The organism is Pseudomonas khavaziana, assembly GCF_019145205.1.
Taxonomy (GTDB): domain Bacteria; phylum Pseudomonadota; class Gammaproteobacteria; order Pseudomonadales; family Pseudomonadaceae; genus Aquipseudomonas; species Aquipseudomonas khavaziana.
Map to the genome: position 1 here is coordinate 1 of NZ_JAHSTT010000004.1, position 56,768 is coordinate 56,768.

The 56,768-nt window shown below is 61.4% G+C and carries 50 protein-coding genes and 3 pseudogenes (1 of these 53 running past the window's edge); 23 read left to right on the top strand and 30 right to left on the bottom strand.

Annotated features, from left to right (window positions below; genetic code table 11):
• Positions 1 to 84 precede the first annotated feature (84 nt).
• Complete coding sequence (hpaR, locus tag KVH01_RS10880) at positions 85 to 507, bottom strand: homoprotocatechuate degradation operon regulator HpaR (RefSeq protein WP_043049367.1); 423 nt, start codon at positions 505 to 507, stop codon at positions 85 to 87.
• A gap of 207 nt (positions 508 to 714) precedes the next feature.
• Here hpaR and KVH01_RS10885 point away from each other — a divergent pair, with 207 nt between their 5' ends.
• The 5 genes from KVH01_RS10885 (at position 715) to KVH01_RS10905 (ending at position 4,891) form a co-directional block, all read left to right on the top strand.
• Positions 715 to 2,013, top strand: a complete 1,299-nt coding sequence (locus tag KVH01_RS10885) for an NAD(P)/FAD-dependent oxidoreductase (protein ID WP_043049366.1) — start codon at positions 715 to 717, stop codon at positions 2,011 to 2,013.
• Positions 2,014 to 2,150: 137 nt separating this feature from the next.
• Positions 2,151 to 2,516 carry a cupin domain-containing protein gene (locus KVH01_RS10890; protein ID WP_043049365.1) on the top strand — a complete coding sequence of 122 codons (366 nt, stop codon included), beginning with the start codon at positions 2,151 to 2,153 and terminating at the stop codon, positions 2,514 to 2,516.
• 12 nt (positions 2,517 to 2,528) lie between these two features.
• Entirely contained in the window at positions 2,529 to 3,350 is an 822-nt protein-coding gene (locus KVH01_RS10895) for a molybdenum cofactor biosynthesis F family protein (RefSeq protein WP_217881426.1), read from the top strand.
• Entirely contained in the window at positions 3,343 to 4,146 is an 804-nt protein-coding gene (locus tag KVH01_RS10900; RefSeq protein WP_217881427.1) for an SDR family NAD(P)-dependent oxidoreductase, read from the top strand. Before KVH01_RS10895 ends, KVH01_RS10900 begins: the two co-directional genes overlap by 8 nt.
• A complete protein-coding gene (locus tag KVH01_RS10905) occupies positions 4,136 to 4,891 on the top strand; it encodes an SDR family oxidoreductase (RefSeq protein WP_217881428.1) in 756 nt (251 codons plus the stop codon). The genes KVH01_RS10900 and KVH01_RS10905 overlap by 11 nt, the downstream gene beginning before the upstream one ends.
• A gap of 135 nt (positions 4,892 to 5,026) precedes the next feature.
• Here the strand turns inward: KVH01_RS10905 and feaR are convergent, their stop codons facing one another.
• The 3 genes from feaR to KVH01_RS10920 all read right to left on the bottom strand — a co-directional run bounded on the left by feaR (position 5,027) and on the right by KVH01_RS10920 (position 8,111).
• Positions 5,027 to 5,968 (bottom strand): transcriptional regulator FeaR, encoded by a 942-nt coding sequence (feaR, locus tag KVH01_RS10910; RefSeq protein WP_217881430.1) that lies wholly within the window; start codon positions 5,966 to 5,968, stop codon positions 5,027 to 5,029.
• A 114-nt stretch (positions 5,969 to 6,082) separates the two neighbouring features.
• A complete protein-coding gene (locus tag KVH01_RS10915) occupies positions 6,083 to 6,649 on the bottom strand; it encodes a DUF3156 family protein (RefSeq protein ID WP_217881431.1) in 567 nt (188 codons plus the stop codon).
• On the bottom strand, positions 6,612 to 8,111 hold the full coding sequence (locus KVH01_RS10920; RefSeq protein WP_217881432.1) for an APC family permease: 1,500 nt from the start codon (positions 8,109 to 8,111) through the stop codon (positions 6,612 to 6,614). Before KVH01_RS10920 ends, KVH01_RS10915 begins: the two co-directional genes overlap by 38 nt.
• Positions 8,112 to 8,328: 217 nt before the next feature.
• On the opposite strand from KVH01_RS10920, the gene KVH01_RS10925 reads away from it, so the two are divergent.
• Positions 8,329 to 9,651, top strand: coding sequence for an alginate export family protein (locus tag KVH01_RS10925; RefSeq protein WP_217881433.1), 1,323 nt, complete (start codon positions 8,329 to 8,331; stop codon positions 9,649 to 9,651).
• 32 nt (positions 9,652 to 9,683) lie between these two features.
• Here KVH01_RS10925 and KVH01_RS10930 read toward each other — a convergent pair.
• Positions 9,684 to 10,157: pseudogene (locus KVH01_RS10930) on the bottom strand (flavin reductase family protein); the annotation flags it as partial.
• Between the two features lie 57 nt (positions 10,158 to 10,214).
• Positions 10,215 to 11,384 carry a p-hydroxyphenylacetate 3-hydroxylase oxygenase component gene (locus tag KVH01_RS10935; protein WP_217881434.1) on the bottom strand — a complete coding sequence of 390 codons (1,170 nt, stop codon included), beginning with the start codon at positions 11,382 to 11,384 and terminating at the stop codon, positions 10,215 to 10,217.
• A gap of 235 nt (positions 11,385 to 11,619) precedes the next feature.
• Here KVH01_RS10935 and KVH01_RS10940 point away from each other — a divergent pair, with 235 nt between their 5' ends.
• On the top strand, positions 11,620 to 13,107 hold the full coding sequence (locus KVH01_RS10940; protein ID WP_217881435.1) for an aldehyde dehydrogenase family protein: 1,488 nt from the start codon (positions 11,620 to 11,622) through the stop codon (positions 13,105 to 13,107).
• A 336-nt stretch (positions 13,108 to 13,443) separates the two neighbouring features.
• Here KVH01_RS10940 and KVH01_RS10945 read toward each other — a convergent pair whose 3' ends face one another.
• The 5 genes from KVH01_RS10945 to KVH01_RS10965 all read right to left on the bottom strand — a co-directional run bounded on the left by KVH01_RS10945 (position 13,444) and on the right by KVH01_RS10965 (position 17,630).
• Positions 13,444 to 13,848 (bottom strand): RidA family protein, encoded by a 405-nt coding sequence (locus KVH01_RS10945; protein ID WP_153837957.1) that lies wholly within the window; start codon positions 13,846 to 13,848, stop codon positions 13,444 to 13,446.
• Between the two features lie 316 nt (positions 13,849 to 14,164).
• Positions 14,165 to 15,097: a pyridoxamine 5'-phosphate oxidase family protein gene (locus KVH01_RS10950; protein WP_217881437.1), complete on the bottom strand. Its 933-nt coding sequence runs from the start codon at positions 15,095 to 15,097 to the stop codon at positions 14,165 to 14,167.
• Between the two features lie 79 nt (positions 15,098 to 15,176).
• Positions 15,177 to 16,061 carry a LysR family transcriptional regulator gene (locus KVH01_RS10955; RefSeq protein ID WP_217881439.1) on the bottom strand — a complete coding sequence of 295 codons (885 nt, stop codon included), beginning with the start codon at positions 16,059 to 16,061 and terminating at the stop codon, positions 15,177 to 15,179.
• On the bottom strand, positions 16,061 to 16,981 hold the full coding sequence (locus KVH01_RS10960) for a LysR family transcriptional regulator (protein WP_217881440.1): 921 nt from the start codon (positions 16,979 to 16,981) through the stop codon (positions 16,061 to 16,063). The genes KVH01_RS10955 and KVH01_RS10960 overlap by 1 nt, the downstream gene beginning before the upstream one ends.
• A gap of 16 nt (positions 16,982 to 16,997) precedes the next feature.
• Positions 16,998 to 17,630, bottom strand: a complete 633-nt coding sequence (locus KVH01_RS10965) for a glutathione S-transferase family protein (RefSeq protein WP_217881441.1) — start codon at positions 17,628 to 17,630, stop codon at positions 16,998 to 17,000.
• Between the two features lie 212 nt (positions 17,631 to 17,842).
• On the opposite strand from KVH01_RS10965, the gene KVH01_RS10970 reads away from it, so the two are divergent.
• The gene (locus KVH01_RS10970) at positions 17,843 to 18,919 is read left to right on the top strand and encodes an aldo/keto reductase (RefSeq protein ID WP_217881442.1); all 1,077 of its coding nucleotides are present in this window, start codon (positions 17,843 to 17,845) and stop codon (positions 18,917 to 18,919) included.
• 72 nt (positions 18,920 to 18,991) lie between these two features.
• A complete protein-coding gene (locus KVH01_RS10975; RefSeq protein ID WP_052501140.1) occupies positions 18,992 to 19,234 on the top strand; it encodes a hypothetical protein in 243 nt (80 codons plus the stop codon).
• Positions 19,235 to 19,321: 87 nt separating this feature from the next.
• Here KVH01_RS10975 and KVH01_RS10980 read toward each other — a convergent pair whose 3' ends face one another.
• Positions 19,322 to 19,843: an ANTAR domain-containing protein gene (locus KVH01_RS10980; protein WP_217881443.1), complete on the bottom strand. Its 522-nt coding sequence runs from the start codon at positions 19,841 to 19,843 to the stop codon at positions 19,322 to 19,324.
• Between the two features lie 204 nt (positions 19,844 to 20,047).
• Between KVH01_RS10980 and KVH01_RS10985 the strand changes: the two genes are divergently transcribed.
• The 10 genes from KVH01_RS10985 (at position 20,048) to KVH01_RS11030 (ending at position 34,814) form a co-directional block, all read left to right on the top strand.
• A complete protein-coding gene (locus KVH01_RS10985) occupies positions 20,048 to 20,731 on the top strand; it encodes a fimbrial biogenesis chaperone (protein WP_225924151.1) in 684 nt (227 codons plus the stop codon).
• 23 nt (positions 20,732 to 20,754) lie between these two features.
• Positions 20,755 to 21,738: a fimbrial protein gene (locus KVH01_RS10990; protein WP_217881445.1), complete on the top strand. Its 984-nt coding sequence runs from the start codon at positions 20,755 to 20,757 to the stop codon at positions 21,736 to 21,738.
• 57 nt (positions 21,739 to 21,795) lie between these two features.
• Positions 21,796 to 24,600 carry an ATP-binding protein gene (locus tag KVH01_RS10995; RefSeq protein ID WP_217881447.1) on the top strand — a complete coding sequence of 935 codons (2,805 nt, stop codon included), beginning with the start codon at positions 21,796 to 21,798 and terminating at the stop codon, positions 24,598 to 24,600.
• Positions 24,587 to 25,780 (top strand): EAL domain-containing response regulator, encoded by a 1,194-nt coding sequence (locus tag KVH01_RS11000; protein WP_043049339.1) that lies wholly within the window; start codon positions 24,587 to 24,589, stop codon positions 25,778 to 25,780. The genes KVH01_RS10995 and KVH01_RS11000 overlap by 14 nt, the downstream gene beginning before the upstream one ends.
• An 80-nt stretch (positions 25,781 to 25,860) precedes the next feature.
• The gene (locus KVH01_RS11005) at positions 25,861 to 29,034 is read left to right on the top strand and encodes a hybrid sensor histidine kinase/response regulator (protein ID WP_217881449.1); all 3,174 of its coding nucleotides are present in this window, start codon (positions 25,861 to 25,863) and stop codon (positions 29,032 to 29,034) included.
• A gap of 23 nt (positions 29,035 to 29,057) precedes the next feature.
• Positions 29,058 to 29,705 (top strand): response regulator, encoded by a 648-nt coding sequence (locus KVH01_RS11010; protein ID WP_217881451.1) that lies wholly within the window; start codon positions 29,058 to 29,060, stop codon positions 29,703 to 29,705.
• A 198-nt stretch (positions 29,706 to 29,903) separates the two neighbouring features.
• Positions 29,904 to 30,506 carry a fimbrial protein gene (locus tag KVH01_RS11015; RefSeq protein ID WP_217881453.1) on the top strand — a complete coding sequence of 201 codons (603 nt, stop codon included), beginning with the start codon at positions 29,904 to 29,906 and terminating at the stop codon, positions 30,504 to 30,506.
• Positions 30,507 to 30,581: 75 nt separating this feature from the next.
• The gene (locus KVH01_RS11020) at positions 30,582 to 31,322 is read left to right on the top strand and encodes a fimbrial biogenesis chaperone (RefSeq protein WP_217881455.1); all 741 of its coding nucleotides are present in this window, start codon (positions 30,582 to 30,584) and stop codon (positions 31,320 to 31,322) included.
• 85 nt (positions 31,323 to 31,407) lie between these two features.
• Positions 31,408 to 33,918, top strand: coding sequence for a fimbria/pilus outer membrane usher protein (locus tag KVH01_RS11025; RefSeq protein ID WP_217881457.1), 2,511 nt, complete (start codon positions 31,408 to 31,410; stop codon positions 33,916 to 33,918).
• Positions 33,919 to 33,977: 59 nt separating this feature from the next.
• Positions 33,978 to 34,814, top strand: coding sequence for a 5'-nucleotidase, lipoprotein e(P4) family (locus KVH01_RS11030; RefSeq protein ID WP_217881459.1), 837 nt, complete (start codon positions 33,978 to 33,980; stop codon positions 34,812 to 34,814).
• 47 nt (positions 34,815 to 34,861) lie between these two features.
• Here the strand turns inward: KVH01_RS11030 and gspD are convergent, their stop codons facing one another.
• From gspD to KVH01_RS11115, 17 genes and pseudogenes are all read right to left on the bottom strand, one after another.
• Positions 34,862 to 36,988 carry a type II secretion system secretin GspD gene (gene gspD, locus KVH01_RS11035; RefSeq protein WP_217881765.1) on the bottom strand — a complete coding sequence of 709 codons (2,127 nt, stop codon included), beginning with the start codon at positions 36,986 to 36,988 and terminating at the stop codon, positions 34,862 to 34,864.
• 5 nt (positions 36,989 to 36,993) lie between these two features.
• On the bottom strand, positions 36,994 to 37,494 hold the full coding sequence (locus KVH01_RS11040) for a general secretion pathway protein GspN (protein WP_217881461.1): 501 nt from the start codon (positions 37,492 to 37,494) through the stop codon (positions 36,994 to 36,996).
• A complete protein-coding gene (gene gspM, locus KVH01_RS11045) occupies positions 37,491 to 38,093 on the bottom strand; it encodes a type II secretion system protein GspM (protein ID WP_043049332.1) in 603 nt (200 codons plus the stop codon). The genes KVH01_RS11040 and gspM overlap by 4 nt, the downstream gene beginning before the upstream one ends.
• Positions 38,068 to 39,060 carry a PilN domain-containing protein gene (locus tag KVH01_RS11050; RefSeq protein WP_217881463.1) on the bottom strand — a complete coding sequence of 331 codons (993 nt, stop codon included), beginning with the start codon at positions 39,058 to 39,060 and terminating at the stop codon, positions 38,068 to 38,070. The genes gspM and KVH01_RS11050 overlap by 26 nt, the downstream gene beginning before the upstream one ends.
• Positions 39,057 to 39,758: a general secretion pathway protein GspK gene (locus KVH01_RS11055; RefSeq protein WP_217881465.1), complete on the bottom strand. Its 702-nt coding sequence runs from the start codon at positions 39,756 to 39,758 to the stop codon at positions 39,057 to 39,059. The genes KVH01_RS11050 and KVH01_RS11055 overlap by 4 nt, the downstream gene beginning before the upstream one ends.
• On the bottom strand, positions 39,755 to 40,363 hold the full coding sequence (locus KVH01_RS11060) for a prepilin-type N-terminal cleavage/methylation domain-containing protein (protein ID WP_043049329.1): 609 nt from the start codon (positions 40,361 to 40,363) through the stop codon (positions 39,755 to 39,757). The genes KVH01_RS11055 and KVH01_RS11060 overlap by 4 nt, the downstream gene beginning before the upstream one ends.
• On the bottom strand, positions 40,360 to 40,692 hold the full coding sequence (locus KVH01_RS11065; protein WP_217881466.1) for a prepilin-type N-terminal cleavage/methylation domain-containing protein: 333 nt from the start codon (positions 40,690 to 40,692) through the stop codon (positions 40,360 to 40,362). The genes KVH01_RS11060 and KVH01_RS11065 overlap by 4 nt, the downstream gene beginning before the upstream one ends.
• Positions 40,689 to 41,114: a GspH/FimT family pseudopilin gene (locus KVH01_RS11070; RefSeq protein ID WP_217881467.1), complete on the bottom strand. Its 426-nt coding sequence runs from the start codon at positions 41,112 to 41,114 to the stop codon at positions 40,689 to 40,691. The genes KVH01_RS11065 and KVH01_RS11070 overlap by 4 nt, the downstream gene beginning before the upstream one ends.
• 7 nt (positions 41,115 to 41,121) lie before the next feature.
• Positions 41,122 to 41,532: a type II secretion system major pseudopilin GspG gene (gene gspG, locus KVH01_RS11075; RefSeq protein ID WP_108240670.1), complete on the bottom strand. Its 411-nt coding sequence runs from the start codon at positions 41,530 to 41,532 to the stop codon at positions 41,122 to 41,124.
• Positions 41,533 to 41,552: 20 nt separating this feature from the next.
• Positions 41,553 to 42,749 carry a type II secretion system inner membrane protein GspF gene (gspF, locus tag KVH01_RS11080; RefSeq protein WP_217881468.1) on the bottom strand — a complete coding sequence of 399 codons (1,197 nt, stop codon included), beginning with the start codon at positions 42,747 to 42,749 and terminating at the stop codon, positions 41,553 to 41,555.
• Positions 42,746 to 44,443 (bottom strand): type II secretion system ATPase GspE, encoded by a 1,698-nt coding sequence (gene gspE, locus KVH01_RS11085; RefSeq protein WP_217881766.1) that lies wholly within the window; start codon positions 44,441 to 44,443, stop codon positions 42,746 to 42,748. The genes gspF and gspE overlap by 4 nt, the downstream gene beginning before the upstream one ends.
• Positions 44,444 to 44,649: 206 nt before the next feature.
• Positions 44,650 to 44,848: pseudogene (locus KVH01_RS11090) on the bottom strand (hypothetical protein); the annotation flags it as partial.
• Positions 44,849 to 45,385: 537 nt separating this feature from the next.
• Positions 45,386 to 45,538, bottom strand: a pseudogene (locus tag KVH01_RS11095) (LacI family transcriptional regulator); the annotation flags it as partial.
• Positions 45,539 to 45,642: 104 nt separating this feature from the next.
• The gene (gene aqpZ, locus KVH01_RS11100; RefSeq protein WP_124378640.1) at positions 45,643 to 46,335 is read right to left on the bottom strand and encodes an aquaporin Z; all 693 of its coding nucleotides are present in this window, start codon (positions 46,333 to 46,335) and stop codon (positions 45,643 to 45,645) included.
• 86 nt (positions 46,336 to 46,421) lie between these two features.
• Positions 46,422 to 47,804 (bottom strand): MFS transporter, encoded by a 1,383-nt coding sequence (locus KVH01_RS11105; RefSeq protein ID WP_217881469.1) that lies wholly within the window; start codon positions 47,802 to 47,804, stop codon positions 46,422 to 46,424.
• Between the two features lie 89 nt (positions 47,805 to 47,893).
• A complete protein-coding gene (locus KVH01_RS11110) occupies positions 47,894 to 49,474 on the bottom strand; it encodes an aldehyde dehydrogenase (NADP(+)) (protein WP_217881471.1) in 1,581 nt (526 codons plus the stop codon).
• 126 nt (positions 49,475 to 49,600) lie between these two features.
• Positions 49,601 to 50,551 (bottom strand): LysR family transcriptional regulator, encoded by a 951-nt coding sequence (locus tag KVH01_RS11115; protein WP_217881472.1) that lies wholly within the window; start codon positions 50,549 to 50,551, stop codon positions 49,601 to 49,603.
• Positions 50,552 to 50,665: 114 nt separating this feature from the next.
• Between KVH01_RS11115 and KVH01_RS11120 the strand changes: the two genes are divergently transcribed.
• Positions 50,666 to 51,847, top strand: coding sequence for a fumarylacetoacetate hydrolase family protein (locus KVH01_RS11120; protein ID WP_217881474.1), 1,182 nt, complete (start codon positions 50,666 to 50,668; stop codon positions 51,845 to 51,847).
• A gap of 50 nt (positions 51,848 to 51,897) precedes the next feature.
• The gene (locus KVH01_RS11125) at positions 51,898 to 53,682 is read left to right on the top strand and encodes an IlvD/Edd family dehydratase (protein WP_217881475.1); all 1,785 of its coding nucleotides are present in this window, start codon (positions 51,898 to 51,900) and stop codon (positions 53,680 to 53,682) included.
• 327 nt (positions 53,683 to 54,009) lie between these two features.
• Here the strand turns inward: KVH01_RS11125 and KVH01_RS11130 are convergent, their stop codons facing one another.
• Positions 54,010 to 54,510: an Lrp/AsnC family transcriptional regulator gene (locus tag KVH01_RS11130; protein ID WP_057024985.1), complete on the bottom strand. Its 501-nt coding sequence runs from the start codon at positions 54,508 to 54,510 to the stop codon at positions 54,010 to 54,012.
• Between the two features lie 119 nt (positions 54,511 to 54,629).
• Between KVH01_RS11130 and KVH01_RS11135 the strand changes: the two genes are divergently transcribed.
• Entirely contained in the window at positions 54,630 to 55,664 is a 1,035-nt protein-coding gene (locus tag KVH01_RS11135; RefSeq protein ID WP_217881476.1) for a histone deacetylase family protein, read from the top strand.
• A gap of 297 nt (positions 55,665 to 55,961) precedes the next feature.
• Positions 55,962 to 56,768, top strand: partial view of an amino acid permease gene (locus KVH01_RS11140; protein ID WP_217881477.1) — the 5' portion only. It continues 624 nt past the right edge of the window; only the first 807 of its 1,431 coding nucleotides appear in the window; its start codon is at positions 55,962 to 55,964; its stop codon lies off the right edge, out of view.

A 56,768-nucleotide genomic window follows, 5' to 3' on the forward strand; every position in this document is an offset into this window, starting at 1 on the left:
TCGCTCCTACAAAAAAGCCTTAACTGACTGGCATTAGGGCAAGCCCCCTCCCACATGTTGATTTCCTGGGTTTGGGAGATCGCCTTATCGCTTGATGTTCTTCAAGTCATCCAGCAACCCCAGCAAGGTCTGGAATTTCTCCTCGCCAAACTGATCCTGCAAGCGCTGGTAGTTGGCCTCCATGCACTGGCTCATGGACTCGAAACTGGCCTTGCCCTTGTCTGCCAGGGTAATGAGCACCCGGCGCTGGTCCTGCTCGGCCTTGCGCCGATGCACCATGCCCGCAGCTTCCATACGCACCAGCACGCCGGTCATGCTCGGCTTGAGGATGCAGGCCAGTTCCGCCAGTTGGTAAATCTCCAGCTCACCGTGCTGTTCGAGGATGCGGATGATGCGCCATTGCTGTTCGGTCAGGCCGTGCTCATTCAACGAGGGACGGAAAAAACTCATCGCCGCTTCACGGGCTTGCAGCAAGGCCAGGGTCAGGGATTGTCGAGGTTTGGACATAGGGCTCAGGGTCACGAAGTATTTAGTTAATAATTTAACGAAACTCTAACATTCCGCGCCCATTCGCGCGCTATAACTTGTCTGTGGCCGCGCCCGTGGCGCGCTGAATCAAAAAACCGGGCACGCAGGATCAAGACTTCCAGCCCGCCAAGGGCCCTAATGGGGGCATCCGCTTCAGCGCCTTCCTTCACTTTTTCAGGCTGCGCCATGATCAACATCGAAACCCCCACCTATTACACCGCCACCAAGAAATACAACCTCAGTTTCCCTACCCTGGAGCAAGACATCGACGCGGACGTCGTGGTGATCGGCGGCGGGTTTTCCGGGATCAATACCGCCCTTGAACTGGCGGAAAAAGGCATCACCAATATCGTCGTGCTTGAAGCGCGCTACCTGGGCTTTGGCGGCACCGGCCGCAACGGCGGGCAGATCATGGCGGGCATCGGCCATGACCTGGAGAAGATCAAGAAGGACGTCGGCGAAGACGGCCTGCGCCAGGTGTTCGAGATCAGCGACCTGGGCGCCGACATCATCAAGAACCGCATCGCCAAATACAACATCGATGCCGATTTCTGCCACGGCTACGGCTACATGGGCTTCAACGCCCGCCAGGAAAAAACCCTGCGCGCCTGGGAGAAGGACTTCAAGTCGGTCAACAGCCAGCATGAAATCCGCTTTCTCGGCGGCTCGGATGTGCAGCAGATCATCGGCTCCAACGCCTACACCAGCGCCCTGCTGCACATGGGTGGCGGGCATGTGCATTCGCTGAACCTGCTGCTGGGCGAAGCCACCGCGCTGGCCAGCCATGGCGTGCGCATCTTCGAAAACAGCCCGGCCCTGGAGGTCAGCTACGGCGAGCGCATTACCGTGCGTACCGGTCGTGGTTCGGTGCGCGCCAGCAAGTTGCTGTGGGCCTGTGACAGCTTCCTCAACAAGCTGGAACCGGAACTGCACCGCTCGACCATCAACACCTACGCGTTCCAGATGATGACCGAGCCGTTGTCCGAAGAGTTGATCCAGCGCATCAGCCCGATCCGTGGCGCCTACAGCGACATCCGCCCGGTAATCGACTACTACCGCGTGACCAATGAAAACCGTTTGCTGTTCGGCGCCGCGACGCCCCTGGTGGAACACATTCCCGGCGACCTGAAAGCCTGGAACCGCACGCTCATGCTGAAGATTTTCCCCTACCTCAAGGACGTGAAAATCGACCTGGCCTGGGGCGGCCCGATGGCCTGCAGCCCCAACCTGTTCCCGCAGATCGGCACCTTGCCGGGGCGCAGCAATGCGTTTTTCGTGCAGGGCTACTCGGGCTTCGGCGTCACCCCCAGCCACATCATCTGCAAGGTCCTGGCCGAGGGCATGAGCGAAGGCTCGGCGCGCTATGACCTGGTCAGCTCGATCCACCGCCCGACCATCATCGGCAAGGACGCGATTCGCCCCTTGCTGCTGACGGCGGGTAAATCCTGGCACCAACTGTCCGGCTACTGGAACGGGCGTCGCTAACCCCTGTAGGAGCGGGCTTGCCCGCGAAGAACGTCAACGATAACGCGGGCATTGCAGTGAATCGCGGTGTCAGGACGTTTTTCGCGAGCAAGCTCGCTCCTACAAAAATAATGTTGTATTTATCAGGAGCAATTGCCATGACCCTTACCCCTATCAAACACAACATCCAGCTATCGGAACTCGATGCATGGGGCACCGTGGCCGACCTCGGCTCGCAGATCCTTGAAGGCGAGGTGCGCGCCTTCGGCAAGATGACCTTCGGCGCCCCCACCGATGCGGTCAGCAGCGCCTACTTCGGCACCACCCAGGGCAAGTTCCGCATGGTCTACCCCTTCGCCGAACAAGCCACCGTGGTCACCGGCGAAGTGGTGCTCACCGATGAGTCCACCGGCCAGTCCACCCGCTACAAGGCCGGTGACAGCTGGTTCGTGACCAAAGGCACGCCGGTGCTGTGGGAAGTGGTCAGCGAGAGTTTCGTCAAACACTACTTCGCCGTCGTTTAAGGGAGCATTGCCATGACCACTTCTTCTGACTGGATCACCGTGGGCGCCCTGGCCGACGGTTTTGCGCCCGAGGCATTCATCCTGCCGAACCTTGCCGACCTGGCCGGGCAGACCTTCACTTTGCACTTCGCCAATGGCTGGCAGATCGAACACCGTTTCGAGCAAGAGCGCCTGGCCTGGCACGCCGCCGACGGCCACTCCAGCGGCAGTGCCGCCTACCGCGCCAGCTCGATTCGCCCGGGCCTGTACCTGGTGGACTTCATCAAGCACGAGGCCGGGCAAAGCTGGTCGATCAGCCTGGTGCTGGACACGCCGAATGCATCCTTCACCGCCGTGATCGGCCGCCTGCCGGAACAGGCAGACACCCATGAAGGCCTCTATCATCGCGCCCTGGCCGGCAAGCCGCTGACCTCGGTGCACGCGGAGTTCCTCCACGGCAGCGTTGACCGGCCCTGGCAGGACGGCCACTGCCTGCATGCGCCCACCGATGAGCTGGTGGGCCTGCGCAACCTGTACCGCTACAGCCCCAGCGAGGTCTACGAGCACATCTACCTCAACCCGGGGTTCTACGCCTGGCAATGCCTCAAGGGTGTGGAGCAAGGCTTGTGCGACACCGACCGCTGCCATTACTACAAGATCGCCGAGCAGCTGTACCTGTTCGTCTGGCAGGAGAAGATCGTGCCCACCCTCGGCCTGGTGCTGATCGACCTGCAACAGCACCGCAGCGACGGCAAGATCTTCGGCTATGCGGGGGCGTCCTTCGATGCGCTGTCGAACTTCCCCATCAGCTCCTATTGCCAGGTGCTCAACCACACGGACTATCCCCGTGACTGAGGCGCGCACGGTGGTGATCACCGGGGCCGGCACCGGCATCGGTGCCGCCTGTGCCCAGCTGTACGCCGAGGAAGGCGCACGGCTGGTGCTGATCGGCCGGCGCCGTGAGCCGCTGGAGCAGGTGGCGCATGCAACCGGCGGCCTGGTCCTGGTAGGCGATGCGGCCCGCCCTGACACCTGGGACGGTTTTATCAGGCAGATCCACGCCCACTACGGACGCATTGATGTGCTGCTGGCCTGTGCTGGTGGCCATGGCCTGGGCAGCGCCACCCAGACCAGCCCGGCCACCTGGGAAGCGGCGCTGCGCAGCAACCTGGACAGCGCGTTCTACAGTGCCCGCGCCTGCCTGCCGCTGTTGCGGGAAAGCGCCGGCAGTGTCGTGCTGATCGGCTCCATCGCTTCCCTCGCAGCAGGGCCCGAAGTGTGCGGCTACACCACGGCCAAGCATGCATTGCTCGGGCTCAATCGCTCGTTGGCACGGGACTATGGCCCCCACGGCGTGCGCGTCAACGCGGTGTGCCCAGGCTGGGTGCACACGCCGATGGCCGATGCAGAGATGCAGCCGTTGATGGACGCCTACGGCGACACCTTGCAGCAAGCGTACGAGCGTGTGTGTGCCGATGTACCCCTGCGCCGCGCCGCCCGTGCCGATGAAATCGCCAAGGTCTGCCGCTTCCTGGCCAGCGACGACGCTTCGATCATTACCGGGGCGACCTTGGTGGCAGACGGTGGATCGAGCATCGTGGACGTGCCGACGCTGGCGTTTACGCGCCTGGAGCCTGCCCATGCCCAATGACCTGGATTTCAACGGCCAGGTGGTGCTGGTCACCGGCGGTGCCCAAGGGATTGGCCTGGGCATCGTCCAAGCCTTTGCCCAACGGGGTGCGCGGGTGGTAATTGCCGATCGCTTATTTGAACAGGCCGAAACGGTGGCTGCAGAGCTGTGTGCGCAGGGTTATCAGGTCGAGGCCGTGGCTGTCGACCTGGCGCAAGCCGAGGCGGTGTTCGCCTGCGTTCAAGGCTTGGCGCAGCTGGATATCCTGGTGCACAACGCCGGGTATTTCCCGCTGACAGCCTTTGCCGACATCACTCCGGCGATCCTGCAACGCACCTTGGCGGTGAACCTCTCGGCGCTGTTCTGGCTGACCCAGGCGGCGCTGCCGATGTTTCGCGAGCAAGGCCGGGGTTGCGTGCTGGTGACGTCTTCGGTCACCGGCAATCGGGTGGGTTATCCGGGGCTGAGCCACTATGCGGCGTCCAAGGCCGGGGTGAACGGGTTTATCCGTAATGCGGCGCTGGAACTGGCGCCGTTGAACGTGCGGGTCAATGGCGTGGAACCGGGCATGATCGCCACGCCGGCGATGAGTAACCTGGGCGATGCCGCCTTGAATGACAGCATCGCCAGCCGTGTGCCGTTGGGGCGTTTGGGTACGGCGGTGGATATTGCCGGGGCGATGCTGTTTCTGGCTTCTGACCTGGCTGGCTATATCACCGGGCAAACCTTGGTGGTCGATGGTGGCTCCACCCTGCCCGAAATCTGAAACTTAACTCGGTCCAATGTGGGAGGGGGCTTGCTCCCGATAGCGCTGTTTCAGCTACACATGTGCTGGCTGACACACTGCTATCGGGAGCAAGCCCCCTCCCACATTGGATCTCCTGCAGCCTGAAGGACCTGTTTATGCCCCCACCGCCTGCAACCGGCTGGTGCGGAAATCCTTGGGCGACACTTCGAACTGCTTCTTGAACGATCGGCTGAAATGCGCCGAGTCGGTAAAGCCCCATTTGTAGGCAATCGAGGTGATCGATTCACTGCGCAGGAACGGATTGGTCAAGTCGTCCGCACTGCGCTTGAGCCGCGCCCGCTGGATGTAGCGGCAGACGCTGTCGTCCTGTTCCTCGAACAAGCGGTACAGGTGCCGCACCGAGATATTCAGGCGGTTGGCCAGGCCAATCGGGCTCAGACCAGGTTGGCCCAGTGACTCGTCGATGACTTTTTGCACATAGCTGCGCAGGTTATTGCCCTGCAACGAGGCCACACCTTCGTGGCACTCGTCGCCCTGCTCCAGCGCCGACCCCAACAGTGACACGAAGGCCGCTTGCAGTGCTTCCACTTCCGTGGCGTTGTCTTCGGTATCGTCCTTGCACAGTTGATCCATCAGCACATGCAACATGCGCCCACAGGCCTTGGTCGATGAAATCTTGCCAAAGGCCCGCGCCTGGCCGCGCAGGTGCTTGCACACCTCAGTGCGCGACAGGGACAGCGAGGCGTGTTCGATCAAGCCGAAGGGCGTGATTTCGATGGAGCCTACCGAGTCCATCAGCAGCATCTCGCCAGGGGCCAGTTGCACCGTCTGGTCGTTCTGGGTGATCTGCGCATAGCCGCTGCGCTGGCTGACCAGGAAACATTCCTGGTCGTTGTCGTGATCGGCATGGTGCGTGAGGCGCTTGATCAGCCCGGCATTGGTGCGCAGCATCGCCAGGCCCCGGGGCAGGTTGTGGATCTCACCGATAAACAGCGAACGGTTGAAGGCCAGTTCGGTGTCGAAGTGGCCGCACGCGGCGCGCAGTTCGCGGTTCCAGCTGTCGAGCCCGTCGGGTGCATGCTGTGGGATGCTCATGGGGTGTCTCCGCAGTGGCGTTCTTTTTGTTGTTCTGGTGCAATAGTTAACATGTTATCTATATGCGCGCAACAACAACTCGTTTGGCCTTTGCAGAAGCACTAATGATGCCAATCAAAGATTCGACAGTACCCGCTTCATACCCGCCAACGCCGCCAGTAAATAGTTGCGTTGCTCCGGGCTTACAGCGATATAACGCCGAAACGCCGGCATGCGGTTGACCACTTCGCTGCCGCCCATATGCTCCAGGCGCACGCACCATTGCTGGTCCTTGAGGTCGATACGCAGACGCTTGAAATCCAGAGGCATCAGCGCTTCGAATAACCCTTTGTCAGCCAGCAAACGCGCCTGCAGTTCAAGCCCCCGGGCCTGGTTGTCAGAACGCTGCCGCACGCGGATGCCATTGCGCCGAATAGCCCCGCCATGGTGCACCTCGAAGCTGCCCGCCCCTGGGGTAGGCGTGGGCACGTGCAACACGAACTCCGTCATCACCAGATGCATCAACAACTGCGATTCGGTGCGCTCGACCAGCTCAAATACCGCCCCATCCACGTCGAGTGTCGCCAGGCCAAGATCACGCCGCAAACGCGCCAGGGTCACCCCGGGTCGATAGCCGCTCGGTGCGCGATCAGCGCTGAACAGTTCAAACAGTTTTTGCCGCAAAGTCGCTATAAGGCTCATGGGCATGTCCCGGTTCATGGCTGAATTCCTTGGCCAACACCTCCTCGACGCAGGCGGGCTTGAAGGGGTTGACCTTCTGTACCACCAGGGTCCAGAACAACGCGTAGGTCGCCGTTACGCCAAGCATCACCCCGAACGGCACATAGATATCCGCCGGGTTCATGCCGGGCGGAGTGATAAACCACATGCCCAGCAGGATGCCGATACTCGACACCACCTGCGGCAGCGGGAACCACGGCGAACGGTACGCCCGGGGCAAGTCCGGACGGCGAATGCGCAGGATCACCACCGACAACGTCACCAGCAGATAGGCAAAACTCCACGCGCACACCGCCGCCAGCACCAGGTGCATGATGTTGTCGGTGTTACCGCCCAGGTACAGCGCATGCAGGCACGGGACCAGCATGGCCACCAGGATGCACAGCAGCGGTGTTTTGAAGCGCGGGTGCAGGTAGGTGAACACCTTCGGTAACGCGCCATCCACCGCCATGCCGTAGAGGATGCGCGGTACGCCAGCCATCAGGGTATTAATGGTTGCAGCGCCGGCAAACAGGAAGCCAATGCCCAGCCACAACGGGCCGACCTGCCCCATCACCTGTTCAGCGAACCGTGGGATAGCCATGGGTGTGTCGAGCAAGTGCACACCGGAGGCGGCGTCGAGCACCACGTTTTCCACCTGGCGCTTCATCGCGGCGCCATAGATAAACATGCACGTCGCCACGCCCATCAGCCCGAGCATCATCGCCCGTGGCATCACCTTGGCCGATTGGCGCAGGTCTGGCGCCAGCGGGGTGACGAACTCGCAGCCGACGAACATGAACATCGCCATGCCCACCAGCGACAACACGGTGACCAGGTCAGTGCCCACCAGCGATTCCCCGAACCAGCCGTCCAGTTGCACCGCTGGCGCGGCGATCAAGCCCAGCACGCCGAACACCATCAGGGTGGTCCACATGCCGAACGTAAGGATGATCTCTGCGCGGCCAAAGGCGCTGACCCCGAAGGCGTTCAGCACCCCGAACACGATCACGAAACCCACACCCAGCAGCCACGAGCCGCCGGCCGATTCTGCCAGGGTATTGAGGTGTTCGAAGTTCACCAGCGCCATGACCCCGGCGAGGATGGTTTCGGCGGTGCCGGCGAACACATGCACGATCAGATACGCCGACAGGGTGCCGGTGATCGCGAAGAACCGGCCCATGCCGCAATTGATGTAGTCGTACACCGAACCGGTGGTGGGCAGCATCGACGCGGCCTCGGCGAAGGTGGTCGCCTGGGCCAGCATCATCACCACGGCGATCAGCATTGCCAGGGCAAACGCACTGCCGCCGATGCCGAAGCCCATGGTGGCGGTAAGAATCACCGGGCTGGCCATGATCAGGCCAATGGTGCTGGCCAACGCGGTGGGGAAACCTACCGTGCCTCGGTTGAGGTGCGCGGTGAGTCGGTCGTTGATCGACATGGTGGGGTCCTCGAAAGCGGTTTTTTTAGTGTGTCGGCACTCTGCGCCCCACCCGCGTTGATCGTCTTGCCCCTGTCTGCCGCTGGTTTTGTAGCTGCCTGCCACGGCGTAGCACCTGGCGGCCAGGGTCAATTCCCTGGCACGCATGGCAAAGACTTGGCTTGACGCCCCTCGCCCTAATGCGCCCTCACTCTTAACCAAGATGGGGACAATAACAATGGAGCACACACTGAAAAATCGCCCTCTGCGCCAAGCGGTCGTCATAGGCGTCGCGCTGTTGGCCGGGCAAGCTCATGCCGTCGAGTTGTACGCCGATGCCGACACCCAGGTCACGGGAAACTTCCTCGCTGTGTATGGGATGTTCAACAGTCCGAAAAACTACGATGGCCGCCGCGGCGGCTCCACCTGGCGCGAGGCGTTCATCAAGTACGGCCTGAGCGTCGAGCAAAACCTGGGTAGCCTGGGCGGCGTCTATGGCACGGCCAACCTGGTGAGTTCCGGCACCTGGGGGGATGGTGATGCATCCGGGGTCACCAACGGCACCGAGCGCACCACCAAGTTTGACGAAGCCTTCGCCGGCTGGCGCTCCGGCGAGCTATTCCCGGCACTGGGTAAAGACGGTGTAGACCTGTCGTTCGGCCGCCAGGTCATCATGCTGGGCGACGGTTTTATCATCAACGACGACGGCCCCAACCTCGGCAATGGCGTGGGCGAGGGTGAGTTCAATCGCGGCGGCGCCTACTACATCGCGGCGCGCCATGCATTCGACAAGACCGCGGTGATTCGCCTGGGCGGCAAGGATGGCGTACATGGCAGCCTGATGTGGATCAAGTCCGACAACCGCGCCCAAGCCAGGACCGAAATGGCTGCGGGCACCCTGGAATACAGCGCCGCGCCGGGCACCCTGGGGCTCACCTATATTCGCGGGATCGACGTGGATGAGCGTTTCGCTACCGACCTGCAACGCCAGCGCAAAGGCATGAACCTTTATAGCGTGCGTGGCGCCGGCAATGCGGGCATCGACAATGCCCACTTCGCCTTCGAACTGGCGCGCCAGGACCGCCGCGACAGCCAGCAGAGCGCCGGCTACGCCGAAGCCGGCTACACCTTCGCCGACTTGCCCTGGTCACCGGACCTGACGTACCGCTACGCCCGTTATTCAAGAAACTGGGACGGCATGTTTTCAGGCTTCAACCGCGGCTATGGCACCTGGGTACAGGGCGAAGTGGCGGGCAACTATTCCGGCCCCTACAACAGCAACACAGCGGTGCAACACGTGGCGCTCAAGGTCAAGCCGCTGGAGAACCTCACCCTCGGCGCGCTGTTCTTCGACTACAACACCGTCAGCACCCGCGGCCAGTTGAACCTGGATGGCCGCGAACTGGACCTGTACGCCGAATGGGCCGTCAATGAACACCTGATCATCACGCCGCTGCTGGGCCTGTACAAACCCGACAAAAGTGCCGACACCGGCGGCAACCAGGTCGGCGGCAACGGTACCAATGTCTACAGTCAGCTGGTGGTGGCCGTACCGTTCTGAACCCCGTCGGGCGCGCACGGAGGCAGCGCCCGCACCTCGGCATAGGCGCCTTGATGATAGAGCAGCGGCGCACGGCCAAAATCATCGAAGGCCACCACCTTGCCGATCATGATCCAGTGGTCGCCGCCATCGATCTGCTGGTATTTCTCGCAGTGAAAGCGCGCCGAGCAATCGGCGAACACCGGCGAGCCGCCCTCCCCCGGCTCGTATTCGATCAGGGCGAAGCGATCTTCACGGGGGCGCGCAAAGTTGTTGGACAGGTGCACCTGGTCGGCCGCCAACACATTCACGGCAAAGTGGCTGGCCTCCTCGAACACCTCATGGCTATTGGAGCGTTTGTCGATGCTCCACAGCACCAGCGGCGGGTCGAGGGACACCGAGTTGAAACTGTTGGCGGTCACGCCCACCTTGCGCCCGGAAGCGGTGGCGGCGGTGACCACGGTCACGCCGGTGGCGAAGTTGCCCAAAGCGCGGCGAAAGGCACGCGGGTCGAAAATATCAGACATGCAAGGCTCCCGGGTGGCGTCTATTGGCCGCCCTGATGGTTATGGAGGAATAAGCGACTACACCATGCTCGGGTCGGGCTCCAGGCCCATCAGCTCACGGCCGAGGATCTGCGCGCAGACGTCGTAGTCGGTGTAGGCATGGGCGCCGGTCATATGGGAATCGCGGAACAGGCGCTGCATCTCGTTATGTTCGAACCAGGCATTGCCACCCGCGGCGGCGAACAGACGGTCCACCGCTTCGATGCACATCTTGGTGGCATAGGCCTGGTTGGTGCGCCAGAACGCCAGGGTCTGGCGCGTCGGGTAACGCTTGGCGGCGCTGTGTTCAGCGTGTTCCTGCCAGGTCTTCTCCAGGAACGCCCGGGCGGCGGCCACCTGGTGGGTGGACTCGGCCAGGCGCATCAACGCCGGGGTGGCGGCGCCCACGGCAGCACCGGTGTAGGCGCGCACCCGGGTCTTGGTTTTTTCGCGGAACACATCGAGCATGCGTTCGGCCACACCGAGGCTTACGGTGGAAAAACCACTGGCGAAATACGGCCGATAAGGTGCGTAGAAAATCTGGCTGTCGGGGTAGAGGCCAAAGCCTGCGGACTTGCCCTCCATCATGTCCTTGGCCTTCTGGATACGGTGCTCGGGCACCCAGGCGTTGTCGATGACCAGGGTTTTGGTGCCGCTGCCTTTCATGCCGGCAGCGAACCAGTCGTCGCGAATCTGATAGTCACTGCGCGGCAGCACGGCAAAGCAGTAATCCTGGGTGCCTTCGGCATTCTGGCGGCGGCAGCCGACAATTGCCCACTCACCATGGTCGCAGCCGCTGCTCCAACCCATCTCGCCGCTGAAGTACACACCGCCTTCGCCCTCGGTGACCCGACCAAACGGAGCAATACTGCTGCTGGCCGTGGCATCCGGGTTGGCGCCCCAGATTTCCTCCTGCAACCGAGCCGAGAACAGCGCCAGCTGATGGCTGTGGGTACACAACAAACTCATGGCCCAGGCGGTGCTGGCACAACTGCCGGCAAGCAAGGCGATGCAGTCGGCGAATTCGGGCAATGACAGCTCGAGGCCGCCGTACGCCTTGGGTTGAAAGGCGCGGTGCAGGCCGATGCTTTTGAGCAAGGCGATATTCTCATCCGGCACTTGGCGCAGCTGTTCGGCGCGGCTGGCATTGGCGGCGATGGCCGGCAGGAGGGGCTTGAGGTCTTCGAGGAGCGGGTTTGGCTTTTTCATGGACGGCCCTGCTTATTATTGGAAGTCCGGCAGGCGCTCCGGATTGCGGAACGGCGCGGGATGCAGGGCCAGTATCGAACGGCTCACGCAGGCGGAGAATGCACATTCGGCAGGCAAGCTTGTACTTTTCACAGGTGCGGCAGGCACAGGCATAAAACCTGGCAGGCACAGTCAAGCCGCTTATCGGTGCGTTGGTTACCCTCGGGTTTTCTCTATGAACTGCCAGGAACCTGCCATGAACGATATCCCGCTGCTGCCCCAAGTCGAAGCCTTTCTGCGTCGCCGCCATGGGGTGTTTATCGACGGTGTCAACGTGCGTAGCCACGCTGCTGAAAGCCTGAGCGTGACCAACCCCGCCAACGGCCAGGTGATCGCCGAAGTCGCCGATGCTGACCTGGCCGATATCGACGCAGCGGTTGCGTCCGCCAACCGTGGTTTCCAACTGTGGTCCCAGGCCGCCCCCGCCACCCGTGGCAACGTGCTGCTGAAACTGGCCGACCTGCTGGAACAGCACCGTGAAGAACTGGCGCAGATCGAAACCTGCCAGTCGGGCAAGATCATCCAGATTTCCCGCGCTTTCGAGGTCGACCAGGCCGCGCACTTCCTGCGCTACTACGCCGGCTGGGCCACCAAGCTCAGCGGCCAGACCCTGACTCCATCGCTGCCGTCGTTCAATGGCGAGCGCTACACCGCCTTCACCCTGCGCGAACCGGTGGGTGTGGTGGTTGGCATTGTGCCGTGGAATTTCTCCACCATGATCGCCATCTGGAAACTCGCCTCGGCACTGGTGACCGGCTGCAGCATCATCATCAAGCCCAGCGAGTTCACGCCGCTGACCCTGCTGCGCATCGCTGAACTGGCCATCGACGCGGGGTTACCGGCGGGGGTGCTCAATGTGTTGACCGGCGGCGGGCATGTCGGCAAGGGGCTGGTGGAACACCCAGGCACCCACAAAGTGTCCTTCACCGGCTCAGTGCCCACCGGCATCGCCGTCGGCCGCAGCGCCATGGGTGCCGGGCTTACCCGTGCGACCCTGGAACTGGGTGGCAAGAATGCCGCCGGCTTCCTACCCGATATGGACGTGGACAAGGCAGTGGACGGCATCATCGAGGCGGGCTTTTTGCATTCGGGGCAAATCTGCGCCGCGGCTGAACGCTTTTTCGTGCACCGCTCGCAGATCGACGCCGTGCTGGAAAAACTCAAGGCGCGCCTGAGCCGCCTGAACATCGGTTCGCCCCTGGACGAACACACCGAATTCGGCCCGGTCACGCACCAGCAACACCAGCAGAAACTGCTCGGCTACTTCAACCAGGCCCGCGCCGAAAACAACACGATCATCCATGGCGGTCACCTTATCGACCGGCCTGGTTGCTACGTCGAACCCACGGTGATCCTCGCCAACCACCTGCACGACACCCTGCTCAACGAAGAAACATTCGGCCCCATCGCCACCTTCCTGCCCTACGATGACGAAGACGAACTGCTGGCGCTGATGAACCACGGGCCCTACGGCTTGAGCGCCAGCCTGTGGACCAACGATTTGGGTAAGGCCCTGCGCATGATCCCGGCCATCAAGGCGGGCACCTTGTGGGTGAACATGCACACCTTGCTCGACCCGGCTGTGCCGTTTGGCGGCAGCCGGTCTTCGGGGGTTGGGCGGGAGTTTGGCAGTGCGTTCATTGAGGATTACACCGAGCTTAAGTCGGTGATGGTTCGGTATTGAATGCGGTAGCGCACGTCGCGAACCCATGTGCGAGGGGGCTTGCCCCAATCTCTGTAGGAGCGAGCTTGCTCGCGAAAAACGTCAACGATAACGCGTGTTTTCTGAATAAACGCGGCGCCTGTGATTTTTTCGCGAGCAAGCTCGCTCCTACAAAAGCCTAACTGACTGGCATTGGGGCTTGCTCTCGATGGCGCTGGGTCAGTCACCGATGTGTTGACTGGCACCACCTCATCGGGAGCAAGCCCCCTCCCACATTTTGATCGCATTGCATCAGTGAGATAGCTGTCTTTGTCAGCCACTACCCTTACCCTTGCTGCTTTCAAAAAAAGCGCTCGCCTAACTGAACGGAACCACCGCTTCCGCCTCCACCTCAATCAACCACTCCGGCAACGACAACCCACTGACCATGATCCACGAAGACGGCGGCGGGTTGTGCGCGAAGCGCTGGCGCAGCGCCTCGGCAATCGGTTCCTGCTGCTCCCGGGCAGATTCGACGATATACAACCGCAGCATGATCACATGGGACAGATCGCCCCCCACCTCAGCCAGGACCTTCTCGACATTGTCCAACGCCATGGCCGTCTGCTCGGCAATGCCTGGGCCCACCGTGCGCTCTTGAGCATCGACGCCCACCTGCCCGGAAAGCATGATCCGTCGCCCCTGCGGCACTTCCATGGCCTGGCTGAAACCGTATTGCAGCGAATTGAATACCGTCGTGGGATTAATGACCTTTCGTTGCATGACCATTCCTTGTTTGTCAGTAGGAAAACAAGGCTAACCCAAAGGAACTGCTCAATCAGACGGTTCAACATCCAGCAACATGTTCATGGATGAAGCGCTGAACCGGAAATGCCCGGTGGTCTGACGAACAAACGCAAACTCAACAGGCAATGACGTACCCCTGTGGGAGGGGGCTTGCTCCCGATGGCTTTGGGTCAGTCACAGATGTGCTGACTGGCACCACCTCATCGGGAGCAAGTCGAATCGTCGCACCGCCCCTCCCACATTTGATCTCACTGCATCAGTGAGGTAGTTGTGCCTGGGAGCGCGGGCCAGGCTACCAGGTGCCCATCGCCAGGCTGTGCGGTGAGAACTGCGCGAACTGCCAGCGCAATGCCAACGCTGCCGGACGGCGGACCACGTGCTCCACCGTCACCGTCCACAAGCGCTGCGCGCCCTCGAACTCGGCCACTGGCGGCCCGCTGAGAATCAACGTTGTACGCCCCGCCACTTGCAGCACGTCGCCGGTTTCAAAATCCACAAACAATAACCCTGCCACCGGGTTGGCGTGCAGGTTGCCGAGGGTATTGAAAAACAGGTTGCCGGCAAAATCGGGAACGGTCAGCACGTTGCCTTCCACCCGCACAAACCCCGTGTTGCCGCCGCGATGGGACACGTCCACCGAGCGTTCGCCGTGCTGGTCCACGTAGCTGGCAACAAAGAAGGTGTCGGCGTTGCGGATCAGCGTTTGGGCGGCAGTGTCCAGGCTGGTGCTGCGCTCGATGTCGTTGCCGGGCTTGCGTGCTATAGCCTCGACCGGACGCAGTTGGATGTACTTGGGGCAGTTGCCGAAGGTGTGCACCACATCAATCGCAAATCCATGATGATCCAGCGCTCCGATCCGACCGTTCATGCGGTTGCGACGCCGGGTGCCCAGGTCGATGCCCAGCAAGCCAACCGACGCGCCACGAGTGACGCCAGCCGAGGCGGGATCGCTTTTGGACGGCAGGCTGTCGATCTGCAATGTCTGCGAATCCGGTGAATGGGCGAACCCTGGCGCGCCCTCCAGCATCGTCGCCCAGGGAATACCCTGTTCATCCACCACACCCAGAACGAGGTAAGGCAACAACGGATAAAAATCACGATGCTGCTCGGGTAAATGATCACGAATGACCTTCGGCCCGATCATGGCCATGCGTTCGGCGACGCCTGCACTTTCCTGCAAGTGCCGTTCGCCGGCATGCCAAGGGGATTGTTCGATCGAGTTCATGGCGATCACCTCTGGTTGGATAACCGGATGCTGCGCCTGCCCAGCCATCGAGAGAATGCCCACCCCAGGCAATCCACTATTACGCCAACTGAAATGCCGGATGTTCGCGCAACGCGGTGACGCAGTAGTCGACAAAACTGCGCACGCGCATCGACGCATGACGGCCTTCGCGGTAGATCACATGCACCGGCAGTGGCGGCAGTTCAAAGGCCGGCAAGACACGACGCAGTTGGCCACTCATCAAGTGATCGTGAACCGGGTAACTGAGGCAACGAATCACCCCCGCGCCCTGCACTGCCGCATTGATCGCGCCTTGCACCGTGGCGCAACTAAGGCGTGCGCGGGCCTTGAGGGTGTAGTGGGGGAAACCCCAATGCACCGTTTCGGCGCTGGCAATCAGATGATGTTGCTTGAGGTCAGCCGGATGCCGGGGCTCGCCCCTGGCCGCCAAATACGTGGGGCTCGCGCAAAGCAGGGTGCGCACTTGGCCGACCTGTCGTGCAATCAGCGATGAGTTGGGCAGCTCACCCACCCACACCGCCACGTCAAACCCCTCTTCGTGCAGGTTGGGGTAATAGTCGTGGTAATGGGCGATGACACGCACCGCCGGGTAGCGATCCATATAGCCAGCCAGCAGGGGCGCCATCACATAGCGGCTGAACAGCAACGGCAGGCATATCCGCAGGTTGCCCTGGGCGTGCACATGGGCGCCGCTGGCCGAGGCTTCGGCCGCGTCCACCGCGGCCAGCAGGCGTACACAGTCGGCAAGGTAAGCCTGGCCTGCGTCGGTGAGGTTGACCCCGCGCGTGCTGCGTTGCAGCAACACCACCCGTAGGCGTGCCTCCAGGCGCGCAACCGCACGTACCAGGGTCGGGCCGGAAACCCGGGCATGGCGTGCCGCTGACGCCAGGCTGGGTTGCCCGGCCAGCGCGGCAAACAACTGCATATCGTGAAAGCGCTCCATCAGGCACGCCGCTTCGTCGCTGGATTGAGGGCCGCGTCCTGTCCGAGGCGCTGGCTTAAGAAATCCACAAAGGTGTTGACCTTGGCCGGTATGCGACCGTTTTGCTGGAACACGACGTGGATCGGCAGCGGCGCCGGTTCGAAAGCCTCCAGCACCAGCTCCAGCTCACCCGCCGCCACCGCTGCCGCCACCTGATAGGACAGCACCCGGGTCATGCCCCAGCCCAGGCGCGCCAGGTTGATTGCGGCATTGTTCGCCGTAACGCTCAGACGCGGCTCAATGGCTATCTTCAGCGGCCGCCCGGCGTCGACGAACGTCCATTCACTGACCAGTTGGCTGGACGAAGAGGTGACAATCTTGGCTTCCCGCAATTGCTCAGGCCGCTGCGGGCGCCCATTTTCGTCCAGATAAGCCGGCGATGCACACACCACCCGGCGCACTTCGCCGACCTTGATCGCCTGCTGCCCGGGTTCGTGCAGATGGCCGATACGCACCGCTACATCGACGCCTTCATCGGCCATATTGACCACACGGTCGACCAGCAAGGCGCTGATGTTCACCAGGGGGAACTGGTCCAGGTACTCCCCCAGCACAGGCGCCACATACAGCTCGCCAAACAGCACCGGTGCGGTCACTGTCAGGTGGCCGCCGGGGATGGAGTAACTGCCCGCTGCCGCTTCCTCGGCCTCTTCCAGTTCGGAAAGAATGCGTCGGCAATCTTCCAGGTAACGCTGGCCGGCATCGGTCAGGTGCAGGCTGCGCGTGGTGCGCGCCAGCAGTTGCGTACCGATGCGCTGCTCCATGGCTGCAATGGCGCGGGTGACGCTGGGTGGCGAGGTTTTCAGGCGCCGCGCAGCAGCCGCAAACCCCTCCTCCTCGGCCACCGCCAGGAATACCTGCATCTCATGAAATCGGTCCATCGGCGCCTCTTGATCGTTACTGTGATTGCAGCCCCACCGCCGTGCGCGGCATAGCAACAAACCCCGGCAAGGCTTCGATGCTGGCAAGCCAGGCACGCACCTTAGGGTAGTCGGCCAGCGACACGTTGCCTTCCGGCGCATGGGCCACGTAGGTATAGAACGCAATATCGGCAATGCTTGGCTGATCACCAGCCAGAAAACGGCTCTCACCCAGGTGCTGCTCCATCACGTTCAGCAGTGCATGGGCTCGATTGATTGCGCTGACGGTATCCACCTCGGCGCCGAACACCGTGGCCAAGCGCGCCGTGGCGGGCCCGGCATGGAGTTGACCGGCGGCGGCCGAGAGCCAGCGTTGGACCCGCGCTTGGCCGATGGGATCGCTTGGCAGCCACTGCCCTTTGCCATAGGTACTGGCAAGGTAGACCAGAATCGCATTGGAGTCGGCCAAGACAGTACCGCCGTCATCGATCACCGGGACCTGGCCGAAGCGGTTGAGGTTGGCGATGAATCCGGGCGTTTTATGCGCACCTTGCTTGAGGTCCACCAGGATAAATTCACTGGGCAGGCCCAGCAGGGACAGCATCAGCTCGACCCGATGGGAGTGGCCGGACAACGGAAGACCATAAAATTTGATCGCAGGCTGGGTCATGAAAAGCTCCAAAAGAATGGGTATCGACGCCAGGCATATTCCACTGCCGCCTCAGTCGGCGGAATGACCAGAATTTACAATCCAGCATTTCATTGGGCGAAACAATCACCTGTCCGAAATTCTCCGCGCCGGCGTCGCAATTTCATGAAAAAAATTCAAACTATCGCCCTCCCCATCGTTCACACCTTCACGAACGTTAAGTAGGAGGCGACATGCAATACCGACAACTGGGTCATTCCGGCCTGCTGGTATCGGAAATCATCCTGGGCACCGTGCCCTTTGGCGGTCGTGCCGAGTTCGAAAAATGCGGCGCAGTGGACGTGCCCCTGGCCAGGCGCATGTTCGATATCGCGTTCGACGCCGGGGTGAATATGGTCGACACCGCTGACCTTTACTCCCATGGACTGGCCGAAGAGGTGGTCGGCAAGGCCCTGGGTGACAAGCGCAACGATATCCTGCTGGCGACCAAGGGCCGTAGTCCGGTGGACAGCAACCCGAACAATTCCGGCTCATCGCGCTATCACCTGATCCGCGCCTGCGAAGCCAGCTTGAAGCGGTTGGGCACCGACCATATCGACCTGTACCAACTGCATAACTGGGACGGCATGACGCCCATCGAAGAGACCCTCGAAGCGCTGCGCCTGTTGGTTGGCTCGGGCAAGATCCGTTACTTCGGCACCAGCAACTTCACCGCTTGGCAGATGATGAAGACCCTGGGCAAGGCCGAGCTGCACGGCATGCTCAAGCCCATTACGCAGCAGATCTACTACACCCCGGAATCCCGTGAAGCCGAGTACGAATTGCTGCCGTTGGCCTTGGACCAGCACGTCGGTACTTTGGTATGGGGCCCGATGGGTGAAGGCTTGCTGACCGGCACGACCCGCCGCGGACACAAGCCACCGGCCAATACCCGCCAGGGCAGCGGCTGGCCGGAACCCTACGTGCATGACCAGGAACGCGCCCTGGATATTATCGAGACCCTCGCCGCCGTCGGTGACGAGCATGGCGTCTCGGTCGCCCGCACCTGCCTGGCCTGGCTCAAGGATCGGCCGGGGATCACTTCACTGATCGTCGGTGCGCGCACCGAAGAGCACCTGCGCGATAACCTTGCCGCGGCTGAGCTGAAGCTGACCGAGGAACAATCGTCACGCATCGAAGCTGTTACGCGTCGTCAGCCGTTGTATCCCTATTGGCATCGCTTTACGGCCGGGATTGATCGTTTTGATCCTGCGGAACAGCCGTTCCTGGCCGAGCATCAAAAGACCATGGATGCGCGCAAGGACAAATAACAGTGCGGTTCAAAGGTGGGAACACACTATTCCCACCCTTGAACAAAACGCCCCCAGCAAAGGAGTCTGGCTTTGATCGCGCAAATCATGATCGCCGCCCTCGGCGTCGTCGCTATCTGGTTCAGCCAGAGCAAACGCTTGAAGGTGCGCCGCTATGCGTGCCTGTTTGGCATGGCCGGCCAGCCGTTCTGGTTCTGGTCGTCGATCAATGCCGAGCAGTGGGGCATCGTCTTGCTCAGCTGTTTTTATACAGTGGCCTGGGCCAAGGGCATCAAGACCCATTGGATCGATCGCAAGGGCGATGGGCAAGGTTGATTTGCGATCGTGCGTCGCGCTGCCTTTGCTGGGCGCCATGATGTTCCATGCGCTGCTGCGCCCATTGATTGATGCTGCGCGATACGATCAGCGCTTGGGAAACAACCCCACGGCACATGCCACCACAGTCGGGTCGCCCTGGTAGGCCGCCCGCGGGCTCATCGAAGGCTGGTGCGGCCGGCCGTCCACGGTGCGCAGTTGCGGCCGCTCAACGGTCGGGGAACTGTGCTCCGGATCGACAATTTCCATGCAGCGACGCAGGGAGTTGAAGTCGGGCGATTGTGACAACGACAGGTGCAAGGTCTGGCTCACCGATACCGACACCACGGAACGTTGCGCACATTGCCCGTCATAGATCAGCGTGTGGCGGATCAACGGGTTGTCATGGCAATACTTCAATAGGTTGACCTGCCGCGAGTGGACCAGGGCGGTGTTGATGATCAGTAAGTCGAACGCCACGACGCCCGAGCGTGTCAGTGCCTGCAATTCGTCGAACGAACTCAACGGAGCGATGCGGTGATAGCCCAGTTGGTTGAGCATTTTCTCAATCTTGATCCGTTGCAAAAGCTCTGCATCGGCAATCAGAAGGCGTAACGCTTTATTGGACATAGGGTAAACCTGACAGTTGGGCATCCGCGTCGATCATTCAACGCTGAACAAATTAACCGTCAGCGGTGAAACCTGACTTTAAGGCGATTCTGAAACGGCAATCCGGGGCACACCGTACTTTTAAGAATCGCCTCAAAGCCTTCGCTCCACCCGCTACCTACCATGGGCTGCGTTCCCTTACCCGACCATGGAATTGCCGTGTTCATGTTTCTACTCAGAATGGTACTGGTGGCCTGCGGGCTGCTGATGCTTGCGTCTCCGCCTGCCAATGCGGCGCTGAAGATCGAAGGCACGCGCCTGATCTACTTCGGCCAGGACAAGGCCGCCGGTATCAGCGTGGTCAACCAGGCCTCGCAGGAAGTCGTGGTGCAAACCTGGATCACAGGCGAGGACGAATCCACCGGCCGTACCGTGCCCTTTGCCGCCACCGAGCCGTTGGTACAACTGGGCGCCGGGGAGCATCACAAGCTGCGCATCCTGTATGCCGGAGAAGGCTTGCCCAGCGATCGCGAATCGCTGTTCTGGCTCAATATCATGGAAATTCCACTGAAGTCGCAAGACTCCAACAGCGTTCAGTTTGCGATTCGCCAGCGGCTCAAGCTTTTCTATCGGCCACCCGCACTCCAGGGCGGTTCGGCCGAGGCCGTACAGCAGTTGGTATGGAGCAGCGACGGGCGTACGGTCACCGTCGACAACCCCAGCGCCTTTCACTTGTCACTGGTCAACCTGCAAACCGACAACCTGGCGCTCAGCGACTACCTGATGCTCAAGCCCCACGAGCGTAAGACCCTGACCGCACCAGGCGCCTTGCCTAAAGGCACCACCCTCCATTTCGCCGAAATCACCGATATCGGTTTGCAAGCCCGGCATAGCGCGGCGCTCAACTGATAGAACACAGGGTATTTATACCAATGTCACTGACCAAACGCTGTTTACCCCTACTGATATGGGCCTGTGCGGTCCTGCCCGCCACCAGCCATGCACTGGCCTGCCGCGAGGACGGCACCAACTCGATCATCACCCAGGAAGCGCTGGGTACGGCGCTGGCGGTGGCAGCCGACGCCCCCAACGGCACGATTATCTGGGAGTCCGGTCCTCGCTCGACCAACGTGATCTGCAAGGACGACTACCTCCACGGCCGTGAGGAAGTGTATTTCTATGTCAACCCGGCCAGCGTGAGTATCGGCACCGGGATTCGCGTGGGCATTCGCTATAACAACCAGCCGATTACCCAAAGCACCGGCAAGGTGGGTACCGGCTTCTTCTCCGACCGAGGCTGCAATTTGTCCAATTGCGTGGGTTGGGACAAGGCGCGCTTTACGCTCAATTTCAGCGTATTCATCGAGAAGTACGACCCCACCCCACCGAGCGGCCAGGCCAGCACCTTAACCTCTTACCGCGTGTTCCAACTGGATGGGGTGCGCGGGCTCAACTCACGACCCAACAGCAATTTCAACTATGTGGTCACCGGCATGAACGATATCCGCTTCGTGCCTTGCACCCCAGAACTGACCATCAGCCCCAGCGTGGTCAACTTCCCCACGCCCTCGCGCAAGGCCGCGATCGGTGAAGTCGCCAGCAGCGCTAACTTCAGCCTTAACCTGCGCAAGGGCTGCGACACGCCCTATACCGTCAGCGCACGCTTCGCCACCACGCCCGGCGGCGGCAGTGTGAACAATGGCTTGCTGGTGCCGGACAACAACAGCTCGGTCGGCATCTCACTGTCTCGCGCCGAGAGCCAGCAGCAACTGCTGTTCAACAACTGGTTCACGCTGCAGGAGTTGATGGGCCTGGGCCAGAGCCACGATGAATTCCGCGCAGACCTCAAATGGCGCACCTTGCCGATTCCAGGTGCGTTCGACGCTGCCGTGGTAGTGGATATGTACTACAAGTAGGCGATTTTTAAGGATCGTCTTATGCCACCGGCAAAGGCCCAGCCGTAAAGTCTGCCGATGCGATTGAAAAGTTACCTGCTACAGATCAACCCCGTCCTTTCCCGACCCGAAGCAGCCAGAAGGCTGCTTCGTATTTTTGCGAGCGTGCTGCTGGTGGGCATCCTGGGCGGGGTCTATACCTTTCTGCTGTCAACCTTCAACAACGACATTTCCCAGCGCCGCGGCTATATGAGCAGCGCCATAGCCGAAGCCCATACGTTTTTCACCAACCGCCAAGCCTTGCTCGAAAGCCTGAGCCTGTCGGCAGTGCGCAAGCAGTCCAGGGTCTATCCCTCTTCGGCGGAAGAACAACACCTGGAGCTGGGGGACACCCCGGGCGGTCAATGGAGCATCTGGCTGACCGCGCGCATGCGCGACTACCTCAAGGCCAAGCAGCTCAACCTGCTCTACGTCAACACCGGCTCCAACCCGCACGTGACGCGGCTGTTCGATGCGACCACGCAGGTATTGCCGATTTCCAAGTGCATGCTCAACCGCCTCAAGGCCCTGCAACACACCGACCCGGCCACGCTCAACGAGCTCTGGCTGAGCGACAGGACTGAACAGCACTCGCACCTGTATATCTTCATTCGCCTGGACGAGCGTGATCGCGACTCCGGCTGGCTCGGACTGGAGATGGAAAGCAGGGAAGTTTCCACGACCCTGAGCGACCAGAGCGCCGGCGAGTTCATGATGCTCAATTCCCAGGGCATGCTGGTGTTCACCAACAGCACCGATACACAGTTGAGCCAGCAACACCTGAGGCCCGGCGAAGACAGTTTTTTCGGTTTTGTCGGCAACGGCTGGCTGCCCGACCACCTGGTGATTCGCAAACACCTGAAGTCCTCTGAATGGCAGTTGATGTACTCCATCGACCTGCGTGCGGTGGTCACCGGCCTGTGGAAACAGCTGCTCGGTGCGCTGCTGTTTTGCCTGTTCAGCCTGACGCTGATCTGGTTGGTGATGCGCCGCGTCGACCAGCGTTTTATCCTGCCGTCGATCCATCGCATCCAGGCGTTGATCGAAAGCGAAGCCTTCGGCCGCGATGTGATCCAGACCGCCCCCGTGGCCCTGTGCGTGCTGCGCCGCACCGACGGCCAGGTGGTACTGGAAAACACCCTGGCCCAACAATGGCTGGGGAACGGGCCGGAGCGCGAAGCGCTGCGCGCCGGCTGGATCGAGCAGGCCTTTGCCAACGCCCCTTCCGAGCGCAGTGACTACTTTGAAACCATCGACGGCCGTCACCTGTACCTGAGCAGTGCACCGACCCGTTACAAAGGCGAAGACGTGCTGTTTTGCGCCTTCAGTGATATCAGCGCGCGCAAGCAGGTCGAGGCGGCGCTGGAAGAGGCGCGGCAATCGGCGGACGCAGCTAATGCCGCGAAAACCCTGTTCCTGGCGACCATGAGCCATGAAATCCGCACACCGCTGTACGGCGTGCTCGGCACCCTGGAACTGCTGGCGCGCACGCAACTGGATGCGCAACAAAAGGACTACCTGCAGGCGATCGAAGGCTCATCGTCGACCTTGCTGCAACTGATCTGCGATGTGCTGGACGTATCGAAGATCGAAGCCGGGCAGCTGGCACTGGAGATGAGCGAGTTCTCGCCGCTGGACCTGGTGCATGAAATCATCCAGGGCTACGCCGCGGCCGCCCACGCCAAGGGCCTGCAGCTGTACGCCTGCTTCGATCCCAAGTTGCCGGAACGGCTGATCGGTGACGTGACGCGCATCCGCCAGATTCTCAATAACCTGCTCAACAACGCGGTGAAATTCACCGACTATGGGCGCGTGGTGCTGCGGGTCAAAGTGCTGGGCCGCGACGGCGAACGCTCCAGTCTGTTGTGGCAAGTCTCAGACACCGGCAAAGGTATCGCCCAGGAAGACCAGGCGATGATTTTCGAGCCGTTTTACCAGAGTGAAGGCAATACCAATGTGGTTGCCGGCACCGGCCTGGGCCTGCCGATTTGCCAGCGTCTGACGGAGTTGATGAACGGCAATATCCGCATGGTCAGCGAACTCGGCCTGGGCAGCAGTTTCAGCCTGATCCTGCCGTTGGAGGAAGCATCTGTTGCACCGATGACACCGTTGCTGGCCGAGACCATTTACGTGGCCTCGCCGATCCCGGAACTGGCAAACGCGATCGCCGGCTGGTTGCGCCGTTGGGGCGCCAGGGCCCAGGCCGGCTTGCCGACGTTGGCGGACACGCACCTGCTGCTGCAAGTGCACCCCGGCAGCGTTGACCCGTTACTGGTGCCCCAGTGGCCTGGGCCGGTGATTCACGTGAGCAGCAATGCCTGCCCCTGCGCAGAAGCCGACGCCGACGTCGGCACCTGGCACGTCAACCTCAACCACCTGGGAGCCATTCATCAGGCCGTGAGCCAGGTGCAAGGGCTATGGGTGGCCCGCGCCGATGAGCAAACGCACCAGCGGGAGCTGAACAAACTCAACCTGCACCTGTTGGTGGCCGAGGACAACATCATCAACCAGCTGATTTTGCGTGACCAACTCGAAGAACTCGGCTGCACCGTGGAACTGGCGGCCGACGGTCAAGAAGCGTTGCAGTTGTACAGCGCCGGCAACTTCGATGTGGTGTTGACGGATGTGAACATGCCCCATATCAACGGCTATGAACTGGCGCGTGAACTGCGTCGACAGGGCTGCCCATTGCCGATTATCGGGGCCACCGCCAACGCCATGCGCGGCGAGGCCGACCTGTGCCTGGCCGCCGGCATGAACCATTGCCTGGTCAAACCTTTTGCGTTGCGGGCTCTATTCAACTCCCTGGCGCCTTATGCACGGATCCCCCATGAAGCCCCTTAGTATTCTGATTGTCGAGGACCATCCCCTGCAGCATATCTACCTGCAGAACCTGCTCAGCGAGTTGGGAGACTTCCTGCTCGAAACCGCCGAGGATGGCAACCAGGCGCTGGAGCGTCTGCGCCAGCGGGATTTCGACCTGGTGCTGACCGATCTGCTGATGCCCGGCATGGATGGCGTGCAATTTATCCAGTGCCTGGCCAGCCTACGCTGCAAGCCGGCGCTGGCGATCATGAGCGCGGCGTCACGGCGCATGCTGATGGCGGCCAGCCTGGTTGCAAAAAACCTCGATGTCGAAGTGATCGGGCTGATCTCCAAACCAGTGACCGTCGAGGCCTTGCGCACACTGGTCGATCAACTCAGGAACAAGGTGCACAAGCCCTCTGCGCAATTGCCCGAGCACATGGACATCGACCGCCAAACACTGGTACAGGCCATGAGCGGTGGCCAGTTCCAGGCCTGGTTCCAGCCGAAGAAGTCCCTTGCCAACGGCCGTATCGTTGCCGCCGAAGCCCTGGTGCGCTGGATGCACCCCGAGCAAGGCGTGATGCTGCCCGCCGCGTTCCTGCCGGCGATCAAGGCATTCGAACTGGAGGAACGCCTGTTGTGGCTGGTGCTCAAGCAGGCGATCCACGCCCAGGAACACTGGCGCCAGCGTGGCTATGAAATCCCGGTGTCGATCAACCTGCCCACACACCTGCTCAACAGCCATGACCTGGCCGACCGCTTGCTGGAGTTCGTGCTGCACCACAACGGCATTCCCGCAATGATCTGCTTTGAGCTGATGGAATGCTCGGTGCCGCAAGACATCAGCAACTTCTACGCCGGCGCCTGTCGATTGCGGATCAAGGGATTCGGTTTGTCCCAGGATGATTTCGGCAAGGGCTACAGCTCCTACCTCAATCTGGTGTCCACGCCGTTTACCGAACTGAAGATCGACCAGGCACTGGTGCAGGGCAGCCACGACAACGAAGGCATCGCCCAGGCGTTGGCGAGCATTATCGCGCTGGGCCGCAAGTTGGGCCTGACAGTGGTCGCCGAGGGCGTGGAAACCCCTCAGCAATTGGCGCTGCTGCGCAAAATCGACTGCAATCAGGTGCAGGGCTTCCTGATCTCCCATGCGGTGTCTTCAGACCAATTTCAGCAATTACTGAACAATGATGGCCCCGCGACATCTCACTAGCTGGCGGCCCCAGATTACTTGCCCTTTAAAGGAACAAGCAGCATCCAGTGCCGATTTTTCCTGCGCCTGCGGACCCCCTGATGAAGCACAACAACGCGATCCTCGAAGCCTTTACCCGCAGCTCATTGCGCCTGAACAAGGGCTTGATGGTGCTGATGGGAATTGCTTTGCTGCTGGTACTGACCAATTACTGGTCTCTGCAAAGGGGCGTCGAAATCCGGTACGGCGCCATGCGCTTTCACTTTGCGCGTCTGATGGAAAATCTCTCAGATCAGCAAACCTACCTCAAGAGCCTGACGCATCCAGGCATCCAGGCCGAACTGCTGCACGCCACCCACGTGCAGATCAGCCTAAAGAGCCGCATGGTCGACAACCGCCGCACGTTGTACGAAGGCCAGAAGTATTCTTTTTCGGTACCGTTCAGCATCAAGTTCGATGAACAGCAGATCGCCGCCGCCGCCAGGCCGCCGATTTTTGCCCTGGGCGCGCACCTGACCAGTTACTACAGCGCCTTCTGGTCTTCGTCGCCGTACGAGGCGCCGCAAACCTTTCTGCTCAATCGTCAGGCTAACTACACCATCACTGTTCCGTCCGTGGGCTATCAGCACCGGGAAAGCCCCGAGGATACCGACAACCCCGTGGCGCGAGTCAACGCTGTGCAGCAAATCCTCGCACAGACACCGCAGCCGCTTGAGCAGAATCGGGTGTATTGGCAGGCCGGGCCCGAACCCGAATATTTGCTGGCCTACATCGGCCTGCCACTCGACGTACAGGGCCAGGCAGTGATCGGCACCCTGCTCGATGTGTCGCAGGTCGACGATGTACAGCGCGCGCTGAATCACTCGGCGTTTGATCGCTTCACCCTGATTGGCCCTGACCGCACCCGGTTGATCGGGCCAATCATCCAGGCGCAGCTCAGCGACGGTGTGCATTTCACGGCCAACGGCATTGAATTCAAGATCACCCAGGCCGGCGACCAGCCCTGGAGCGCGGTCTATGGCCTGAACTACTCGCACTTCTTTCACTCCGCATTGTGGCCGTTGAGCACCTTGGCGTTGCTGCTGTTCAGCCTGATCACCCTGGGTTGGGCCGGCACTCGCTGGTATCGACGCCAGGTGATTATGCCGGCGCAACTGGCCCACGAACGCATTGCCGAAAGCGTGGCATTCAGCCGCGTGATCATCGACACCGCCCCCACCGGGTTATGCGTGGTGCGACGCAGCGATGGCAAGGTGTTGATCGAAAACCAGCGGGCCCAGCAATGGCCGGGGACCGCACGTTTGGTGGCGGCCATGGCCGGTAAGCACGACATGGCTGAGAGCGGTGAGGCGCATCTGGAGATCGAGGGCCGGCACCTGCAGATCGGTTTTGTGTCGACCCGCTACCAAGCTGAAAATGTGCGCCTTTACGCTTTCAACGATATTACCCGGCATATCGAAGATGCACAGTCCCTGGAAGAGGCGCGCCACGCCGCCGATGCAGCCAGCGAGGCCAAGACGTTGTTCCTGGCAACGATGAGCCATGAAATCCGCACGCCGCTGTATGGCGTGCTCGGCACTCTCGAATTACTCGGTCTGACAAACCTTGACCCACACCAGAAGGCCTACCTTCACACCATCCAGCGCTCGTCCGCCACCCTGTTCCAGCTGATCAGCGATGTGCTGGATGTCTCGAAGATCGAGTCCGGGCAAATGGCGATAGAAGCTGTGGAGTTCTGCCCGCTGGACATGCTCGAAGACACCCTGCACACCTACGCCGCTTTTGCCCAGCGCAAGGGGCTGCAGCTCTATAGCTGCATTGACCCGCAGTTGCCGGACTGCGTGATGGGCGACCCGATGCGCATCCGCCAGATTCTCAATAACCTGGTCAGCAACGCGATCAAATTCACCGATTTCGGGCGCGTGGTGATTCGTGCCAGGGTGACGGGCCGCGACGCCAATCATGTCGACATGCAATGGCAAGTCACCGACTCCGGCGTAGGCATCCCCGAGGCGCAGCAGGCCAAGCTCTTCGATCTGTTCTACCAGGCGCCGGACACCGCCAGCGAAGGCGGCGCCGGGCTTGGCCTACCGATCTGCCGGTGGCTGGCACAGATGATGGACGGCGAGATCCGTGTGGTCAGCGAGCCCGGGCTGGGCAGCAGCTTTACGTTGAAAATGCGCCTGCCGCTGTGTGGCGGCACACTCACCAACCTGCCGCGGATCGAACCCAGCCCGACGCCGGTATACGTACAGGCACCGGTACGCGAACTGGCGCAGGCAATGAGTGACTGGCTCAACCGCCTGGGCATCACTGCCACCCTGGCGGCGACCACCCAGGACAACGACAACCATCATGCAGTGCTGGTGGACCTGTTGCCCAGGGAGCCCGCCAGGCCATGGAGCGGCCAGCGCGTGCTGTGCCTGCCGGGTGCGCACAGCCCGCCGCTGCACACGGCGCAAGGCTGGGTGGTGGATCTGCACGACTTACGCACCCTCGCCGCCACCGTGTCACTGGCGCAGCATGGCAAGCATGAGCAGCCCACGCCGACCCGACCACAAACTGCGGGGCAGTTGGGGCTGCGCATCCTGGTGGCCGAGGACAACCCGGTCAACCAGGCGATCATCAAGGAGCAGCTGGAGGCGCTTGGTTGCTCGGTTAGCCTGGCGGCCAACGGCGAGCAGGCGTTGCAAGTGTGGCAACCCCAGGCTTTCGACCTGGTACTGACCGACGTGAATATGCCGTTGATGAATGGGTACGAGCTGGCCAGAACCCTGCGCGAACATGACCCTCAGTTGCCGATTATCGGTGTGACCGCCAATGCAATGCGCGAGGAAGGCGTGCGTTGCCTGGCGGTGGGCATGAACGCCTGGATCGTCAAGCCCTTGAGCCTGCAAACCCTGCGTGGCCAGTTGATCAAGCTGTGCAAGGTCAAGCCCCCGGCTGAGCCTGCCGCGCCGATATTCGACGACAGCGTGCAACTGTCGGACAAGATGCGCCCGCTGTTCATCAGCAGCGTGCAGCAGGACATACAGCGCATCGATGTGGCTCTGGCACAGCGTGATACCCGCAAACTCGGCCAATTGCTGCATTCGATCGCCGGCGCCCTGGGTGCTGTTCAGGCGCTCAGCCTGGCCCAGGCGTGCATCGAACTGGAAAGCGCCCTTGACCGCGGCAGCCTCGACACAACGCTTGAGCTCAAGGTGAAGACTGTGATGCGGCGTCTGTTGGCCGTTCTGGAAACTCTCCAGCCCGGGCACCCTTCACTCACTTGAACTGGCACTACGGACGGCCCTTTATGAAAAAATTCAACGTGGTAATCGCCGACGATCACCCGATCGTGTTGTTGGGCGTTCGCGAACTGGTAGAGCGGGACGTACGCTTTCAAGTCGTCGGCGAGGCCCTGTGTTCGGCCGGCCTGATCGAGTTGTTGCAGCATCAAGGCGTCGATATCGTGATCACCGACTACAACATGCCAGGTGACTCGCCCTACGGCGATGGCCTGAAGCTGGTGGAGTACCTGAAACGGCATTTCCCGCAGGTACAGATCCTGATCCTGACCATGATCTCCAACCACCTGATCCTCACCCGCCTGCAGGAACTGGGCGTGGTCGGCATCATTCAGAAAAGCCAGTTGCACACCGAAATTCAACTGGCGCTCAAAGCGATTGCGCAGCGCAGCGCCTATCGAAGCCTGGAGCCGCCCAAAACCTCAGTGATCGAGACCCTCACCGCGATAGACGAACGCTTTACCAGTTTATCGCCCAAAGAGTTCGAGATCCTGCGCTTGTTCATTTCCGGCATGAGCGTAAGTGATATTGCCCGCCGTCAGAATCGAAGTTCAAAGACCATCAGTGCGCAAAAGATATCGGCCATGCGCAAACTTGAAGTGAGCAGCGACCAGGATCTACTTGCTTATTGCCTGGAACGAAACATCTTCAACTAACGCATAACTTGCAAGCCATTCCTGGACAATGGCTTTGCCCTTTGTTTTCAAGCTTTCCATCGTTGCAACCACCACAAATAACCTGCCCGCCCCAGAGCTTATAAGAATCGTCTTATTCGCTCCCGCCGCCTCGTCGCCTACTCTTTGCTCGCAGTTCAACAACAGCACTTTTTCCAACTAAAACTTACGGACATCATCATGAAGAAGTTTCCCCTGGCTGTGATCGCCTCGGCCATTATCGCCGCTTCCGGCAGTGCATTTGCCGTAGATCCTGCTCCGACGCCAACCCTGGGCGGCAGCGGTAAAATCACCTTCACCGGCGTCATTAACAACGATGCCTGCTCGGTGGACGGCGCCAACTCCGACCGCACCATTTCGGTGGACATGGGCAACGTATCGATCAAGGACATGGGCACCGCGGAAAACCCGACCGCAGGCCGCGTGACCGCCAAAGACTTCAACCTGAACGTCAACTGCAACCAGGGCACCAAGGTCGCCATGATCTTTGACGCCAACAACGGCGGTTCGGGCCTGGTCACCGGCAAAAAAGTACTGGCCCTGAACCCGGGTTCGGCCACTGCTCAAAACGTCGGTATTGCCCTGCTCGACAGCAAGGGCGGTCTGATCGACCTCAGTTCGCCAAGCACCGCACGCATTGAAAGCACCATGCACGGTGCCGGTACTGAAGGCGGCGACGCCACCCTGAGCTTTGCGGCCGCCTATGTCACTACCGCAGCGGCTGGTTCGTCGACCGCCGGTCGCGGTGACGCCACCCTGCCGTTCATCCTGCAATACGAATAATTCGGCGCCCCGGGCACCGAACGCGCGAGGCCTTGCGGCCTCGCCATTGTCTTCTGATCACACCGGATAACCCTCATGCCGCCTCGTTCTATCGCCGCATGTCTGGGGCTGCTGGGCCTGCTCATGGCTACCCAGGCCGCCGCCAGCATTTCATTGAATGCCACCCGTATCGTGTTTGACGGTGACCACAAGGAAGCCAACATTACCGTGCGTAACGGTAACCAGGATGTATTGATTCAATCCTGGGTCGACATGAACGACGCCAGCGCCAGCCGCGCGCCGTTTGCCGTCACCCCGCCCCTGGCGCGGGTATTTGCCAAGGAACAACAACTGCTGCGCATCCTGTACGAAGGCACCGGCATGCCCACGGACCGCGAGTCGGTGGTGTGGCTCAACGTGCAGGAAATCCCCAAGGCCAGCGAAGCCGAGAACACCTTGCAGTTGGCTATCCGCCAACGCATCAAGATTTTTTACCGCCCTGCTGGCCTCACCGGCAGTGCGCTGCAAGCCCCTGCGCAGCTTGAATGGTCGCTGGCCAGACATGGCAGCCAAACTCTGTTGCAGGTGAAAAACCCGACGCTGTATCACGTGTCCATGGCCGACATCAAAGTGCAGGCGGTACTGGCCAGCGACTCCACCATGATCGCGCCCGGCGAGCAAAAACAGTTTGCGCTCGCCGCTCCAGTTGCCGGCGGACCAGTGCAGTTGTCGTTTTCCAGCATCAATGACTACGGCGCGCAGAATCACTACAGCGCACCGCTGTTCAGCGGCGCGACGCTGCCGGCGCACGCGACTGAATCGCGCCTCTACCCCTAAGCACTTTCGCTAACCCACAGGCTCACTTCGCGTGCGTGTTTGCGTGCCCGGCTGTCCGTCAATCAGGGATGTCATAGGTCTTCGCATGTCCTTTCTTTCCAGCAACAGGCCCGCACGTGGCGTACTGAAGTTGAAGACGCTGTCGCTGGCGATTGCTGCCAGCTTGCCCAGCCTGGCCATGGCCGATGACGCTGCGCAAACCTTCAACACCACTTTCCTGCAAGGTTCGCAGTCTCCAGTGGACCTGCAGCAATTGCTCTCGGCCAACAGCGTGCTGCCGGGCAATTACCGCGTCGATTTGTACAGCAACGAAGTGCTGGTGGGTCGACGCGACATCGACTTCAAGCGCACCCCCAAGAACGGCCGGGTCGAAGCCTGCCTGACCCTCGACCTGCTCAAGCAACTGGGTATCGACCTGCACCGTTTGCAGGCCGAGGGCAAGCTCGACCCGCAGCAGCCGCAAGAATGCTACGCCCTTGCCGACATGATCGAAGACGCCAGCGTGCGCTACGACAGCAGCCGCCTGCGCCTGCTCGCGAGTATTCCGCAGGTGGCGATGCAGCGCGGCTTGCGCGGGTATGTCGACCCACAGTTGTGGGACGACGGTGTGCCCGCCGCCTTCATCAATTACCAGCTCAACAGCAGCCGCACCGCCGGCGACTACAAGACCCGCATCGCCAATAACCTGGGCCTGCGCAACGGCATCAACCTGGGGGCCTGGCGCCTGCGCAATGAGTCGAACCTGAGCGGCGGCACCGATCGCTCGAACACCTTCACCAGCAACCGCACTTACTTGCAGCATGACGTCACCGCGATCAAGGGCCAGTTCAGCGCCGGTGAGATTTTCTCCGACACCGATTTGTTCGACAGCGTGCGCTATCGCGGGGTCAAGCTGGCTTCCGACGACGGCATGCGTGCTGACAGTGAGCGCGGCTACGCGCCGGTGATCCGTGGCGTGGCGCAGACCAACGCGACGGTTGAGATCCGCCAGAACGACTACATCCTCTACACCGCCAACGTCGCGCCGGGGCCGTTCGAGATCAACGATATCTACCCCAGCGGTTCCAACGGTGACCTGCAAATCACCGTGATCGAAGCCGACGGCACGCGCCGGGTGACGATGCAGGCGTTCTCCAGCCTGCCGATTATGGTGCGCGAAGGCCAGGTGAAGTACAGCGTCTCGGCGGGCACGTTCAAAAGCAATGCCGATGGCCTGGCAAGCCCGCGTTTTCTCAGCGGTACGCTGGCTTACGGCTTGACCAGCAACCTCAGCGGGATTGTCGGTGTGCAAGCCAGTGAGGACTATAGCGCGCTGTCGATCGGCGCCGGCCGGAACACCGCATTCGGTGCGTTCTCCCTGGATACCACCCATTCGTCCAGCAAGGCCCGGGGCCGAACTTCCCAGGGCAGCAGCGTGCGCGCCTTGTACGCCAAGACCTTTGCCGGCACCGACACCAACTTCACCCTGGCCGCCTATCGCTACTCCACCGAGGGCTATCGCACCCTCACCGACCATGTGGAAGACAGCAGCGAAGACCTGCGCGTGCGCACCGGCCACTCGAAAACCCGCACCGACCTGACCATCAACCAGAGCATCGGACGCAACAGTGAATTCGGTAGCCTGTATGTAAACGCCAGCGACCAGCGCTACTGGAATCGCGGCGGTTCCCAGAGCTTTTCCGCAGGCTACACCGGCAACTGGGGCGACCTGAGCTACAACCTTGGCGTGACGCGTACCAAGCAGATCGTCACCTGGGGCGAGCCGAGCAGCGACACACAGTTGAACCTGTCGGTGTCCTTTCCGCTGGGCAGCCAGGCCCGCGCGCCACGGGCGTTTGTCACCACCAGCCACCAACGTGGCGACACCACCACCCAAGCGGGCATCAACGGCTACGTGGCCGACACCAGCGACACCTTCTATTCGGTGCAGGCCGGCCACAGTGACACCAGCGGCGACTCAGGCTCGGTGAACATCAACAGCCGCACCGTCGTGGCAGACGTCAGCCTCGGCTACAGCCAGGGCCAGGGCTACAACTCACAGAACTTCAACCTTGCCGGTTCTGTGGTGGCCCATGCTGGCGGCGTCAACCTGGGGCAAACCGTCAGCGAGACCTTCGCCCTGGCCGAGGTGCCTGGCGTCGCTGGAGCCAAGATCAGCAGCTACAGCGGGGTGGAAACCGGTTACAACGGCTATGCGGTGGTGCCCACTGCGCAACCCTACCGGGTCAACTGGATCAGCCTGGACACCCGCGACCTGGGTGGCGACGTGGAAATCACCAACGCCACCCAACAACTGGTGCCGCGCCGTGGCGCCATCGTGGTGGCGCATTACAGTGGTACTACCGGACGGCGGGTGTTGTTTGAGTTGTTTGACGCACAGCATCAGCCGCTGTCGTTTGGTGCTTCGCTGGAAGACGCCAATGGCAAGCAATTGGCAATTGCCGATCCAAATGGCAATGCCCTGGCACTGGTGGAAGAGGATCAGGGCACGCTGATCATCAAGTGGGGTGAGCAGCATTGTCGTGCCACCTATGCGTTGCCACCGCAGAACAAGGCGCTGAACTATGAGCGCCAGTCACTGGTGTGCACGCCTTGATTGTGCGGGTGATTGCGCTACTGTGCTGGCCACGCGCCTACCCTCTGCGAGACTTGCCCATGCGTAACTTGTTCTTCGCCAGTGCCTGCCTGTTGACCACCGCCCTGGCAGGCTGCCAGCAAACCCCGCCGGCCAACGACCAACTCGACGCCGTGCTCTGGACCCAGACGTCCATCGAGCATGAGCTGATCTACCGCCAGCTCTTCGCCAACGCCACCCGCCAACTCGATGTAGCGCTGGCCGACCCCACCTGGGACGCCCTGCCCTTCCCGACGCGCAAGCTGGCCGGCCTGCCACCGGCGGTGGTGGTGGATATCGACGAGACCCTGTTGGACAACGTGCCGCTCAACGCCCGCGACATCATCAATAACCAGGTGTATTCCTATGACCGTTGGAACACCTGGGTGGAGCAGGCCAAGGCCCAGGCACTGCCAGGTTCCGTGGCATTCCTGCAGGCAGCCAGGCAAAAAGGGATCAAGGTGTATTACCTCACCAACCGCGAACACAGCCAGGTCGCGGCCACCGCCAGAAACCTACGCTTGCGCGGCTTTCCGATTGAGAGCGACGCACAGATCCTGGCGGCCAGCACCCCCACCGGCCACTGCGAAAGCGCCGGCTACGGCAAGAACTGCCGCCGCCAGTGGGTCGCCAGCCATGCCCGCGTGCTGTTGATGGCAGGTGACTCCCTGGGAGATTTCGTGCAAGCCGAACACAACACACTGGATGCTCAGCGCAAAGCCGTCGAACCCTATGTGAACTGGCTAGGCCAGCGCTGGTTCCTGCTGCCCAACCCGAGCTACGGCAATTGGTACAGCGCGCCGTATGGGGACGATGAGACCTTACCGTTTGCGCAGAAACGCAGGTTCAAGCAGCAGGCATTGTTGTTGCAGGAATAGGGGTAGCCCTACATCGCCTCCCACATTTTTAGCGAGTGCGGCCCGGATTATTGAGAGGGTCGCAACAACTGCATCTGCTGGCGATAGTCATCCGTCACCTGCCGCGCCTGGCTGCCGCTGGTAATTACCCTCGGGGTGATCAGCACGATCAACTCCGTTCGGTCCTTGGACTTGCTGGTATTGCCAAACAACCAGCGCAAACCCGGGATCTTGCCCAGGTAAGGCACGGCACTGACACTCTCAGCGTTGTCTTGCTTGATCAACCCGCCGAGCAACACCGTCTGCCCACTCTGCACCGCCACCTGGGTGGACACCGAGCGTGTGGAAATCCGCGGATTCACCGGCGTGTCGCTATTACCCACCTGGCTCTCGGCATCGCTGACCTGCTGCTGGATATCCATGTACACCAGGCCACCCGGATTGATGCGCGGCACCACGTCCAGAATCACCCCGGTCTGCACATATTCGACGCTGCTCAAGGTAGTGTCGGCGTCACCGGTGTTGACGGTGGTCTGGCTGATGGGAATGTTGTCGCCCACCTGGATCTGCGCCGGCTGGTTGTTCATCACCACCAGCGACGGCGCCGACAGCACCTGGGTACGGCCGTTGGTTTCCAGGGCGTGCAGGGCCACTTGCAGGTTGGAGCTGACAAAAGAGTAGAACAATGAGTCCGCCGCCCCCAACCCGGCCCCACCACCGCCCAGTGCGCCCTGGCTGCCGGAGGCATTGGCCACCGTAGTGCTGGTGGAATTGCCGGCCAGGCGACCGAGGTACCACTGCACGCCCAGGTCCAGCTCACCGGTGAGCTTGACCTCAAGGATGCGGGTCTCGATCTGCACTTGCAGCGGCGGGTTGTCCAGGCGCTTGATCGCCGCTTCGATCTCTTTCCACTGCGCCGGGCGAGTGCGCACCAGCAGTTGGTTGCTGCTCTTTTGCGCGGTGATGCGGGTGCCGGCCTCGAGGTCGCTGGTGGGGGTCGCCGGGGTGTTCTCGCCGCTCTGCGGCTCGGGTTCCTCGGCGGCCGGCACAGGTGCGTTGGATTGCAAACCGGCGCTGGTAGACGATGACAATGTCGTCGTACGCAAGCCCGGTGCGACCTTGGCGGGCGTGTCGTCCTTGATCGCGCCATTGCCGTAGATCTGCCGCAGGTACTTGGCCAGGTCGGCGGCCTTCATATTGCGCACGTCGTACACATACATCTGCGGCTCGTTACCGCCGCCCTCGTCGATGGTGCGAATCCAGTCGCCCACCTCACTGAGGTACTCGGGCTGGGAAGAGATCGCCACCACCGAATTGGTACGCTCGACCGGCAGGAAGCGCAGCATGCCCGCCAGGGGCGTGCCGCTGTCGGCGCCGAACATGGCTTGCAGCTCGGGCATCAGCTCGGCCACCGAGGCGCGTTGCAGGCCGAATACCGCCACCGACATGCCCTTGAGCCAGTCGACGTCGAAGGTGTCGATGGTGTCCTGGTAGTTGGCCAACTCTTCCGGGGTGCCGGCCAGGCTCAGGACATTGCGTGCCGGATCGACCAACAGAAAGGCGTTCTCGCGGGCAAACGGCTTGAGCAGTTTCTGCATCTCGGTAGCGGAGATATAGCGCAGCGGGAACAGCCGCGCCGAGAGGCCGCTGGACGGTTGCGCCACGCGCATCTGCGGCACCAGCTTGCCCGCCACCGCCTGGTTGGCCGGCAGGATCACGTAGCGGCTGCCCTGCTTGATCATGGCATTGTCGGTCCACGACAGCAGGGTCTCGAGAATCGACAGCGCCTGTTGCTTGTCCACCGGTTTGGAGGTGGAGAAGCTGACATTGCCCTTCACCCCCTCGGCGATGCTGTAGTTCTCGTGCAGCAGGTCGCCCATCACGCTGTTGATCACCGCCTCGATGGGCTGGTCGGCGAAGTTGAACACGATGTCGCCGCCCTGCTCCGGCACTTTGGCGGGCGCGGTGGGTTGGCGCACGAAGCCTTGATTGCCGCGAATCAACTGGCGTTGCGGCGGTTCCGGGGTGGCCGGCTGAGGGTTTTCAGCCACGGGCGACTCGGGCGGCGGGCGTTGCGAGCCGGTACCCTGCAGTGCTTCGTGCAGCAGGTCGGCGTCGGGGTCGAGGGTGTCGGGCAACGATCCACAGCCGCCCAGGGAGACGGCAGTGGCCAGGCAAAACAGCGAAGTGCGCATATCGATCAAGGGAGGGGCTCGCGGGGATGGGAAATCAGGGGTAACCGCTTGCCGTAGAGGCTCAGGGTCTGGGTGCGCCCGTCCAGGGCGAAACGGGCGTATTGCGGGGTCAGGTGTTCCAGGCGCCAGCCATTGGGCAGGGTCTGGCCCAGGCGTACCGTCAGCGCCGGGCCATCGGCTTGCTTGAGCATGGCCATTTGCAGGTTGCCGGTGATCATAATGCCGCTGAGGGTCAGGTTGGCCAGGCTGGCCACTCGCACCTTGCCCATCACCCGGTCCGGGCGGCGGTCCGGGCTGAACAGCGGTGTTTGCCAGGTAGCAGCCAGATCCTGCAACGCCAGCGCAGGAGCGGCTTGCACACTGACGGAGGGCTGCGCAGCCACCGGCGCTGGGGGTAGCCACCGCGGTTCATCGCCGATGCTGCTGAGGATCACCGCCATCAACAGACCTAACAAGCCGGCCAGGCCGAGCAAGCTCCATTCCAATGGGCGCAGTGAGCCGATCATGGCGCCACCCGCGCAGGTTGCAGGTAACCACGCACCAGCAGCTGCACCGCCAGCTTGCCCGCCCCGCCAGTGGAGGGCGCCTGTTTGCTGCGGCGAATGCGCAGCTCATCGACAAACAGAAACGGCGGTTGATATTCCAGCGCATGCAGGATCGCGGTCAGCGGTTCGATGGCGCAGTTGAGCGTGAGGCTGACCTTGACCTGGCGGTAAGGCTCGCTGTCGTCCTGTTCGGCAGTGATGGGCTTGCGTTGGGTCAGGGTGCAGCCGCCGCCAAGGTTGGCGTGGCTGTTGATCAGGTCGGCGAGGCGCTGCATCAGGTCGGCAGCGACCACATCGGGATCATCGCCGGGCAACAGGCTGGCGCTGCTGGCCGGGTCTTGCCGCGCCCGCTCAAGCTGCTCGCGCAATGCATCGCCCTGGCGCAATACGCTGGCGTAGCGTTGCTGCTGTTCACGCAATTGTTCGGCTTGTTCGCCCATGGCCCGCAGCGGCCCGGCAAACCAGCTGTCGATCAACAGCCAGTAGGCCGCACCGAGCACCACGGCGAGAATCAACAAGGCCCCGCCGCGACGTTCACGGGGTGTGAGGGGTCGGCGCATCGGCGGCCTCCTGACGTAAGTGGGCGCGCAAGGCAAACTGGTCCTTGCCGGTGCGCGCATCGGGTTGGATCACCCCTTCGAACTGGGCATTTTCCAGGCGCCGGCAGGCTTTGATGCGGGTGATCAGGCCGCTGGCCTTGGCACTCTGGCCAGAGAACGTCACCTCGCCCTCCTTGACGGCCAACTGGTCAAGCCAAGTGTCGGCGGGCAGGCAGGTGGTCAAGTCGTTCAGCAGCGTAGCCAGAGGCGGCTGTGCCAGTTTGCGCTGGGTGAGGTACTGCGCTGCGCCACGGGTATTGAGCAGTTGCTGGCGTACCGCGTGCACTTGGGCGACCTGGGCTTTTTGCTGCTGTACGGTGGCGTGCATGGTGTCGAGTACGCGCTGGCGGTCGTTGAGCCACAGCAGCATCGCGGCGATCAGCAAGGCACCGCACAACCACGGCAGGCTGCGCTGCAGTTGCTTTCCGGCTGGACGTTGGCGCGGGCGCAGCGGCGCGGGCAGCAGGTCGATGCCCAGGTCCGCCACGTCCACGCGGTGTGGATGCAAGCCAAGGGCGGCGCAGTCGCTGAGGATCTGGTCCAGGCGTTCGCGCAGGATCGCCACCAGCGTTACCTCAAGGTGACTGGACGTGCGCTGCTCCTGGCGAGCCACGAAGTACAGCTGCTCGGCGTCGAACGGGGTGTAGCGGTCCAGTTCATAGCCGACCACCTCCGTGAGGTTGCGCGCGGCAGCCAGGGGCAGTTGCACGCGTTGCTGCAACACTGCGTCGGGAGCGAGCATCAGCACCTGGCGCGCACTGCCCGGCGCAACCGGCGTCGTCAGCGGCCAATGATGGACCTGCTCAGGTGGCTCCTGCAGGGCCAGCCACTTCGGCACACAGCCGCGCAACTCCGTGAGCCACAGGCGCCAGCCTTGTTGCAGCAGGCTGCCGCGCCACTGCCTGGCGATAGGTTCGAGTCGATTCATTCTTGCCACCGCACGACCCGATAGGGCTGTGCGCTGTCCTCCGCGGGGCTCAATAAGACGGTGAGTTTCAGGCGCGCCTGATAGCCGCCGGGGCGTTCGGCGCGGCTGTCGATTTCCAGCACCTGGCCAGGGTCGACGCCCTCGGCGTTTTGGCGCGGCAGGTTCAGTGCCTTGCGCATCAAGGCGCTGGCGAATGCCGGATCGGGTCGGTCCAGATCGCTCCACAAGGTGAGTTCCGGCAACAGTTGGCTGTAGAGCGCCTGGGTCATACCGGGCAGTTGACGCACTTCTTCCAGCACCCGAAACGGTGCCAGGCCCTGTTTACGGCGGGCCTCGAGGGCCTTGACCAATTGTTGGGCCTGGGCCGGTGTGGCACCGCAGGCCAGGGCCAGGCGCAGCAGGTCATCGGTATGGGCGTTGACCAGGTACAACTTGCCGCGCTCACTGCGCAGGCGCACCTGTAGGCGGGCATCATCGAAGGTCAGCGCGATAGCACGACCATCCGCCACCCAATGCCCCTCAGCCATGACCTGGGCGATCCCGGCTTCGGCAGCCAGCAGCGTCTGAGTGTGCTGGCGATGCCACAGCGCCTGGCGACTTTCCAGCTGTACCCAGCCCGCCAGACCGCCAAGCAATACGCTGAGCAAGGCCAGCACCCACAGCACCAGCAACAGCGCCGCACCGCGTTGGCGCCTCATTCCTCAATACTCGCGCTGGACAGGTTCAGCCGCAGGGCAATCACCTGGGTCACCCACGGCACCGGCCCGTTGACGCTGGCGTCGATGCGCACCGCTGCGGGCAATCGCTTGGGCCAGGGCCATGTGCTCAGCCAGCCGGTGGGCTGGCCCAATGGCGAGACACCACGAAAACTGAACCGCAGCGCCTGGACGTTATGCAGCAGCACCTGGGGGTCGTCGCGCAGGGGATGTTTGTGCGATTCCGGCTGCGAGAACACCACCTGCAGATCCTGCTCGACCCGTTGCAGGGTAAAGCGCTGGATGCCACCGCCGAGCACGCCGGGCAAGGTCGACACAAACTGCAAGCGCTCTGGCGTCGCGATAAAAAACCCATCGGCCTGGCTGTCGTCCTCAGTCACATCCAACGGCAGCGCCTCGCTGATGGCGGTGCGCAAGAACTGTTGGGCGGCGCGCATTTCGTCCAGGCTGGCGGTGTAGCCCTGGGCCTTGGCCACCGCCCGGTTGGCTCCGAGCAACGCACCGCCCACCAGCAGCAGCAATATCGAGAGCAGGCTGAGCACCACGAGGATCTCCAGCAAGGTGAAGCCCTGCTCGCGGCGCTTCAAAAGCGTGCCTTCAAGGTGCTGAAACGGGCCTGGTGCGAGCCTTCGCGCAGGCTCAGGTCGAGGCGAAACAGATGGGGCTGTTGTCGAGTGCTGGTCAACTGCCAATGGATGCCATCGAGTTCGCCCTGGCGGGTGCCCTCGGTCAACGGGCCGGCCGCTTCCTGGTCGAGCACCGTGAGCGCGGCATAGGTGAGCCGGTCGCTGTGGGCCACTTGCGACAACGAGCGCGCACTCTGGCCGAAGGCAACCAGCAACACACTGCTGCACACCGCCATCAACGTCAGGGCGGCGAGCATTTCCAGCAAGGTAAAGCCGGCCTGGTACTTCATGGCAGCGCCTTGGACTGCACGCTGCCCGTGAGCCAGCCAATATCGATACGCCAACGCCGCGTGCCGTTGGCCAGCAACAGGTTGCCGCCGGTGGAGCTGCCATCGGGGTAGAACACCACGGCGGCGCCCGCCGCCTCGGCACTGTGCAACGTCACCTGCAACTGGGCCGGCCAGTGTTGCGGCGCACGCCCTGGGGCCTGGAAAGTCAGGCCCTGGAGATCGAACTCGGTGCGTGCCGCCTGGCCACTGATGATCGCCCCCGCCCGCGTGGTGCGCAGTGCCTCGACCATCTGCCCGACCACCCGGCGTTCCTGGGCCATCTGCAGCCCCTGGCGCACACCGAAGGCCAGCAACCCGGCCGCGATACCGATCAATACAAGCACCACCAGCATCTCCAGCAGGGTAAAGCCGCGCTGGGCCATGGGCGGGTTATTCCCAGTTGCCCAGGTCGGCACTGTAGCCCTCACCGCCGGGCTGGCCGTCCTGGCCGTAGAAGACCAGGTCGAAGGCGCCGTGCTCACCGGGGAAGCGATAGCCGAAGCCATGGCCGAACGGGTCTTTCAATTCCGAAGGCTTGGCGTAGGGGCCAGCCCAGCTGGACGCATTGGCCGGTTTGTCCAGCAGCTGTTGCAGGCTGTTGGGCGGCGCGCCCACGTCCAGGGCGTAGCTGTCGATCTTCATGCTCAAGCTGGCCAATTGCGCCTTGCCCGCGCCGTATTTGCCCTTGTCCACATTGCCGCCGACCTGGCGCACCACAATGGTCGCGACGATACCCAGCAGCACGATCACCGCGAGCATTTCCAATAGGGTGAAGCCGCGTTGGCGATGCCTGGTTTTCATTGATTCCACTCCATGAAGGTTCATATATGGCTGGTAAGACTCATCAGCGGCAGCATGATCGCGAGCATGATCACTGCCACCAGCACGGCCATGACCACGGTCAGTGTCGGCACCAGCGCCGCGAGCAGACGCTCGATTGCGCGTTTGGCTTCGATGTCGAAGATGTCGGCGACCTTGAGCAGCATGCTGGGCAGTTCACCGGCTTGTTCGCCGACCTCGATCATTTGCAGGGCCAACTCCGGCAGCAGCGGCTGGCGGCCAAATGCATCGGCCAAGGTGCCGCCGCCTTTGACCCGTTGCGCCGCCAGCGCCACTTGCGCCTGCAGTGCACGATTGCTGCAGACCTGCCGGGCGATGACCAACGCCGGCAGTAACGCCACGCCATTGCTGAGCAAGGTGCCGAGGGTGCGGGTCAGGCGGGCAGCTTGTACCCGTTGCAGCAGTGGGCCGACTACGCGCACGCCCAACAGGCGCCGGTCGCAACGCTCACGGCGGCCGGGGTCGCGCAGGCGTGCTGCCAGGCTCCATGCAATGATCAACAAGCCGGCCAACAGCACCAGGCCATAGGCCCCCAGAAACTCGCCAAGCCCCAGGATCACTTGGGTGATCAGCGGAATCGGCACGCCCAGGTCCTGGAAGATCGGCACAAATTGCGGCACCACATAAGCCAGCAACAGCGCCAGCGAACCCAACACGCCGACCACCAGGAACGCCGGGTAGATCAGTGCGTTGATCACCTCGCCACGCAGTAACTGGCTGCGCTCCAGATAATCGCTGAGCTGGCGCAGGGTCGCTTCCAGCGCTCCACCGGCTTCACCGGCGCGCACCATGCTCAGGTACAGCGGGGAAAACGTACCACCCTCCTCCTCCAACGCGATCGACAACGGCTTGCCGGCCTTGACCTGCTCGCGGATACGTTCGATCAATGCCCGCACCTGGGGTTGGCCAGGTTGCTTGAGCAGCAGGCCCAGCGAGCGCTCAAGGGGCTGGCCGGCGCCAAGCAGCGTGGCCAGCTGCTGGGTGAAACTCACCAGCGCGGCACCCTTCAACGTCCGATGTGTGTGGCGCAATAAAGGACTGCCGGCCGTTTCGATGTGCAGCAGCAACCAGCCACGTTTGTGCACGGCGGCGACGGCGGCGGCCTGGTCAGCGGCGTGCAGCGTACCGCTCTGGGCGACGCCCTGGCTGTCCAGGGCGCGGAATTTGAACAGGCTCACACGTCCTCTCCACGGGTCACGCGCAGCACTTCTTCCAGGGACGTGACGCCCGCCAGCGCCTGGCGCAAACCGTCTTCATACAAGGTGCGCAAACCGCCGCGCCGCGCCGCCTGCTCAAGGGTGGCGGCGTCGGCGTGACGCATCAGCAGGCTGCGCAATTCGTCGTTCATCACCAGCAATTCGGTGAGCGCGCTACGGCCGTGGTAATCGCCGCGGTAGAGCAGGATCGGACGCTGCTCGGTCAGGCGATCCAGGCCATGTTCCTGGATCAATGCCGGCGGCGCTTCGAAGGCTACCCGCGTGGCCGGGTCCAGGCGCCGCACCAGGCGCTGGGCGAGGATGCCGCTGACGGTGGAGGCAATCAGGTAGCTCTCCACGCCCATGTCGAGCAAACGCGTGATACTCGCGGCAGCGCTGTTGGTGTGCAGGGTCGACAGGACCAGGTGCCCGGTGAGGGAGGACTGCACGGCGATGCGGCAGGTTTCCAGGTCGCGGATTTCGCCGATCATGATCACATCCGGGTCTTGGCGCACGATGGCGCGCAGCACTCCGGCAAAGTCCAGGCCGATGGCCGGCTTGACCTGGATCTGGTTGATCCCTTCGAGCTGGTATTCCACCGGGTCTTCCACGGTGATGATCTTGCGTTCGCTGGTGTTGAGCCGCGACAAGGCGGTGTAGAGCGTGGTGGTTTTGCCCGAGCCGGTGGGCCCGGTCACCAGCAGGATGCCGTGGGGCCGTTCGAGCAGGTCGAGGAAGGCCGCCAGGCGCTGGCCATCGAAACCCAGGCTGGGGAAGTCGAACTGCACGGTTTGCCGATCCAACAGGCGCATCACCACCGACTCGCCAAAACTGGTGGGCACCGTGGACACGCGCAGGTCCAGCTCCTTGCCCTGGATGCGCAGCATGATGCGCCCGTCCTGGGGCAGGCGCCGTTCGGCAATGTCCAGGCGCGCCATGATTTTCACCCGCGAGATCACCGCCGCCGATGAACTGGCGGGCGGCGCTTCGGCGTCGTGCAGCACGCCGTCGATGCGATAGCGCACCTTGAACTGGTTTTCGAAGGGCTCGATATGGATGTCCGACGCGCGCTGTTCCACCGCACGTTGCAGGATCAGGTTGACCAGGCGAATCACCGGCGCTTCGGACGCCATGTCCTTGAGGTGCTCGATGTCTTCAAGGGCGCCGTCCTGCTCGTCGAGGTTCTCGATCAGGGTGCCCATGGCGGAACGGCCCTGGCCGTAATAGCGCTCGATCAGCGTGTCGACGTCATTGCGCGGGCCGATGGCCAGCCACACCGGCACCTGACAGGCATAGGCCAGGGCCTGGAACGGATACAGCTGCGCCGGGTTGGCGGCCAGTACCCGCAGGCCTCCTTCGCTCCAGCCCATGGGCACCACTTGGTAGTGCCGCATAAAGCGCTCGGTCAAGACCGGCAGCGGGTCGAGCAGCGGCGGCGCGGCGTCGGCCAGCAGCAAGGGCGCATCCAGCAGATCGGCCCAGGCACGTGCCAGCTCGACCTCGGACACCAAACCCAGGCGCGTCAGTAACCCCAGCAGGTCGCGGGGGTCAGTGGATAAGCGCTGGGCGCGCTCCAGGTCGAGGGATTTGAGCCCGGCATGCTGCATCAGCCACGCGCACACCTGGTCAGTGTGCGGGATAGGCAGCTTGCAGGCATCAATGGGGGCTGACGACATCATCCAGGAATATCTAAGGTTGCGAAAAGTATGGCTATTTGGAACTACCGAACAATGCCATTAGTTCGCCACAGCCCATACGGGAGTTAGCCGGGGGTATCGACTGGAAGTTATAGCGCTAGTTCCGGATCACGGGAGAATTAAATACAAAACGTTGCCAAATGCACTGATATAGAGCATTAGCAGCCAATAGCCACTAGTTGCCATTAGCCATACTTCTTATTAATTCGGGCACTTTCCCGTTCAATTAACCGGCAGTGCAAAAAGATTCAAGCGCTGAACTTCACTCGTGATCGGTAATACGCCCAACCTTTGCAAGACCCGTGTGGCAGCAACGACACCGATCTCCAGCGCGGGTAAGCCGCCGGCCGCAAGGTTGTCATTGGCGAAGAAGATCGCATCGGGCCTGCTGACTCGGCCATCAGTGCATAGGTATCTACACAACTGCTTGCTCTTGCGCTGTTGCTGTTGCTGTTGCTCTGGCTTTTGATCTTGATCTCAGCCGCCCCGTCAAACACGCTGGCCGAACGCAGGCTTGAAGCCGTGGGTAACCCGGCAGGACGCCGGGTTAGCCGCCCCGCGCCATGGTTGGCGGCGGCCCACGGATTCAAGCCTGCGTTCGGGCACACCGAGCCTAAGCGAGGTGCCGAGTGTTGGGGCGAAGGCCTTTTGGTTACTTTTGTGCCTTTACAAAAGTGACACGCCGTAAGGGCGTAACCCTAAGTGGCCGTTACCGCAGCAACGGATATGTACTCGGTCTGATCCAACATCCTGGTCGGCTGTCAGGCCGCCATCGGGGGCAAGTCGAATCGTCGCACCGCCCCTCCCACACTTATAGGTCGCGGGGGTGTCAGGTAGATAGTCGCCAGATGCCGAACCGTCACGGGAGCAAGCTCCCTCGCCACAGGTTCAGAGCCACGCCAAAGTTATGTAGATACCTATGCTCATCAGCGCATCCATGGCCTGCCTGCCCGCTTCGAAGGGTGCGCGATCGGTATCCGGGACGAAGACCGAAGGCTGCACGCCCAGTTCGCTGAGGGTTGCGGCGAAACCATCACGCCGCTCCAACGCGCTGAAGTCGCCCAGCGCGCTGTTCGTGGCCGACAGCATTGCTGCCGCCACTGGCGGAGTTGCCAGCCAGATGGCGCGGTCGAACCATTTCGAGTCCCGCGCACGCCGAGCAAAGATGGCCTGAGCGACTATTGTTTTGTCGCCAAGACAAAACGGTGCACGAGGCCACCAGCCACTGCGCCAAGCAAAGGCATCACCCAGAACACCCACAACTGGGCCATCGCCCAATCGCCTTGGAACAGCGCCACACCCGTACTGCGCGCCGGATTAACCGACGTGTTGCTTACAGGAATACTGATCAGGTGAATCAAGACCAGGGCAAACCCGATGGCCAGCGGCGCAAAACCCGCCGGCGCCTGTTTATCGGTGACGCCCAGGATGATCAGCAGGAAAAACGCCGTGAGCACACACTCGGTGACCGCTACCGACAGCAACGAGAAGCCCCCGGGTGAATGCTCGCCATAACCATTGGTGGCAAACCCCGCCGTTACATCAAACCCGGCCTTGCCGCTGGCGATCAGGTACAACACCCCGGCCGCCGCAATCGCACCCAGAACCTGAGTGAGGATATAGGGCACCACATCCTTGCCATCAATACGCCCAGCGGCGAGCAAACCCAAGGTGACCGCCGGATTGAAATGCCCGCCAGAAATATGGCCGACCGCGTAGGCCATGGTTAATACCGTCAAGCCAAATGCCAATGCCACGCCTGCAAAACCAATGCCTAACTCAGGAAATGCGGCAGCCAACACGGCACTGCCGCAGCCACCCAGCACCAACCAGAATGTACCGAAGAACTCGGCGGCGAGACGTTTTGTCATCAGGAAACTCCTTGAATCAGGTCAAAGAGTTGGAGCCTAACAACCGGGTATCGGGGTTGGATGTGGGAAATTTCCTTGGCGCATGTCTATGCGGTTTCCAGCGCCACTGAGGTGGTTGCCGCTTTCGGCGCCCTGCCGAGCATGGACACGGGAATGGCCAGGATCAGCCCGCCACTGACGAACAGACATAGGGCCAACACATAGGTGCCATTGTTGATGTTGCCGGTGAGGTTCTCAGCCACCGCAGTGATCATCGCCCCGGTGAACCCCGACAGGTTGCCGATGGCGTTGATCATGCCGATGCCGGCTGCAGCCGCTACGCCTGACAACAAGGTCCCCGGCAGGGTCCAGAAAATCGGCATCAGGCTGAGAATCCCGGAGGCGGCGACGCTCAGGAAGAGTACGGACAACACCAGGTTGTCGGCGAAGAAGGCGCTGAAGATCAAGCCGACCCCACCGATAAAGGCAGGTATCGCCGCATGCAGGCGCCGCTCGCCGGTACGGTTGGAGTGTCGAGCGTTGAGCAGCATCACCACCGTGGCGACCGCATAGGGTATGGCGGTCAGGAAGCCAATGTGCAAACTGTTGGTGATACCGCTGCTCTTGATAATCGAGGGCATCCAGAACGCCAGGCCGTAGAAGCCCGTGTTGAAGGTCAGCAAAATCAACACTAGCAACCACACCTTCGGGTTGAAGAACACCTGGCTCAAACGCGTCGCCTTGCCGTGGTTATCGGTTTGCAGGTTGGCCTTGAGCAGGGCTTTTTCCGCCGCTGAAAGCCACTTGGCCTTGTCGATGTTGTCGGCCAGGCAAACGATCACGATGAAGGCCATGATGATCGACGGAAGCCCCTCGATGATCAGCATCCACTGCCAGCCCGACAAGCCATGCACGCCCTGCATGCTGTTCATCAGCCAACCGGACAACATGCCGCCCAGTGTCAGGCTGATCGGCATGGCCATCAGAAAGCCGGACATCACGCGGCTTTGCCGGTGCGTTGGAAACCAATAATTGAGGTACAGAATCACGCCGGGGAAGAAGCCGGCTTCACACACCCCCAGCAGGAAGCGCAACACATAAAACATGCTGCTTGACTGGATACCGAAGAACCCCGCCAGCGGCACGGTGTAGGCCACCGCCATGGAGATCACTGCCCAACTGAGCATGATCCGGGCGATCCAGAACCGTGCCCCGAAGCGATGCAGCAGCAGATTGCTGGGGACTTCGAAGAGGAAATACCCCCAGAAAAACATACTGGCGCCCAACGCATAGACCGTGTTGCTGAACTGCAGCTCATTGAGCATATCCAGTTTGGCAAAGCCGATGTTGACCCGGTCCAGGTAGGCTGCCATGTAACACAAAAGCAGCACGGGAAGGATGCGCCAGATGACTTTGCGATAGGTCTGGTTTTCAAAGTCGAGTTCGCGAGATGGCGCCTGCGCGGGCGAATGCTCGGATATGGTTTGCATGAGGTAACCCCTGGGCATATGGATATGCCTGATTATTTTTATCGAATGGGTCAAGCCGAATGAGCACTCATCCGGCAGTGCTGCCGTTGTTACAGTGGCTGGGCCGTGTGTTCTCCGTTGACCAGGCGCATCAGCCCCAAGGGATTGCTGTTCTTCAAGGCATCGGGAAGCAAGCCATCGGGGAAGTTCTGGTAGCACACCGGCCGCAGGAACCGATCGATGGCCAAGGTGCCTACCGAGGTGCCACGGGCATCGGACGTCGCCGGCCAAGGCCCGCCATGGACCATGGCATCGCAAACCTCTACCCCGGTCGGGTAACCGTTGATCAGCACTCGCCCAACTTTTTGCTCAAGCACGGCCACAAGGTCAGCACACTGCTCAAGTTCAGCCGGCTCACCAATCAGGGTGGCTGTCAGTTGGCCGCGCAAACCCTGCAAGGCCGCCAACAGCTCAGCCCGATCAGCCACTTCCACCACCACCGTAGCCGGACCGAAGATTTCTTCCTGCAGCAAGACGCTGCCAGTCAGAAGCAGCTCGACATCGGCCTGGAACAAATGCGCGCGGGCCTGATCACCCTGCTGAACGTGCCCGGCCAAATGGGTGATCCGCGGATGCTCCAGCAAGGCTTCACAGCCCTGAACATAGCTGCGCAGGCCATTGGCATTGAGCATGGTTTGCCCCGGCTGATCGGCCAGCAATGTACTCAGCGTTTGCACGAAGCGGCTGAATGCCGCTGAGCGAATGCCGATAACCAAGCCAGGATTGGTACAGAACTGCCCTGCCCCCATGACCACCGAAGCCGCCAGCTCGGTCGCGACACGCTCGCCCCGTACCTGCAAGGCTTCTGGCAATACCAATACCGGATTGATGCTGCTCATCTCGGCAAACACCGGGATCGGTTGCGGGCGCGCAGCCGCCATGTCACACAGCGCCCTGCCGCCCTTGAGTGATCCGGTGAAGCCGACGGCCTGAATCATGGGGTGCTTGACCAGGGCTTCCCCCACACCGGCACCGAAGACCATATTGAACACGCCTCTGGGCATGTCGGTCTGCTCCGCGGCGCGGATGATGGCTTCGGCCACCCGTTCTGCGGTCGCCATGTGCCCGCTGTGGGCCTTGAACACGACCGGGCAGCCCGCGGCGAGCGCGGCAGCGGTATCGCCGCCTGCGGTGGAAAATGCCAGCGGAAAATTACTCGCCCCGAACACCGCTACCGGGCCGAGGCCCAAGCGGCACTGGCGCAGATCGCCCCTGGGCAAGGGTTGGCGGGTGGGCAGCGGCAAGTCGATACGCGCTCCGTAAAAGCCGCCGTGGCGCAGGGCCTGGGCGAAAAGGCGCATCTGGCCACTGGTGCGGGATCGTTCACCCTGAATACGCGCCGCCGGCAATGCAGTTTCCTGACAGACAAGGGCCACGAAGTCATCGCCCAAGGCGTCCAGTTCACTGGCTATGGCCTCCAGAAATTGCGCTCGGCGCACGGCCGACAGGTTGCGAAAGGCGGGATAAGCCTGGGCGGCCGCCACGGCTGCGGCATCCACCTCCTCGACCGTGGCCTGGACGAAACCTGTGGGCAATGGTTGCCCGGTGGTAGCATCAACGCTGTGCAGCAACACCGACCCGGCAGCGCTGCGGCCACCGGCGATAAAGTTGTATCCGGACAGTTCGGGCATGAGAGTCTCCTGACCCAGATGGGCATCTGGTCGGTACTCTACTGCCGCCAAACGATTCTTTCCCAATGGCATTTGTTGATTATCCGATAACGATCCGTTATCGCAACAACCGTCATTTTTCGCCCCTTAACCCGCCTGATCCCTGGCCAGGCGTGCGTTTTCCCTGAGTATCTGGGCGAACTCCAGCGCCGCCCCTATCAGGGGTTCGCCTTTGCGCGTGAGGATGCCGTAGTCCTGCGGCACCAAATGCAGCGGGGTATCGAGCGTCTTCAATTGGCCACTTTCAAGCAGCGGGTTGACCATGGCGCTGGGCAGCATCCCGATCATCGGCCCGCGCTGCAAAACCTGAAGGAAGGTCTGCATGGAAATGGTGTCAATGGTGTTGCGTGGCATCCCGACCCCGGCTTCGGCAAAGGCATGCTCCATGCGGCCACGAATCGGCGTGCCGACCGGATAGAGAATCCACGGCAAGTCCACCAATTGCTGTAACGAGAGCGGGCCGGCGTCCGCCAGCGGATGACGACCGTTGACCACGATCGAGAACGGTTCGGGGGCCAAGGGCTCGAAGTCATAGCGTCGCTGCTGGCTTTGATCGGTAAACCGGGCCACCGCCAGATCCAGCTGCTTCTCTTCAAGCATCTCCATCAGGCGATTACTGGTCTGCTCCACTACTTCAATCGAAAGCAGCGGCCAGCGCTGTTTGATCTGCAGGACCGCTTCGGGCAAAGCCGCCGCCGTTGCGGCAAAAATCCCGCCGACCTTGAGGGAGCCATGACCGCCCTCGCGCAGGCTGCTGATTTGCTCGACAAACGAACGCGCGTCGTTCAAGGCAATCTGCGCATAACGCAGCACGTGCTCACCCAGGGCGGTCGGCGGCATGCTGCGTGGCAATCGTTCGAACAGGGCGAAGCCGAGCAGGCTTTCGATTTCCTTGAGCATCTTGCTGATGGCCGGCTGACTGAGATTCATCTGTTGCGCCGCCAGGTGCATGTTGCGCGTGCGTCCCAACGTATCGATCAACACAAGATGACGGAATTTCAGCCAGCCGCAGAAGCTGGAAAAGGACAGATCGGACATGACTATTCCTTGGGCTACTAATAACCTTAAGTTATCAAATAGTGAATATATCTCATTGGAGTTTATCGACTCGCCGCCCTAGCGTGAAGGCTTTACGAACCAGGAAAATTCGCCATGCCGTTATTGCTGACTCCCGAAAATACCCTGCCGGTCGATGGTATGGCCGCCACCCTGATCGGCCGCGCGTGGGTGCCTGGCAGCATCGCGGGCCCCTCGCCGATAGTGCTGCGCAGCGACGGTGTGTTTGATCTGTCGGAGCGTTTTGCGACCCTGAGCGAGCTGCTGGAAACGCCATCTCCACTGGCGGCCGTCAGGCAGACGCCCGGCACCTTTATCGCCAGTGTCGAAGCGCTGCTCGCCAACACTGGCCCCGCTCCCGATCCGTCCAGACCCTACTTGCTGGCGCCCCTGGACTTGCAAGTGATCAAGGCCGCCGGGGTCACGTTCGCCGCCAGCATGATCGAGCGCGTGATCGAGGAGCAGGCCGGCGGTGACATGGCAAAAGCCGAGGCTGTGCGCGCCACCGTCCGCAGCGTAATTGGCGACAACCTGCGCTCGATCGTACCGGGCTCGGAGCAAGCCATGCGTCTCAAGGCCTTGCTGATCGAACGGGGGATGTGGTCGCAATACCTGGAAGTCGGCATTGGCCCGGATGCGGAGATCTTCACCAAGGCACCTATCCTTGCGGCGGTGGGAAGCGCCAGCCACATCGGCATTCATCCCGGCTCGCAGTGGAACAACCCGGAACCCGAAGTGGTGCTGGCGGTGAACAGCCGTGGCCAGATCCACGGCGCCACCCTGGGTAACGACGTCAACCTGCGCGATTTCGAAGGCCGCAGCGCGCTGTTGCTGAGCAAGGCCAAGGACAACAATGCCTCCTGCGCCATTGGGCCGTTTATTCGCCTGTTCGACGAACACTTCGACCTGGATGATGTGCGGGCCTGCGTGGTCGATCTAGAGGTACAAGGCGAAGACGGTTATCGGCTGCAAGGCTCAAGCTCAATGAGTCAGATCAGCCGCGACCCACAGGACCTGGTGGGTCAGACGCTCAACGCCAATCACCAATACCCCGACGGTTTTCTGCTGTTTCTCGGTACGCTGTTCGCCCCCACTGAAGACCGCGATCAGGCCGGCAGCGGTTTTACCCACAAGCTGGGCGACCGCGTCCGTATCAGCAGCCCGTTGCTCGGTAGCCTGCATAATCAGGTGACCCACAGCTCTGCCGCCACTCCCTGGACATTTGGGGTCGGCGCCTTGTTGCGCAATCTGGCGACCCGTGGCCTGCTCGCCCGCTGAATCCCAATCGATTGTCGATTCAGCCAATAATGACAAGAGAGAAATGAATCATGAGTGAAATGCCAAAACGTCGTCTGCGCAGCGAGCAATGGTTCAATGACCCTGCCCACGCGGACATGACCGCCCTGTATGTCGAACGCTACATGAACTACGGGATGACCCGCGAAGAACTGCAATCGGGACGCCCGATCATCGGCATCGCCCAGACCGGCAGCGACCTGACCCCCTGCAACCGTCATCATCTGGAGTTGGCGCAACGCGTCAAGGCCGGTATTCGTGATGCCGGCGGCATCCCCATGGAATTCCCGGTGCATCCGATCGCCGAGCAATCGCGTCGGCCCACGGCCGCACTGGACCGTAACCTGGCGTATCTGGGGTTGGTGGAGATCCTCCACGGTTACCCGTTGGACGGCGTAGTCCTCACCACCGGTTGCGACAAGACCACCCCCGCGTGCCTGATGGCTGCCGCAACCACCGACCTGCCCGCCATTGTCCTGTCCGGCGGCCCCATGCTCGACGGTCACCACAAGGGTGAGTTGATCGGCTCCGGAACCGTGCTGTGGCATGCGCGCAATCTGATGGCTGCCGGCGAAATTGACTACGAAGGCTTCATGGAGATGACCACGGCAGCCTCGCCGTCCGTTGGGCACTGCAATACCATGGGCACAGCCCTGTCGATGAATGCGTTGGCCGAAGCCTTGGGGATGTCATTGCCTGGCTGTGCGAGTATTCCCGCGCCCTACCGTGAGCGCGGGCAAATGGCCTATGCCACCGGCAAGCGCATTTGCGAGCTGGTCCTGCAAGACGTAAGGCCATCGCAGATCATGACGCGTGAGGCATTCGAGAACGCGATCGCCGTCGCCTCGGCACTCGGCGCATCCAGCAATTGCCCTCCGCACCTGATTGCGATTGCCCGGCACATGGGCGTCGAACTGAGCCTGGATGACTGGCAACGGATTGGCGAGGACGTGCCGCTGCTGGTCAATTGCATGCCGGCGGGTAAGTACCTCGGCGAAGGCTTCCACCGCGCCGGCGGCGTGCCGGCCGTGATGCACGAACTGCAAAAAGCCGGGCGTCTGCATCAAGATTGCGCAACGGTCAGCGGCAAGACCATCGGCGAAATCGTCAGCAGTACCCTGACCAGTAACGCCGATGTGATCTACCCCTTTGAAACCCCGCTCAAACACCGCGCCGGTTTCATCGTGCTCAGCGGCAATTTCTTCGACAGCGCCATCATGAAAATGTCGGTGGTCGGCGAAGCGTTTCGCAAGACCTACCTGTCTGAACCCGGCGCAGAAAACAGCTTCGAGGCCCGGGCGATCGTGTTCGAAGGGCCAGAGGACTATCACGCCCGCATCGACGACCCGGCGCTGGATATCGACGAGCGCTGCATCCTGGTCATCCGCGGCGTGGGCACCGTGGGCTACCCCGGCAGTGCAGAAGTGGTGAACATGGCGCCTCCCGCCGCCCTGATCAAACAAGGCATCGACTCCCTGCCCTGCCTGGGCGATGGGCGCCAAAGCGGCACGTCGGCAAGCCCGTCAATTCTCAACATGTCACCCGAAGCAGCGGTAGGCGGTGGCTTGGCGTTGCTCAAAACCAACGACCGCCTGAAGGTCGACCTGAACACACGCACGGTCAACCTGCTGATAGACGAGGCCGAGATGAGCCAGCGTCGACTCGAGTGGACGCCGAACATCCCGCCCTCCCAGACACCCTGGCAGGAACTGTACCGGCAGTTGGTGGGGCAGCTTTCAACAGGTGGGTGCCTGGAGCCTGCGACGCTGCATCTGCGTGTGATTGCCCGCAGTGGTGAGCCGCGGCATTCGCATTGACAAGCGAGCGAGGGCATAGCCGCCCCGCTTGAGAAGCCAAAGCAGAAAAGCCCAGCAGACATGCCTAATGCTGTAGGAGCAAGCTTGCTCGCGAAAAACTCACAGGCGCCGTGTTCAATCAGGAAACACGCGTTATCGTTGACGTTTTTCGCGAGCGAGCTCGCTCCTACAGTAAGCAGACATGCCGGGCTTTTACCGTTTAATCAAAACCAGGCGTTAGACGTTTTATTGCTGATCAAAGGCCAGGCCTCTTTGCGACCGCACTACCGCTGCGATTGGTCAAGGAATGCTCCGGACACCGAACGTTTGCGCGGCGCCCCACCTCCATTATCCCTTGCTCAATTTAGGTATGGCGATGCGACTACCGGCCTTGATTTCGCGCAAAGCCAGGCTCGACTGAATAGACGCGATACCCACCTGCCGCCTCAGCACTTGCTCGATAAAGTCGCTATAGCTATCAAGATCCTCTGCCAACACCTGGAGCACGTAATCGGCGTCACCGGTGATCTTGTGGCAGGCCAATACTTCTGGCAATTGCGCAATCACTGCCTCGAAGGCGTCCGGAGCATGATCGGCGTGGGTAGAAAAGCGGATGTGCACGAATGCCATGATATCCAGCCCCAGCATTCTTCGATCAAGGGTTGCCTGATACCCCTTTATCACCCCCGCCTCCTCCATTCTCTTGCGCCGTCGCCAGCAAGGCGTGAGGCTCAACGAAAGCCGCTCACTGAGTTCGGCGTTGGAAATGCTCGCGTCCTCCTGCAATAACTCAAGAATGGCCAGATCGGTCTCATCGAGACTGATGCGCCTGGATATATTTTTCTTCATTACGCCATTTCCGAGTTAAATCGCCCGATAAATACCCATAAGCACGAAAACAAAGCAAAGAAATCGCGCCAAGACCAGAACAGAATATTTCCACTGGCTCACATTAACGGATGCGCAGAATGTTTACAGTTTTCAGTGATTCCCACCGTCTGCACCATGGCACCGAATTGAAGGATGGCGTGCTCAAGCCCTCGTTCGAGCAGCCCAGTCGGGCCGACACCGTTCACAACCGTGTCAAGCAAGTAGGCCTTGGCCAGATAGTCAAACCCCGCGTGTTTGACCGGTCGTGTTACGTCAACGCGCACAGCGAGCGCTACGTGAGTTTCCTGGAAAGCGCGTGGTCAGAATGGTGCGCGACAGGACGCACTCATGATGCCTTGCCACTGGTATGGCCTGTACGCGATTTGGCCAACGACCAGGTGCCAACGTTTATTGACGGCAAACTCGGCTTTTATGCAATGGATGCCGGTTCACCCATCACCGCCACCACCTGGCAGGCGGTCAAGACCAGCGCCGATATCGCACTGACAGGTCTGGCACTTATCGATGAAGGCCACGACAGTGCCTTTGCTCTTTGCCGTCCGCCGGGCCATCACGCGGCGCGTGAATACATGGGGGGTTACTGCTATCTCAACAATGCGGCCATTGCCGCGCAGCAGGCGATCACCCAGGGCGCCAAACGTGCCGCGGTACTCGACGTCGATTTTCATCACGGCAACGGCACCCAGAACATTTTTTACTCACGCAATGACGTCATGTTCGTCTCGCTGCATGGCGAGCCAAGCGTGTCCTATCCGTACTACTCAGGGTTCAGCGATGAGGTCGGCGCCGGTCGTGGCGAAGGGTTCAACCTCAATTACCCATTGCCGAAAAACACCGCCTGGGAAAGCTACCGCGACGCCCTGCTTCACGCCTGCAAGAAACTTAAGCAATTCGCGCCAGAAGTATTGGTGATCTCATTGGGCGTCGACACCTTCAAGGACGACCCCATCAGTCATTTCCTGTTGGAAAGCGAGGACTTCATCGGGATTGGCGAGCTGATAGCGAGCGTTGGTTGCCCCACCCTTTTCGTGATGGAAGGCGGCTACATGGTCGATGAAATCGGAATCAATGCGGTGAACGTACTGCATGGCTTTGAGAGCAAACGCGCCTGAACACCGCTCTTCGCCACCTGCATGCGATGGCGCACGACCATCAAGTCGGCCGGCATATCCACTGGGTGCCGACGCCTGAAAATATAAAAAACCTGTTGCAGATGCTTGATCAGCAACCGACCAAAGCCGCCCATATGCGCACGGTCGGTTGACCTGTAAGTGACGCCACAGGCATGTGCAGGGGGACGTCATCGCCCAGATAAACCAATACCGTCACCCGCCATTGCATCCTGACAGTGGCGCCGGATACCCACTTTTCTGCCAAAACTCAAAAACATAAGATCAAGAGGTTTTGAAATGAAATCGAATTCATCAGAGCGGGTTGAACAACCTGCGCTGCAGCGCACGCTCAGCAATCGTCACATCCAGCTAATGGCCATGGGCGGCGCCATTGGTACAGGTTTGTTCATGGGCTCCGGAAAGATCATCGCCCTCTCCGGCACCTCGATCATCCTCATCTACATGATCATTGGTTTGTTCGTTTATTTCGTCATGCGTGCCATGGGCGAAATGCTGCTTTCCAATTTGAATTTCAAAACCTTTGCCGATTTTGCCGGCGCTTACCTGGGACCTCGCGCCGCATTTTTTCTCGGCTGGTCGTATTGGCTGAGCTGGAGCGTTGCCGTGATCGGCGATGCCGTCGTCGTTGGTGGCTTTTTCCAGTACTGGTTCCCCCATCTGCCTGCCTGGATACCGGCTATCGGGATGCTGGCGACACTGTTTGCCTTGAACGTGCTGACGGTCAGGCTTTTCGGTGAAGTCGAATTCTGGTTCGCGATCATTAAGATCATCGCGGTCGTGACGCTTATTGGGGTCAGCATCGTGCTGATTGCCAGCTCATTCGTATCCCCCAATGGCGTTACCGCGTCCCTGAGCCATCTAGTGAACAAGCAGGCTGTATTCCCTAACGGTTTGCTGGGTTTTTTTGCCGGTTTTCAGATGGCGATATTCTCATTTGCCGGCACCGAGCTGATCGGCACCGCTGCGGCAGAAACCCGGTCTCCGGAGAGGACCTTACCCAAGGCAATCAACTCGATTCCGCTGCGAATCATCCTGTTCTACGTGTTGGCATTGGGCTGCATTATTGCGGTGACGTCCTGGCAA

What these genes read in the sequence shown, in the direction of transcription:
- hpaR (WP_043049367.1), bottom strand. Translation starts at nt 507, where the DNA reads ATGTCCAAACCTCGACAATCCCTGACCCTGGCCTTGCTGCAAGCCCGT.
- KVH01_RS10885 (WP_043049366.1), top strand. Translation starts at nt 715, where the DNA reads ATGATCAACATCGAAACCCCCACCTATTACACCGCCACCAAGAAATAC.
- KVH01_RS10890 (WP_043049365.1), top strand. Translation starts at nt 2,151, where the DNA reads ATGACCCTTACCCCTATCAAACACAACATCCAGCTATCGGAACTCGAT.
- KVH01_RS10895 (WP_217881426.1), top strand. Translation starts at nt 2,529, where the DNA reads ATGACCACTTCTTCTGACTGGATCACCGTGGGCGCCCTGGCCGACGGT.
- KVH01_RS10905 (WP_217881428.1), top strand. Translation starts at nt 4,136, where the DNA reads ATGCCCAATGACCTGGATTTCAACGGCCAGGTGGTGCTGGTCACCGGC.
- feaR (WP_217881430.1), bottom strand. Translation starts at nt 5,968, where the DNA reads ATGAGCATCCCACAGCATGCACCCGACGGGCTCGACAGCTGGAACCGC.
- KVH01_RS10915 (WP_217881431.1), bottom strand. Translation starts at nt 6,649, where the DNA reads ATGAGCCTTATAGCGACTTTGCGGCAAAAACTGTTTGAACTGTTCAGC.
- KVH01_RS10920 (WP_217881432.1), bottom strand. Translation starts at nt 8,111, where the DNA reads ATGTCGATCAACGACCGACTCACCGCGCACCTCAACCGAGGCACGGTA.
- KVH01_RS10925 (WP_217881433.1), top strand. Translation starts at nt 8,329, where the DNA reads ATGGAGCACACACTGAAAAATCGCCCTCTGCGCCAAGCGGTCGTCATA.
- KVH01_RS10935 (WP_217881434.1), bottom strand. Translation starts at nt 11,384, where the DNA reads ATGAAAAAGCCAAACCCGCTCCTCGAAGACCTCAAGCCCCTCCTGCCG.
- KVH01_RS10940 (WP_217881435.1), top strand. Translation starts at nt 11,620, where the DNA reads ATGAACGATATCCCGCTGCTGCCCCAAGTCGAAGCCTTTCTGCGTCGC.
- KVH01_RS10945 (WP_153837957.1), bottom strand. Translation starts at nt 13,848, where the DNA reads ATGCAACGAAAGGTCATTAATCCCACGACGGTATTCAATTCGCTGCAA.
- KVH01_RS10950 (WP_217881437.1), bottom strand. Translation starts at nt 15,097, where the DNA reads ATGAACTCGATCGAACAATCCCCTTGGCATGCCGGCGAACGGCACTTG.
- KVH01_RS10955 (WP_217881439.1), bottom strand. Translation starts at nt 16,061, where the DNA reads ATGGAGCGCTTTCACGATATGCAGTTGTTTGCCGCGCTGGCCGGGCAA.
- KVH01_RS10960 (WP_217881440.1), bottom strand. Translation starts at nt 16,981, where the DNA reads ATGGACCGATTTCATGAGATGCAGGTATTCCTGGCGGTGGCCGAGGAG.
- KVH01_RS10965 (WP_217881441.1), bottom strand. Translation starts at nt 17,630, where the DNA reads ATGACCCAGCCTGCGATCAAATTTTATGGTCTTCCGTTGTCCGGCCAC.
- KVH01_RS10970 (WP_217881442.1), top strand. Translation starts at nt 17,843, where the DNA reads ATGCAATACCGACAACTGGGTCATTCCGGCCTGCTGGTATCGGAAATC.
- KVH01_RS10980 (WP_217881443.1), bottom strand. Translation starts at nt 19,843, where the DNA reads ATGTCCAATAAAGCGTTACGCCTTCTGATTGCCGATGCAGAGCTTTTG.
- KVH01_RS10985 (WP_225924151.1), top strand. Translation starts at nt 20,048, where the DNA reads ATGTTTCTACTCAGAATGGTACTGGTGGCCTGCGGGCTGCTGATGCTT.
- KVH01_RS10990 (WP_217881445.1), top strand. Translation starts at nt 20,755, where the DNA reads ATGTCACTGACCAAACGCTGTTTACCCCTACTGATATGGGCCTGTGCG.
- KVH01_RS10995 (WP_217881447.1), top strand. Translation starts at nt 21,796, where the DNA reads ATGCGATTGAAAAGTTACCTGCTACAGATCAACCCCGTCCTTTCCCGA.
- KVH01_RS11000 (WP_043049339.1), top strand. Translation starts at nt 24,587, where the DNA reads ATGAAGCCCCTTAGTATTCTGATTGTCGAGGACCATCCCCTGCAGCAT.
- KVH01_RS11005 (WP_217881449.1), top strand. Translation starts at nt 25,861, where the DNA reads ATGAAGCACAACAACGCGATCCTCGAAGCCTTTACCCGCAGCTCATTG.
- KVH01_RS11010 (WP_217881451.1), top strand. Translation starts at nt 29,058, where the DNA reads ATGAAAAAATTCAACGTGGTAATCGCCGACGATCACCCGATCGTGTTG.
- KVH01_RS11015 (WP_217881453.1), top strand. Translation starts at nt 29,904, where the DNA reads ATGAAGAAGTTTCCCCTGGCTGTGATCGCCTCGGCCATTATCGCCGCT.
- KVH01_RS11020 (WP_217881455.1), top strand. Translation starts at nt 30,582, where the DNA reads ATGCCGCCTCGTTCTATCGCCGCATGTCTGGGGCTGCTGGGCCTGCTC.
- KVH01_RS11025 (WP_217881457.1), top strand. Translation starts at nt 31,408, where the DNA reads ATGTCCTTTCTTTCCAGCAACAGGCCCGCACGTGGCGTACTGAAGTTG.
- KVH01_RS11030 (WP_217881459.1), top strand. Translation starts at nt 33,978, where the DNA reads ATGCGTAACTTGTTCTTCGCCAGTGCCTGCCTGTTGACCACCGCCCTG.
- gspD (WP_217881765.1), bottom strand. Translation starts at nt 36,988, where the DNA reads ATGCGCACTTCGCTGTTTTGCCTGGCCACTGCCGTCTCCCTGGGCGGC.
- KVH01_RS11040 (WP_217881461.1), bottom strand. Translation starts at nt 37,494, where the DNA reads ATGATCGGCTCACTGCGCCCATTGGAATGGAGCTTGCTCGGCCTGGCC.
- gspM (WP_043049332.1), bottom strand. Translation starts at nt 38,093, where the DNA reads ATGCGCCGACCCCTCACACCCCGTGAACGTCGCGGCGGGGCCTTGTTG.
- KVH01_RS11050 (WP_217881463.1), bottom strand. Translation starts at nt 39,060, where the DNA reads ATGAATCGACTCGAACCTATCGCCAGGCAGTGGCGCGGCAGCCTGCTG.
- KVH01_RS11055 (WP_217881465.1), bottom strand. Translation starts at nt 39,758, where the DNA reads ATGAGGCGCCAACGCGGTGCGGCGCTGTTGCTGGTGCTGTGGGTGCTG.
- KVH01_RS11065 (WP_217881466.1), bottom strand. Translation starts at nt 40,692, where the DNA reads ATGAAGTACCAGGCCGGCTTTACCTTGCTGGAAATGCTCGCCGCCCTG.
- KVH01_RS11070 (WP_217881467.1), bottom strand. Translation starts at nt 41,114, where the DNA reads ATGGCCCAGCGCGGCTTTACCCTGCTGGAGATGCTGGTGGTGCTTGTA.
- gspG (WP_108240670.1), bottom strand. Translation starts at nt 41,532, where the DNA reads ATGAAAACCAGGCATCGCCAACGCGGCTTCACCCTATTGGAAATGCTC.
- gspE (WP_217881766.1), bottom strand. Translation starts at nt 44,443, where the DNA reads ATGTCGTCAGCCCCCATTGATGCCTGCAAGCTGCCTATCCCGCACACT.
- aqpZ (WP_124378640.1), bottom strand. Translation starts at nt 46,335, where the DNA reads ATGACAAAACGTCTCGCCGCCGAGTTCTTCGGTACATTCTGGTTGGTG.
- KVH01_RS11105 (WP_217881469.1), bottom strand. Translation starts at nt 47,804, where the DNA reads ATGCAAACCATATCCGAGCATTCGCCCGCGCAGGCGCCATCTCGCGAA.
- KVH01_RS11110 (WP_217881471.1), bottom strand. Translation starts at nt 49,474, where the DNA reads ATGCCCGAACTGTCCGGATACAACTTTATCGCCGGTGGCCGCAGCGCT.
- KVH01_RS11115 (WP_217881472.1), bottom strand. Translation starts at nt 50,551, where the DNA reads ATGTCCGATCTGTCCTTTTCCAGCTTCTGCGGCTGGCTGAAATTCCGT.
- KVH01_RS11120 (WP_217881474.1), top strand. Translation starts at nt 50,666, where the DNA reads ATGCCGTTATTGCTGACTCCCGAAAATACCCTGCCGGTCGATGGTATG.
- KVH01_RS11125 (WP_217881475.1), top strand. Translation starts at nt 51,898, where the DNA reads ATGAGTGAAATGCCAAAACGTCGTCTGCGCAGCGAGCAATGGTTCAAT.
- KVH01_RS11130 (WP_057024985.1), bottom strand. Translation starts at nt 54,510, where the DNA reads ATGAAGAAAAATATATCCAGGCGCATCAGTCTCGATGAGACCGATCTG.
- KVH01_RS11135 (WP_217881476.1), top strand. Translation starts at nt 54,630, where the DNA reads ATGTTTACAGTTTTCAGTGATTCCCACCGTCTGCACCATGGCACCGAA.